The organism is Falsiroseomonas sp. CW058, from assembly GCF_050563535.1.
In the GTDB taxonomy this organism is placed as follows: domain Bacteria; phylum Pseudomonadota; class Alphaproteobacteria; order Acetobacterales; family Acetobacteraceae; genus Falsiroseomonas.
Window position 1 is genome coordinate 1 of sequence record NZ_JBNXUO010000033.1, and the last position, 53951, is coordinate 53951.

47 protein-coding genes are annotated in these 53951 nt (G+C 74.1%); 24 read left to right on the plus strand and 23 right to left on the minus strand.

The window, feature by feature from the left end; all coding sequences use genetic code 11:
• The 7 genes from ACK8OX_RS20825 to ACK8OX_RS20855 all read left to right on the plus strand — a co-directional run.
• On the plus strand, positions 1-1486 hold a 1486-nt coding region (locus ACK8OX_RS20825; protein ID WP_430666168.1), incomplete at its 5' end, for a glycine cleavage T C-terminal barrel domain-containing protein.
• Positions 1473-2054 (plus strand): sarcosine oxidase subunit gamma, encoded by a 582-nt coding sequence (locus tag ACK8OX_RS20830; protein WP_430666169.1) that lies wholly within the window; start codon positions 1473-1475, stop codon positions 2052-2054. The genes ACK8OX_RS20825 and ACK8OX_RS20830, both read left to right, overlap by 14 nt.
• Positions 2055-2121: 67 nt before the next feature.
• A complete protein-coding gene (locus tag ACK8OX_RS20835; RefSeq protein WP_430666170.1) occupies positions 2122-3141 on the plus strand; it encodes an ABC transporter ATP-binding protein in 1020 nt (339 codons plus the stop codon).
• Entirely contained in the window at positions 3134-4096 is a 963-nt protein-coding gene (locus ACK8OX_RS20840) for an ABC transporter ATP-binding protein (RefSeq protein WP_430666171.1), read from the plus strand. The genes ACK8OX_RS20835 and ACK8OX_RS20840 overlap by 8 nt, the downstream gene beginning before the upstream one ends.
• Positions 4093-5046: an ABC transporter permease gene (locus ACK8OX_RS20845; protein WP_430666172.1), complete on the plus strand. Its 954-nt coding sequence runs from the start codon at positions 4093-4095 to the stop codon at positions 5044-5046. The genes ACK8OX_RS20840 and ACK8OX_RS20845 overlap by 4 nt, the downstream gene beginning before the upstream one ends.
• Positions 5043-5912 carry an ABC transporter permease gene (locus tag ACK8OX_RS20850; protein WP_430666173.1) on the plus strand — a complete coding sequence of 290 codons (870 nt, stop codon included), beginning with the start codon at positions 5043-5045 and terminating at the stop codon, positions 5910-5912. The genes ACK8OX_RS20845 and ACK8OX_RS20850 overlap by 4 nt, the downstream gene beginning before the upstream one ends.
• A gap of 24 nt (positions 5913-5936) precedes the next feature.
• On the plus strand, positions 5937-7568 hold the full coding sequence (locus ACK8OX_RS20855; protein ID WP_430666174.1) for a peptide ABC transporter substrate-binding protein: 1632 nt from the start codon (positions 5937-5939) through the stop codon (positions 7566-7568).
• Between the two features lie 39 nt (positions 7569-7607).
• Here ACK8OX_RS20855 and ACK8OX_RS20860 read toward each other — a convergent pair whose 3' ends face one another.
• Both ACK8OX_RS20860 and ACK8OX_RS20865 read right to left on the minus strand, forming a co-directional pair.
• A complete protein-coding gene (locus tag ACK8OX_RS20860) occupies positions 7608-11405 on the minus strand; it encodes a PAS domain S-box protein (protein WP_430666175.1) in 3798 nt (1265 codons plus the stop codon).
• A 221-nt stretch (positions 11406-11626) separates the two neighbouring features.
• Positions 11627-12460: a metallophosphoesterase family protein gene (locus tag ACK8OX_RS20865; RefSeq protein ID WP_430666176.1), complete on the minus strand. Its 834-nt coding sequence runs from the start codon at positions 12458-12460 to the stop codon at positions 11627-11629.
• A 229-nt stretch (positions 12461-12689) separates the two neighbouring features.
• Between ACK8OX_RS20865 and ACK8OX_RS20870 the strand changes: the two genes are divergently transcribed.
• Both ACK8OX_RS20870 and ACK8OX_RS20875 read left to right on the plus strand, forming a co-directional pair.
• Positions 12690-13403 carry a metal-dependent hydrolase gene (locus ACK8OX_RS20870; protein WP_430666177.1) on the plus strand — a complete coding sequence of 238 codons (714 nt, stop codon included), beginning with the start codon at positions 12690-12692 and terminating at the stop codon, positions 13401-13403.
• 109 nt (positions 13404-13512) lie between these two features.
• Positions 13513-13947 carry an OsmC family protein gene (locus ACK8OX_RS20875; RefSeq protein ID WP_430666178.1) on the plus strand — a complete coding sequence of 145 codons (435 nt, stop codon included), beginning with the start codon at positions 13513-13515 and terminating at the stop codon, positions 13945-13947.
• 48 nt (positions 13948-13995) lie between these two features.
• Here the strand turns inward: ACK8OX_RS20875 and ACK8OX_RS20880 are convergent, their stop codons facing one another.
• Genes ACK8OX_RS20880 through ACK8OX_RS20895 form a run of 4 tightly spaced genes read right to left on the minus strand, consistent with a single transcriptional unit; the run spans position 13996 to position 18966 of the window.
• Positions 13996-15180, minus strand: a complete 1185-nt coding sequence (locus ACK8OX_RS20880; protein WP_430666179.1) for a formate dehydrogenase subunit gamma — start codon at positions 15178-15180, stop codon at positions 13996-13998.
• The gene (gene fdh3B, locus ACK8OX_RS20885) at positions 15177-15773 is read right to left on the minus strand and encodes a formate dehydrogenase FDH3 subunit beta (RefSeq protein ID WP_430666180.1); all 597 of its coding nucleotides are present in this window, start codon (positions 15771-15773) and stop codon (positions 15177-15179) included. Before fdh3B ends, ACK8OX_RS20880 begins: the two co-directional genes overlap by 4 nt.
• 3 nt (positions 15774-15776) lie before the next feature.
• Positions 15777-18737, minus strand: coding sequence for a formate dehydrogenase subunit alpha (locus ACK8OX_RS20890; RefSeq protein ID WP_430666181.1), 2961 nt, complete (start codon positions 18735-18737; stop codon positions 15777-15779).
• Between the two features lie 13 nt (positions 18738-18750).
• Complete coding sequence (locus tag ACK8OX_RS20895; protein ID WP_430666182.1) at positions 18751-18966, minus strand: hypothetical protein; 216 nt, start codon at positions 18964-18966, stop codon at positions 18751-18753.
• A 115-nt stretch (positions 18967-19081) separates the two neighbouring features.
• Here ACK8OX_RS20895 and speB point away from each other — a divergent pair, with 115 nt between their 5' ends.
• The 9 genes from speB to ACK8OX_RS20940 all read left to right on the plus strand — a co-directional run bounded on the left by speB (position 19082) and on the right by ACK8OX_RS20940 (position 29427).
• The gene (gene speB, locus ACK8OX_RS20900) at positions 19082-19969 is read left to right on the plus strand and encodes an agmatinase (protein ID WP_430666183.1); all 888 of its coding nucleotides are present in this window, start codon (positions 19082-19084) and stop codon (positions 19967-19969) included.
• A gap of 542 nt (positions 19970-20511) precedes the next feature.
• Positions 20512-21819: a type III PLP-dependent enzyme gene (locus ACK8OX_RS20905; RefSeq protein ID WP_430666184.1), complete on the plus strand. Its 1308-nt coding sequence runs from the start codon at positions 20512-20514 to the stop codon at positions 21817-21819.
• 65 nt (positions 21820-21884) lie between these two features.
• Positions 21885-23303 carry a homospermidine synthase gene (locus tag ACK8OX_RS20910; protein WP_430666185.1) on the plus strand — a complete coding sequence of 473 codons (1419 nt, stop codon included), beginning with the start codon at positions 21885-21887 and terminating at the stop codon, positions 23301-23303.
• A gap of 58 nt (positions 23304-23361) precedes the next feature.
• Positions 23362-24957: an ABC transporter substrate-binding protein gene (locus ACK8OX_RS20915; protein WP_430666186.1), complete on the plus strand. Its 1596-nt coding sequence runs from the start codon at positions 23362-23364 to the stop codon at positions 24955-24957.
• Positions 24954-25838, plus strand: coding sequence for an alpha/beta hydrolase (locus ACK8OX_RS20920; protein WP_430666187.1), 885 nt, complete (start codon positions 24954-24956; stop codon positions 25836-25838). The genes ACK8OX_RS20915 and ACK8OX_RS20920 overlap by 4 nt, the downstream gene beginning before the upstream one ends.
• A 60-nt stretch (positions 25839-25898) precedes the next feature.
• Positions 25899-26645, plus strand: coding sequence for a FadR/GntR family transcriptional regulator (locus ACK8OX_RS20925; protein ID WP_430666188.1), 747 nt, complete (start codon positions 25899-25901; stop codon positions 26643-26645).
• A gap of 25 nt (positions 26646-26670) precedes the next feature.
• On the plus strand, positions 26671-27651 hold the full coding sequence (denD, locus tag ACK8OX_RS20930) for a D-erythronate dehydrogenase (RefSeq protein WP_430666189.1): 981 nt from the start codon (positions 26671-26673) through the stop codon (positions 27649-27651).
• Positions 27648-28589, plus strand: a complete 942-nt coding sequence (locus ACK8OX_RS20935; protein ID WP_430666190.1) for a 2-hydroxyacid dehydrogenase — start codon at positions 27648-27650, stop codon at positions 28587-28589. Before denD ends, ACK8OX_RS20935 begins: the two co-directional genes overlap by 4 nt.
• Positions 28590-28605: 16 nt before the next feature.
• The gene (locus ACK8OX_RS20940) at positions 28606-29427 is read left to right on the plus strand and encodes an IclR family transcriptional regulator (RefSeq protein ID WP_430666191.1); all 822 of its coding nucleotides are present in this window, start codon (positions 28606-28608) and stop codon (positions 29425-29427) included.
• Here the strand turns inward: ACK8OX_RS20940 and ACK8OX_RS20945 are convergent.
• From ACK8OX_RS20945 to ACK8OX_RS20975, 7 genes are read right to left on the minus strand one after another with little or no spacing between them, the layout of a single operon-like run.
• The gene (locus tag ACK8OX_RS20945; protein ID WP_430666192.1) at positions 29391-30443 is read right to left on the minus strand and encodes a dihydroorotate dehydrogenase; all 1053 of its coding nucleotides are present in this window, start codon (positions 30441-30443) and stop codon (positions 29391-29393) included. The genes ACK8OX_RS20940 and ACK8OX_RS20945 overlap by 37 nt on opposite strands.
• A complete protein-coding gene (locus ACK8OX_RS20950; protein WP_430666193.1) occupies positions 30436-30768 on the minus strand; it encodes a cupin domain-containing protein in 333 nt (110 codons plus the stop codon). Before ACK8OX_RS20950 ends, ACK8OX_RS20945 begins: the two co-directional genes overlap by 8 nt.
• A 5-nt stretch (positions 30769-30773) precedes the next feature.
• On the minus strand, positions 30774-31733 hold the full coding sequence (locus ACK8OX_RS20955; protein WP_430666194.1) for a Bug family tripartite tricarboxylate transporter substrate binding protein: 960 nt from the start codon (positions 31731-31733) through the stop codon (positions 30774-30776).
• Entirely contained in the window at positions 31730-32467 is a 738-nt protein-coding gene (locus ACK8OX_RS20960) for a class II aldolase/adducin family protein (RefSeq protein ID WP_430666195.1), read from the minus strand. Before ACK8OX_RS20960 ends, ACK8OX_RS20955 begins: the two co-directional genes overlap by 4 nt.
• The gene (locus ACK8OX_RS20965) at positions 32467-33432 is read right to left on the minus strand and encodes a Bug family tripartite tricarboxylate transporter substrate binding protein (RefSeq protein ID WP_430666196.1); all 966 of its coding nucleotides are present in this window, start codon (positions 33430-33432) and stop codon (positions 32467-32469) included. The genes ACK8OX_RS20960 and ACK8OX_RS20965 overlap by 1 nt, the downstream gene beginning before the upstream one ends.
• A 19-nt stretch (positions 33433-33451) precedes the next feature.
• A complete protein-coding gene (locus tag ACK8OX_RS20970; RefSeq protein ID WP_430666197.1) occupies positions 33452-35011 on the minus strand; it encodes a hydantoinase B/oxoprolinase family protein in 1560 nt (519 codons plus the stop codon).
• A complete protein-coding gene (locus tag ACK8OX_RS20975) occupies positions 35008-37125 on the minus strand; it encodes a hydantoinase/oxoprolinase family protein (RefSeq protein ID WP_430666198.1) in 2118 nt (705 codons plus the stop codon). The genes ACK8OX_RS20970 and ACK8OX_RS20975 overlap by 4 nt, the downstream gene beginning before the upstream one ends.
• A gap of 304 nt (positions 37126-37429) precedes the next feature.
• On the opposite strand from ACK8OX_RS20975, the gene ACK8OX_RS20980 reads away from it, so the two are divergent.
• The 4 genes from ACK8OX_RS20980 to ACK8OX_RS20995 are packed head-to-tail and all read left to right on the plus strand — an operon-like array spanning position 37430 to position 41427.
• On the plus strand, positions 37430-38449 hold the full coding sequence (locus ACK8OX_RS20980; RefSeq protein WP_430666199.1) for an ABC transporter substrate-binding protein: 1020 nt from the start codon (positions 37430-37432) through the stop codon (positions 38447-38449).
• Positions 38442-39245: an ABC transporter ATP-binding protein gene (locus tag ACK8OX_RS20985; RefSeq protein ID WP_430666200.1), complete on the plus strand. Its 804-nt coding sequence runs from the start codon at positions 38442-38444 to the stop codon at positions 39243-39245. Before ACK8OX_RS20980 ends, ACK8OX_RS20985 begins: the two co-directional genes overlap by 8 nt.
• Positions 39242-40102 (plus strand): ABC transporter permease, encoded by an 861-nt coding sequence (locus ACK8OX_RS20990; RefSeq protein ID WP_430666201.1) that lies wholly within the window; start codon positions 39242-39244, stop codon positions 40100-40102. The genes ACK8OX_RS20985 and ACK8OX_RS20990 overlap by 4 nt, the downstream gene beginning before the upstream one ends.
• Entirely contained in the window at positions 40099-41427 is a 1329-nt protein-coding gene (locus tag ACK8OX_RS20995; protein WP_430666202.1) for a cytosine deaminase, read from the plus strand. The genes ACK8OX_RS20990 and ACK8OX_RS20995 overlap by 4 nt, the downstream gene beginning before the upstream one ends.
• Before the next feature lies 1 nt (position 41428).
• On the opposite strand, the gene ACK8OX_RS21000 is transcribed toward ACK8OX_RS20995, so the two are convergent.
• Positions 41429-42010: an NAD(P)H-dependent oxidoreductase gene (locus tag ACK8OX_RS21000; RefSeq protein WP_430666203.1), complete on the minus strand. Its 582-nt coding sequence runs from the start codon at positions 42008-42010 to the stop codon at positions 41429-41431.
• Positions 42011-42122: 112 nt separating this feature from the next.
• Here ACK8OX_RS21000 and ACK8OX_RS21005 point away from each other — a divergent pair, with 112 nt between their 5' ends.
• On the plus strand, positions 42123-42704 hold the full coding sequence (locus ACK8OX_RS21005; protein WP_430666204.1) for an NAD(P)H-dependent oxidoreductase: 582 nt from the start codon (positions 42123-42125) through the stop codon (positions 42702-42704).
• A 68-nt stretch (positions 42705-42772) separates the two neighbouring features.
• Positions 42773-43738, plus strand: a complete 966-nt coding sequence (locus tag ACK8OX_RS21010) for a tripartite tricarboxylate transporter substrate binding protein (protein ID WP_430666205.1) — start codon at positions 42773-42775, stop codon at positions 43736-43738.
• 13 nt (positions 43739-43751) lie between these two features.
• On the opposite strand, the gene ACK8OX_RS21015 is transcribed toward ACK8OX_RS21010, so the two are convergent.
• The 9 genes from ACK8OX_RS21015 to ACK8OX_RS21055 form a co-directional block, all read right to left on the minus strand.
• Positions 43752-48740, minus strand: coding sequence for a VCBS domain-containing protein (locus ACK8OX_RS21015; RefSeq protein WP_430666206.1), 4989 nt, complete (start codon positions 48738-48740; stop codon positions 43752-43754).
• Positions 48741-48887: 147 nt separating this feature from the next.
• Complete coding sequence (locus ACK8OX_RS21020; protein ID WP_430666207.1) at positions 48888-49343, minus strand: hypothetical protein; 456 nt, start codon at positions 49341-49343, stop codon at positions 48888-48890.
• Entirely contained in the window at positions 49340-49921 is a 582-nt protein-coding gene (gene gspM / locus ACK8OX_RS21025) for a type II secretion system protein GspM (protein ID WP_430666208.1), read from the minus strand. Before gspM ends, ACK8OX_RS21020 begins: the two co-directional genes overlap by 4 nt.
• On the minus strand, positions 49918-50967 hold the full coding sequence (locus tag ACK8OX_RS21030) for a PilN domain-containing protein (RefSeq protein WP_430666209.1): 1050 nt from the start codon (positions 50965-50967) through the stop codon (positions 49918-49920). Before ACK8OX_RS21030 ends, gspM begins: the two co-directional genes overlap by 4 nt.
• Positions 50964-51536, minus strand: coding sequence for a hypothetical protein (locus ACK8OX_RS21035; RefSeq protein ID WP_430666210.1), 573 nt, complete (start codon positions 51534-51536; stop codon positions 50964-50966). Before ACK8OX_RS21035 ends, ACK8OX_RS21030 begins: the two co-directional genes overlap by 4 nt.
• Before the next feature lie 11 nt (positions 51537-51547).
• Complete coding sequence (locus tag ACK8OX_RS21040; protein WP_430666211.1) at positions 51548-51919, minus strand: type II secretion system protein; 372 nt, start codon at positions 51917-51919, stop codon at positions 51548-51550.
• Positions 51900-52337, minus strand: a complete 438-nt coding sequence (locus ACK8OX_RS21045; RefSeq protein WP_430666213.1) for a pilus assembly FimT family protein — start codon at positions 52335-52337, stop codon at positions 51900-51902. The genes ACK8OX_RS21040 and ACK8OX_RS21045 overlap by 20 nt, the downstream gene beginning before the upstream one ends.
• A gap of 4 nt (positions 52338-52341) precedes the next feature.
• Positions 52342-52767 carry a type II secretion system major pseudopilin GspG gene (gspG, locus tag ACK8OX_RS21050; RefSeq protein WP_430666214.1) on the minus strand — a complete coding sequence of 142 codons (426 nt, stop codon included), beginning with the start codon at positions 52765-52767 and terminating at the stop codon, positions 52342-52344.
• Positions 52764-53951: hypothetical protein (locus ACK8OX_RS21055; protein ID WP_430666215.1), on the minus strand; the 1188-nt coding region annotated here is incomplete at its 5' end. The genes ACK8OX_RS21055 and gspG, both read right to left, overlap by 4 nt.

Sequence of the window (53951 nt, forward strand, 5' to 3'; positions counted from 1 at the left end):
GCCCGGCGAGGACCCCGGCCACGAGCCCCACCCGCTGCATGAGGTGCGGGCGCGCGGCAAGGCCTTCGTGGACCTGCAGGACGACGTGACGGCCGAGGACATCCGCCTGGCGCACCGCGAGGGCTTCAGCCATGTGGAGCATGCGAAGCGCTACACGACGCATGCCATGGGCACGGACCAGGGCAAGACCGGCGGCATCGTCGGCGCCGCCGTGCTGGCCGAGGCGCGGGGCGAGGCGCTGGCGAAGGTCGGCCTGCCGCGGATGCGGCCCTTCTGGACACCGGTCGCCTGGGGCGCGGTCGCGGGCGCCCATGCCGGGCAGCACATGGCCCCCACGCGCCGCACCGCGCTGCACCGCCGGCACGAGGCCGCGGGCGCGGTCTGGATGGATGCGGGCATCTGGAAACGCCCCGCCTTCTATCCGAGGCCCGGCGACGCCGATGCCTGGGCGAGCGTCCGGCGCGAGGCCCGTGCCGTGCGTGAAGGCGTCGGCGTCTGCGATGTCAGCACGCTCGGCAAGATCGAGGTGCGGGGGCCGGACGCGGCCACCTTCCTCGACCGCGTCTACGCCAACACCTTCTCGACCCTCGCGATCGGCAGGGCGCGCTACGGGCTGATGCTGCGGGAGGACGGGATCGTCTTCGACGACGGCACCACCAGCCGGATCGCCGAGGACCACTTCTTCATGACCACCACCACCGCGCAGGCCGGGCCGGTGATGCAGCACCTGGAATTCCACCTCCAGGCCGTGTGGCCGGACCTCGACGTCACCCTCGCCTCGGTGACGGACCAGTGGGCGGCGATGTCGGTGGCCGGCCCGCAGGCGCGGGACGTGGTGGCGGCGGTGGTCGAGGGGATCGACCTCTCCGACGCCGCCTTCCCCTTCATGGCCGTCGCCGAATGCCGCGCGGCGGGCGCGCCGGCGCGGCTGTTCCGCATCTCCTTCTCCGGCGAACGCGCCTTCGAGATCGCGGTGCCGGCCGGCTACGCCGAACGGGTTTGGGACGCCGTGGTCGCCGCGGGTGCCGTGCCCTACGGCATCGAGGCGCTGGGCCTGCTGCGGATCGAGAAGGGCCATGTCGCCGGGCCCGAGCTGAACGGGCAGACCACTGCCGCCGATCTCGGCCTCGGCAGGATGCTGAAGAAGAAGGGCGACTTCATCGGCCGCACCCTCGCCACCCGCCCCGGCATGACGGACCCCGCGCGGCCGCGCCTGGTCGGCGTGGTGGCGGCGGACCCGGCGCGGCAGATCCGCGCCGGCGCGCATCTGATCGAGGCCGAGGGTGGGCCGAGCCTCGGCTGGATCACCAGCGCGACCCATGCCGTGGCGCCGGATGGCTGGCTCGGCCTGGCGATGCTGTCGGGCGGCGAGGCGCGGGTCGGCACCACGATGGTCGCCGCAAACCCCCTGATGGGCGAGTCCGTGCCTGTGCGCATCACCAGCCCGCACCACTACGACCCGGAGAATGCGCGTGTCCGCGGCTGAGCCCCTCCATGCCCTGGCGCATGTCGCGCCGGGCCACCACGGCGCGCCGGGCGCCGGCCTCGTCATCGGCTTTCCCCGGCGCGAGGTGGTGCAGGTGCTCGCCCGCCGCGGCGCCGCCCCGGCGCTGGCCGCCGCGGCACAGGGCGTGCTGGGCCTGACGCTGCCCGGGCCCGGCGGTGCGGCGGAAGCCGGCGGCATCGCCGCGCTCTGGACCCAGCCGGAGGGCTGGATGCTCATCGCCCCCTGGGCGGGGGAGGGGACGCTGCTGGGCCGCGCCTCCGCGCTCGCCCCCCATGCCGCGCTGACGGACCAGAGCCACGGCCGCAGCGTCATCGCCCTGTCCGGTCCGGCCTGGGCGCAGGCGCTGGCGCGCTGCTGCCGGCTGGACCTGCACCCCGCCGCCTTCCCGCGCGGGCGCGTGGTGGGCGCGACCGTCGGCCATGTGCAGGCGGTGCTGCACGCGACGGGGGCGGGGGTGGAGCTGATCTGCTTCTCCACCCTGGCGGAGGAGTTGCTCGGCACCCTGGTCGAGGCGGGCCTGACCTTCGGGGTCGAGGTCGCCGGATGAGGTTGTGGCCGGCATCGCCACTCTGCCATGCTGAGGGCGAGTGCGCTGCCGGGGGACGAGACAACGGATGAGCGACGCGCCCGACCTGCTGGTCGAAGCGCCGGCGGCCGGTGGCCGGCCGCTGCTGGAGGTGCGTGGCCTCACGCTCCACATCCCGGTGCCGCCGCATGTGCTGCGCGCGGTGGACGACGTGTCCTTCACGCTTGGCCGGGGTGAGACCCTGTGCCTGGTGGGCGAGAGCGGGTCGGGCAAGACGCTGACCGCGATGGCGCTGATGCGCCTGCTGGAGCCGCCGCTGTCGCGACTGCCGCGGGGCGAGGTGCTGCTCGACGGCGTGGACCTGATGCGGCTCGACGAGGGCGCGATGGCGGATCGCCGCGGCCGCCAGCTTTCCATGGTGTTCCAGGAACCGATGACCTCGCTGAACCCGGTGATGACCGTCGGGCGGCAGATCGCGGAGCCGCTGGCGCGCCACCTCCGCCTCGGCCGGCGGGAGGCCGCGTCCCGCGCGGAGGAGATGCTGCGCCTGGTCGGCATCCCGGAGCCCGGTCGCGTGGCGCGCGGCTACCCGCATGAGCTGTCGGGCGGGATGCGGCAGCGCGCGATGATCGCCATCGCGCTGGCCTGCCGCCCGGCGCTGCTGATCGCGGACGAGCCGACCACCGCGCTCGACGTCACGGTGCAGGCGCAGATCCTCGAACTGCTGGCGTCCCTGCAGGAGGGGACGGCGGCGGGGCTGCTGCTGATCACCCACGACCTGGCGGTGGTGGCCGAGACGGCGGATCGGGTGGCGGTGATGTATGCCGGGCGCATCGTGGAAAGCGGCCCCGTCGCGGACATCTTCGAGGCGCCGCGGCACCCCTACACGCGCGGCCTGCTCGCCTCCATCCCGCGGATCGAACGGCGCCGCGCGCCGGTGCTGCACGAGATCGCCGGCATGGTGCCCGGCCCGGCGGAACGCCCGGACGGCTGCGCCTTCGCGCCCCGCTGCGCACTGGCCAACGCGCACTGCATCGCGCGGCAGCCGCCGGTCGAGGAGATCGGCGGGGGCCATGCCGTCGCCTGCTGGAACCACGCCCATGGATGAGCCGCTGCTGGCCGTGCGCGGCCTCAAGGTGCATTTCCCGGTCCGCGCGGGGCTGATGCGCCGGCAGGTCGGCACGGTGCAGGCGGTGGACGGCGTGGACCTGGAACTGCACCGGGGCGAGACGCTGGCGCTGGTCGGCGAATCGGGCTGCGGCAAGACCACCACCGGCAAGGCTATCCTGCGGCTGATCGAGCCCACGGCCGGGGAGATCCGGCTGGACGGGGTGGACATCGCGCGCCACGGGCAGGCCGCGCTGAAGCCGGTGCGGCGGCGCATGCAGATCGTCTTCCAGGACCCGAATGCCAGCCTCAACCCGCGCCTGACGGTGGGGGCCATCCTGGCCGCGCCCTTCGAGATCCAGGGCATCCCCGGCGCGGCCGAACGCGTCCCGGGGCTGCTGCGCATGGTGGGCCTGCCGGCCGAGGCGGCGCGGCGCTACCCGCACGAATTCAGCGGCGGGCAGCGCCAGCGAATCGGCATCGCCCGTGCCATGGCGCTTGAGCCCGAGCTGATCGTGGGGGACGAGCCGGTCTCGGCGCTCGACGTCTCGATCCAGGCGCAGATCGTCAACCTGATGGAGCGCCTCCAGGCTGAACGCGGGCTGGCCTACATCTTCATCTCCCACAACCTTGCCGTGGTCAGCCACATCGCGGACCGCGTCGCGGTGATGTATCTGGGCCGCATCGTGGAGACCGCCCCGCGGGAGGCGCTGTTCTTCGACGCGCGCCACCCCTACACGCAGGCGCTGCTGTCCGCCGTGCCGGAAGCGGTGCCGCGGCGTACGCGCCGGCGGCAGGTGCTGCAGGGCGACGTGCCGAACCCGGCGCGCCCGCCCGCCGGCTGCCGCTTCCATCCGCGCTGCCCGCACGCCATGCCGGTGTGCCGGACGGAATCCCCCGCGATGCGCCGCGTGGCCGAGGGCCACGAGGTCGCCTGCCACCTGGTGGACGCATGATCGGCTACGCGCTGCGCCGGCTGGGCCAGGCCATCCCGCTGCTGGTCGGCGTGTCGCTGATCGCCTTCGGGCTGATGCACCTGGCCCCCGGCGGACCGCTGGCGGTCTACACGCTGAACCCGACGATCCAGGCGCAGGACATCGAGCGCATCAAGGTGATCTTCGGGCTCGACCAGCCGGTGCACATCCAATACGTGAAATGGGCGACCGGCATCTTCAGCGGCAACTGGGGCTACACCTTCTTCGGCGGCCGCCCGGTGCTGGACGTCATCCTGGAACGCCTGCCCGCGACGCTGATCCTGATGGGCTGCGCGCTGTCCGTCGCCATCGTGCTGGGGCTGGCGATCGGGGTGCTGGGGGCGGTGCGGCGCTATTCGGTGTTCGACACGCTGGCCACCACCGGCGCGCTGTTCGCCTTGTCCTTCCCCACCTTCTGGTTCGGCCTGATGGCGATCTACGTCTTCGCCATCCACCTGCGCTGGCTGCCTTCCGGCGGGATGTACGAATTCGGCGAGGAGGGGGACCCGCTGTCGCTGCTGCGCCACCTGGTGCTGCCGACCCTGGTGCTGGCGCTGGTCCTGACCGCGACCTGGAGCCGCTACGCGCGCTCCGCCTTCCTCGAGGTGATGCAGCAGGACTTCATGCGCACGGCGCGCGCCAAGGGCCTGACGGAGCGCGCGCGGCTGTTCCGCCACGCCTTCCCGAACGCGGCCAAGCCGCTGGTCGCGCTGCTGGGCGTGGAACTGCCTTTCCTGTTCTCCGGCGCGCTGGTGACGGAGACGATCTTCGCCTGGCCCGGCATGGGGCGGCTGTTCGTGGATGCGCTCAACATGAAGGAGTACCCCGTCCTGATGGGGCTGATGATGTTCACCGCGATGTTCGTCATCGTCTCCAACCTGCTCGCCGACCTCGCGGTCGCGGCGCTCGACCCGCGGGTGCGGCTCAGATGAGCGCGACGCTGCCGCAGGCGGGCCAGGCCGGGCGCGTCTGGCGCCGCTTCGCGCGCCACCGCCTGGCGCTGGGCGGGGCGGTGCTGGTGGCGCTGCTGCTGTCTGCCGCGCTGTTCGCGCCCTGGCTGTCGCCGCAGGACCCGACGCTGCTGGAGACGGGGCGCCGCTTCCTCGCGCCCTTCACGCCCGGCGCCATCGCGGGGACGGATGAGCTGGGGCGCGACACGCTGTCGCGCCTGCTGCATGGCGGGCAGGTCTCGCTCACGGTCGGCGTGGTGGCGATGCTGACCACGGTGGCCACCGGCGCGCTGGTGGGCATCGCGGCGGGCTACCTCGGCGGCTGGGTGGACACGCTGCTGATGCGTTTCGTGGACACCATGCTGTGCTTCCCGCAGGTCTTCCTGCTGCTGGTGATCGCCGCCTTCGTGCCGCCGACGCTGCTGTCCATCAGCCTCATCATCGGCCTCACCTCCTGGATGGAGGTCAGCCGCATCGTGCGGGCGGAGATCCTGCAGCTGAAGGAGGCGGACTTCATCGCCGCCGCCCGCGCGCTCGGCGCGTCGCGCACGCGGATCATGCTGCGGGAACTGCTGCCCAACGCCGCGGCGCCGATCCTCGTCGCGGCGACGCTGAAGGTGGCCTCCGCCGTGCTGATCGAAAGCTACATCTCCTATCTCGGCTACGGCATCCAGCCGCCGCTGGCGTCCTGGGGCAACATGCTCTCGAACGCGCAGGGCTACCTCGACACCGCGCCCTGGCTCGCGATCCTGCCGGGGCTCGCCATCACGCTCACCGTCATCGGCTTCAACTTCATGGGCGACGGGCTGCGCGACGCGCTCGACCCCCGCCTGCGCATGGACCACTGACAGCAACAGGGACAGGAGGCGAACATGTCGGGCTTCACCAGGCGTTCCATCCTCGCGGCCGGCGCGGCCGGCGCGGGCGGCGCGGTCGCGCTCCGCGCGCCGACGGTCTGGGGACAGGCGATCAACCGCGACCGCATCATCCTGTGCATGACGCAGGAGCCGGTGCAGTTCAACCCGCTGCTCTACGTCAACGCGGGCACCGAGAACGTGCCCGAGGCCTGCATGTTCGACGCGCTGTGGGACGTGGACGCGGAGGGCAACTTCATCCCCAACCTCGCCGCGCAGGTGCCGACGGCGGAGAATGGCGGCGTCTCGCCGGACGGGCTGACCTGGAAGGTGGCGCTGAAGCGCGACGTGAAGTGGAGCGACGGCCAGCCCTTCACCGCGCGCGACGTGGAATTCACCTACCAGACGATCATGAACCCGTCGGTGCCGGTGCGCTCGCGCTCCGGCTTCGACCTCATCCGCACCTTCCGCGTCATCGACGACCACAACATCGAGATGGTGCTGGAGAGGAACTTCGTGCCGTTCCTGTGGGCGTGGCAGAACATGCACATCGTCCCGCGCCACATCCTCTCGCGCGAGGCGAACATCGCCACCTCGGGCTTCAACGCCAACCCCGTCGGCACCGGGCCCTACATGCTGCGCAGCCGCACCGCGGGCAGCCACATGGTCTATGAACGCAACCCGACCTACCATCGCGGCCCGGCGCGCACGCGCCAGTTCATCCACACCTTCGTCCCCGACGGCACCGTCGCCTACGGCCGCGCGCGGACGGGGGAGGTGGACTATCTCGGCCTGCTCGGCGTGCCGAACGACCGCTGGACGGAAGCCCGCGCCTTCCCCGACCGCGACTTCCTGGTCTATCCGACGCCGAACGTGCAGTTCGTCTACTACAACTGCGGCAAGCCGCAATTCGCCGATCCGCGGGTGCGCAAGGCGCTGACCATGGCGCTCGAGATGCAGAAGAGCATCGACGACGTCTATTTCGGCACCTGGCCGCGCACTCTGTCCTACCTCCAGCCGACGCACTGGGCGTACAACGACACGCTGCGCGACTACACCGCGGACCCCGCCGGCGCGGAACGCCTGCTGGACGAGGCCGGGTGGCGCCGCGGGGCAGACGGCATCCGCGCCAAGGACGGCGTGCAGATGAAGTTCACCATGTCCACCACCGCCGGCAACGTCGCGCGGCAGAGCTGCCAGGCGCTGTTCCAGCAGAACTGGCGCCGCATCGGCGTGGAGATGGAGATCCGCAACATGCCGGCCAGCGTGGTGTGGGGCGACTTCACCACGCAGTCGCGCTTCGACACGCTGCTGGTCGCCTGGGACCCGACGGTCGGGCTCGACCCCGACTACACCGCGCGGACGCACAGCCGGATGATCCCGGCGAAGCACCGCCAGGGCAGCAACTACGTCCAGTACGAGAACCAGGAGGTGGACCGCCTGCTCGAACTCGGCGTCACCCAGACGAACCGGGAGGAGCGGCTGCGCACCTACCACCAGATCCAGGCCATCCTGCACGAGGAAGTGCCCTTCGCGGCGCAGGGCGGGTCGGTGCAGGGCCACCTGAAGCGACGCCAGCTGCAGGGCCCGCGGCCGAACCAGTATGTGACGGACATCACCTGGAACGTGCAGGACTGGCACTGGGCCTGACGATCCGCCCGCCGGCACCGGCGGGCCGCGGCGGGCGCGCTACCCCGCCGCGGCGATGCCGATGGAGGCGCGGCGCAGGACCAGCGCCAGCCGCTCCGCCAGCGCGTCGCCGCGCGCCGGCTTGCGGAGCAGCGCGAAGGGGCCGGACCGGTCCACCGCGTCGACCGCCGCCGGCGCGGCGTCGCCCGCATGCCCGGTGACGAGGACCGCCGGCAGCCGCCGCCGCCGCTGCCGCACCGCGACGACGAGGGCAAGGCCGTCCATGCCGCCCGGCATCGCGAAATCCGTCACCAGCGCATCGATCGCCAGGCCGCCATCCACCAGCGCCAGGGCCGAGGGGCCGTCCGGCGCCTCCGTCACGGCATAGCCGCGTTCGGCCAGTTCCGCCGCCAGCACGGCGCGCACATCGGCATCGTCCTCCACGACGAGGACGGAAACGCCCTGCGCCGGCGTCGGCGCCTCGGGCACGGCACCGGGCGGGCGTTCGGCCGACGCCGCGCCCGCGCAGGGCAGCCAGAGCGAGACGGTGGTGCCCCGGCCGGGCGCGCTGTCGATGGACAGCGCGCCGCCCGACTGCTCGGCGAAGCCGCGCGCCATGGCAAGGCCGAGCCCGGTGCCCTTGCCGCGCGGCTTGGTGGTGAAGAAGGGCTCGGTGACGCGGGCCAGCACCTCGGGCGTCATGCCGGTGCCCTCGTCGGTCACCGACAGCCGGAGCCAGCACCCGGCCCGCAGCCCCGGCGGCGCGCCCGGCGCGCCAGGCAGGTCGCAGACGGCGGCGGCGAAGGTCAGCGCGCCGCCGCCGGGCATCGCGTCGCGCGCGTTGTTGGCCAGGTTGACCAGCACGGAATCGAGCTGCCCGCGGTCCGCGACCAGCGCGGGCAGGTCCGCGGCCGCGTCGACCCGCAGCGTGATCCCGGGGCCGAGCGCGTGGCGCAGCATGTCCGCCACGCCGGCCAGCAGCGGCGCGGGCGCGATCGGCTCGGCGCGCAGTTCGCTTCGCCGCGCGAAGGACAGCAGGCGGCCGGTGACGGATGCGCCCCGCGCGGCGGCTTCCGCGGCAAGGCCCAGATAGTGCCGCGCCGCCCCGGGATCGGTCGTCAGCCGCTTGCCGGCGAGCGTGAGGCCGCCCTGCACGGCCTGCAGCACGTTGTTGAAGTCGTGCGCCACCCCGCCGGCCAGCCGGCCGAGGGCCTCCATCCGCGCCGCCTCGGCCAGGCGCGCCTCGCTGTCCGCAAGCGCGCGGCCGCGTTCCTCCGCCAGCCTTTCGAGCTGCGCCGCCTCGCGCGAGAGCACGTCGCGGGCGGCGACCGCGTCGGTCACGTCGGTCGAGGTGCCGAACCATTGCAGCACCTCCCCGTCGCGCCCGCGCAGTGCGACGGCGCGCTTCTTGAACCAGCGGTGGCAGCCATCGGCGCCGCGCATCCGCACTTCCGTGTCGAAGTCCGGCCCGCCGGCCAGGGTCTCGCGCCAGGCGGCGACCAGGCGGTCGCGGTCCTCAGGATGGATGACGTCGAGCCAGCCCTCGCCCAGGTGCTGCGCCGAGGGCACGCCGGTGTACTGTTCCCAGCGGCGGTTGAAATACTCGCAGTAGCCATCGGGCCGGCAGGTCCAGACCAGCTGCGGCATCGCCTCCGCCAGCGACCGCCAGCGCGCCTCGCTTTCCCGCAGCATGGCGGAGGCCTGGCGTTCCGCGTCGATGTCGGTGATGGCGGCGACGGCGCCGATGACCGCGCCCGCGTCGTCGCGCACCGGCGCGGCATTCGCGCGCAGCCAGGTGAAGGTGCCATCCCCCCTCCGGTAGCGGAATTCGAGGACCGGCGCCTCGTCGCCCGCCAGGGCGAGGGCCAGCGGGTATTCGCTGCCCTCCACCCGGCGGCCGTCGGGGTGGTAGCCTTCCCAGTCGCGATAGGCGGCGATGTCGGGGCTGGGCAGGACCGGGTGGCGCAGCAGCTGTTCGATGCGGCGGTTGCCGAGCAGCATGCGGCCCGACGGCGCCTCGGCCAGCAGCACGCCGACGGGCACGTTCTCCAGCACGGCGCGCAGCTGCGCCTCGCTCTCGGCAAGCCGGCGGGCGGCGGCGCGCTCCTCGGTCAGGTCGCGCAGGAAGACCGTGACGCCGCCGCCATCGGACGGGAAGGCGCGCGCCGCGACATGGCGGCCGTGCGGGGCATAGACCTGCTCCGCCTCGGTCGGCACGCGGTCCGCCATGCAGCGGCGGCAGGCCTCGCGGATGCCGCCGCCGGCCGTGCCGGGAAAGGCGTCCCACAGCAGGCGCCCACGCAGGTCCGCCCCGGCGGCGAACTGCGCGCGCGCGTGGCGGTTCATCAGCGTGATGCGCCAGCCGGCATCGACGGCAAGGACGGCGTCGCTCGTCGCCTCCAGCACGCGGGCCATCTCCGCCTCGCGCAGGCGCAGCGCCTCCTCCGCCGCGACGCGCGCGCCGACGTCGCGCACCACGCCGGTGAAGAAGCGGCGTCCGTCCGCCTCGAAGGTGCCGACCGACAGCTCCATCGGGAAGGTCGTGCCGTCCCGCCGGCGGCCGAGCAGCAGCAGGTCGGGCGTTCCGTCCGGCGGCGGTCCCCCGGTGCCGTCGAGGCTGGCCATCCGGCGTTCGAGCCGGCCGCGCTCCTCCGGCGGCAGCAGCGTGCCGAGCCCGCCGCGGAGCAGCGCCGCGGCGTCGCCCTCGTAGCCGAAGATCCGCAGCGCGCCGGGGTTGGCGGACAGCAGGGCGCCATCCTCGGCGGCCACCAGGATGCCTTCCGCCACCGTGTCGAAGACCGAGCGCAGCCGCGCCTCGCCGGCCGCGAGGGCGGCGGCGAGGTCGTTCACCTCGCGCAGGGACGTGTCGGTCCGCGCGGCGCGAAGCTGCCCGCCGGCGACGGCGCCGGCCAGTTCTTCCAGCGGGCCGGCGATGCGCCGGGCGAACAGCCACGCCAGCAGCGCCACCAGCGCCGCCGTCACCGCGGCCACCACCAGGGCGGAGGCGAGAACGCGGCGCAGCGGTGCCTCGGCCAGCGCGGCCGGCGCGCTGGCCAACACCACCCAGCCGGTGACGGCCGACCGGCGCCAGGCCGCGATGCTGTCCCCGCGGTCCTCGAAGGTGCCCCGCCAGCTGCCGCCGGGACGGCCGGCATCCCCGGCGAGGCCGGCCCCCAGCGCCGCCGCATCCGGGCCCGTGCCGGGGGAGGGGCCGAGGACCGTGGTGCCGCGGCGGTCGAGCACCGTCACCGCCCAGCCTGGCGGGACGCCGAGCCGGGCCAGCATGTCGCGCAGCCGCTGCACGGGGACGACCAGGTTCAGCAGGTAGGCGATCTGCCCGTCGCGCCAGACCGGCAGGTTGACCAGCACGACCGGAAGGTCAGTCAGCGGCGTCGCGATGATGTCGGAGATGTCGGGCTCGCCCCGTTCCAGCACCCGGCGGTCGGAGTCCGGCGCGGTGTTGGATGGCAGCGCCGCGCCCGGCGGCAGGCGCGTGTTCACCAGGTGCTGGCCGTCAAGCGCACGCAGCACCACCGCGACGCCGAGCAGGCGGCGGACTTCCCGCGCCTGCTCCTCGAAGGCGTTCAGGTCGCCGGTCCGCAGGGACCGGTCGGAGGCGAGCACCGCCCCGGCCTCCAGCAGCCCGCCGAGGTCGCGGTCGATGGCGATCGCGCCGGCATGGGCGGTCTCCTCCGCCGCGGCCTCGATGTGGCGGCGCTCCGCCCGGACATGCGACCAGCCGAGCCCCGCCGTGAGCAGGAAGGCGGGGACGGAGAGCGCAAGACCGAAGGCGGCAAGGTGGCGCCAGAGCGGGCGTCCGGGACGCGCCCGCGCCTGGCCGCGCAGCAGCCCGCTCACGCGGCGCCCCGGCCCGGGCGGGCAGGCCGCAAGCCTTGGGCCGGCTTGGCCGCGGGGCAGCCAGGGGCACCCGCCCAGCGATGGTCTTTCACCTTCGAATCGGTTTCCCTGGCGGGTGCCGCGCCCGTCACGGCCCACGCGACCGTGATGGTATACGATCCTGCATGGGCCGCCAGTGCGCTGGCCGGGCCGTTACGCAAGGGCCCGGGTCGCGCCCCCGCTCAGGGCGTGGCGCCGGGCGGATAGGTGCGGTCGCGGACGGACAGGAAGCCCACCGTCTCCACCCCCGCCGGGGCGACCAGCCGCGTCGTGGCATGGTCCTCGTGAAGGTCGTGCAGCAGCGCGCCGCAACGCCGCGCGCCGGGGATGCCGGCCTGTTCCGCCACCTCCATCACGAAGGACAGCGCCGGCGCCCAGACCCAGGCGACCCTGCCGCGCGTGACCTCGTGATGCAGGTGCAGGTGGCCCGAGCCCACCAGCCGCAGCCCGGGATGCGCCAGCAGCGGCGCCAGGGCGGGGCGACCGGCGGGCGGCACCGTCCACATGTCGAAGGCGGGGTCCTCGGGCAGGGTCAGGGACAGCGGCTTGTGCAGGAACAGCGCGATGCGCCGGTCGCCCGCGCCGGCCGCCGCCTCCGCGATGAAGGCGGCCTGCGCGGCTTCCTCCGGATGGCCGGTGCCCATCACCTCGGTGTTGAGGCCGATCGCGCGCCAGCCCTCCAGGTCCACCACGCCGCGGCCCGGCCCCGCGATGCGGCGCCACCGCGCCATCCGCGCGTCGTCGACCGGCTGGCGGGGCATGAAGCGCGCATGGCTGCCGGTGTCGTGGTTGCCGGGCAGGATCATCAGCGGCCAGGGCAGTTCACGCAGCGCGGCGACGGCGAAGTCCAGGTCCTCGTCCCGGTCGGCGCCGTCGAGGCTGATGTCCCCCGTGGCCATCACCAGGTCGGGCGGCGTGGCGGCCACCGCTTCGGCGATGCGCGCGATGTTGTCGCGGAACAGGCCGCCGTTGCGGGCGGAGAGATGGGTGTCGGTGATCTGCAGGATGCGGGGCATGGTTGGCTCGGGGACCTCGTCGGGAAGGCATCGGCGATCGCTTTGAAGGGGCCGGGTGCCCGGCGGGGCGGGCGGGCCGCCCAGCCGCGATGGTGCGCCGGGCGCCGTTCCCCCGCACCCCATCATCCGGCGCGGAGTTTGGCGAAGCGGGGCCGCGCGGTCCAGGCGGGCTTGCCGGCGGCGCGCCCGCCCCTATCCTCCGCCGCGACCACGCAAGGGAGAGCAGCGGATGCGCATCACCTGGTTCGGCCATTCCACCTTCCGGCTGGATTTCGGCTCCACCGCCCTGATGATCGACCCCTTCCTGACCGGCAACCCCGCCTTCGCCGGCGATCCGGAGGCTGCGGCGGCGGGGGTGACGCATGTGGCCGTCACGCATGGCCATGCGGACCATGTGGGCGATGCGGTCGCCATCTCGAAGCGGACGGGCGCGCCGGTGGCGACCAACTTCGACCTTTGCATGTGGCTGGCGAAGACGGCCGGCCTCGAGAAGATGCAGCCGATGAACACCGGCGGGCAGGTGGACCTCGGCGAGTGCAGCGTCGCGCTGACCATCGCCTTCCACTCCTCCGGTCAGCTGGACGAGATGGGGAATTCCCAGGCGCTCGGCCTGCCGAACGGGGTGGTGGTGACGCCGAAGGACAAGGCGCAGCCGGTCGTCTACCACATGGGCGACACCGACATCTTCTCCGACATGGGGCTGATCGGAGAGCTGTACGACCCCGCGGTGGTGATGGTGCCGGTAGGCGACCGCTTCACCATGGGCGGGCGGCTGGCGGCGGAGGCTGTACGGCGTTTCCTGCCGCGCGCGAAGGTCGTGATCCCCTGCCACTACGGCACCTTCCCGATCATAGACGCGACGCCCGACGCCTTCCTGCGCCACATGGGCGAGGAGCGCGGCCGCGTGCGCGTGCCGGAGAAGGGTGTCGCCTTCGAGGTGTAGCACCGGCCGGGGTCCCCCCAGGCTTGTCATTTCACGCACCCGCGCGCGTCCCCATCTTCCGCCCGCCGCCGCGCCATCCCGGCGCGGTGTGGGAAGGGAGACGCGCCGCATGGCATCCATCCGACGTGAGGCGAGTGCACGCTGGCAGGGCGCGGGCAAGGACGGCCGGGGCACGCTGACGGTGCCGAGCGGCACGCTGCGCGACACGCCCTATTCCTTCCATACCCGCTTCGAGGACGGGCAGGGCACCAATCCGGAGGAGCTGATCGCCGCCGCCCATGCCGGCTGCTTCAGCATGGCGCTGGCCTTCCAGCTCACCGGCGCCGGGCACCCGCCCGCCGACCTCGCCACCACCGCGCGGCTGCGGATGGAGCAGGAGGGAGGCGGCTGGAGGATCGCGGCCATCGCGCTGTCGCTGAAGGCGCGCGTCCCAGGCATCGACCGCGCGCGGTTCGACGAGCTGGCCGCGGCCGCCAAGGCGAACTGCCCCGTCAGCAGGGTGCTGAACGCGGAGATCACGCTGGAGGCCGAGCTGGAGGGATGAAGGGCGCCGCCTGCGGACATGCACGGGCATGTCCGCAGGGGCGGGCCGCTATTCGGCCGGCGCGGCCGGCGGCGTGCCCTCGGGCGCGACGGTCCGCCGCGCCGCCGCCAGCTTCTCCTCAAGCCAGAGGTCGTGGTGCTCGCGCGCCCAGTTCTGGTCGACGGTGCCGTCCTTCATCGCCTCGAACGCGCCCTCCATGCCGATCGAGCCGATGTAGATGTGGCCGATGATCATGGCGGTCATGCCCATCGCCAGCAGGCCGTGCGCCATGTGCGCCCATTGCTGCCCGATGACGTTGTCGAGCAGCCCCGGCGCCATCAGCAGGTAGCCCGAGACGGCGACGGCCAGGCCACCCAGCACCACCGCCCAGAACAGCATCTTCTGCCCTGCGTTGAAGCGTCCCGTCGCGACGTGCCGCCGCCCCAGCGGGCCGCCGGCCTTGATGTAGTCGATGTCGCGGCGGTTCGGGATGTTCTGCCCGACCCAGAGCACCGCCATCAGCACCACGCCGAACAGGAAGGCGAAGGAGATGAAGTGATGCACCGCCTGCCCCGCGAGGGTCAGCGCGGTGAAGGCCTCGGGCCCGATCACCGGCCGCAGCACCCAGGCGCCGAAGGTGATGTTCAGCCCGGTCAGCGCCAGCAGGATGAAGCTGGTGGCGACCATCCAGTGATTCGCGCGCTCCAGCCAGCCGAAGCGCAGCACGGGCCGGCCGGACCGGCCGGCGCGCAGGCGGATCGGGCCGCGGATCAGGTGATAGGCGGTGACCACCAGCAGCGTGCCGACCACGGCGAAGATGCCGGCGGTGACCAGCACCCGGTTGCGGAACTGCCGCCAGTCGCGCCCGTCCGGCTGGATGAGCAGGCCGGCGGACTGGTTCGGGATGCTGACGCGCCCGCCGATGGTGCCGCCGCGCAGCGCCGCCTCCAGCTCCTGTTCCGCCGCCGTGCTGCCGCCGCGGCCGGTGAAGGGCAGGGGGGCGGCGATGGGCGGCGCGGGGGAAGGTGCGCTCGGCGCCGTCGCCTGGGGCGCGGCGGGGCGCGGGCCGCCGGTGGCGCCCTGCGGTTCCGAGGTTTCCGGCACCTGCGCGTTGGGGCCGCCGCGGCCGGCGCCGACCTCGGGCGCGGTGGACTGGACGGAGGGGTCGCCGCCCGGAAGGCCGGGTGCCTGCTGCGTCTGCTGCGCGAAGGCTGGCGCCGAGAGCAGCGCGAGGAGGAGGAGCAGGCGCCTCATGCCCGCACCTCCGTCCGGTAGGCGGTGCGCCAGCCCCAGGCGCCGGAGCCGAAGCCGCGGCGCTGGGAGCGTTCGCGGTAGATCATCGCCACGATCTCCTGGTCGCCGGCCAGCAGCGCCTTGGTCGAGCACATCTCGGCGCAGAGCGGCAGCTTGCCTTCCGCGATGCGGTTGGAGCCGTACTGCGCGTATTCGGCCGCCGAGCCGTCCTGCTGCGGGCCGCCGGCGCAGTAGGTGCACTTGTCCATCTTGCCGCGCCCGCCGAAATTCCCGACGCGCGGATACTGCGGCGCGCCGAAGGGGCAGGCGTAGAAGCAGTAGCCGCAGCCGATGCACAGGTCCTTGTCGTGCAGCACCAGCCCGTCCGCCGTGCCGTAGAAGCAGGACACCGGGCAGACCGCGGCGCAGGGCGCGTCCGTGCAGTGCATGCAGGCCATGGAGATGCTGCGTTCGCCCGGACGGCCGTCGCCGATCGTCACCACGCGGCGCCGGTTCAGCCCCCAGGGCACCTCGTGCTCGTTCTTGCAGGCGGTGACGCAGGCGTTGCATTCGATGCAGCGGTCTGCGTCGCAGAGGAAGGTGAGGCGCGCCATCGCTCAGGCCCCCCTGATCTGGACGAGCGTCACCTTGGTCTCCTGCATGAAGGTGACCGGGTCGTAGCCATAGGTGGTGACGGTGTTGACGCTCTCGCCGAGGACATAGGGGTCGGAGCCCGGCGGGTAGAAGCGCCGGCGGTCCTCGCCCTGGAACCAGCCGCCGAAATGGAAGGGCATGAAGGCGACGCCGGGACCGACGCGCTCCGTCACCATCGCCTTCACGCGAACCTTCGCGCCGTGCTCGGCGCCCAGCACCCACACCCACTGCCCGTCGCGGATGCCACGGGCGGCGGCATCGCGCGGGTTGATCTCGCAGAACATCTCCTGCTGCAACTCGGCGAGCCATGCGTTGGAGCGCGTCTCCTCGCCGCCACCCTCGTATTCCACCAGCCGTCCGGAGGTCAGGACGATGGGGAATTCGCGCGCCACCTGGTGGCTGCGCATCTGCACCGAGAGGCCGAGATGCGGCACGCGGTAGCCGCGGCGGTCGGGCAGGGTGGGGTAGGTGCCGCGCGGCGCGGGGGCCTGCGGGTTGGCCTGGATCTGCGCCGCCTGTTCCGGGGTGGGAAGCAGGTCGGTACGCGGCGTGTAGATCGGCTCCCGGTGGACCGGGACGGGGTCGGGCAGGTTCCACGCCACCGCCCGCGCCTTGGCGTTGCCAGGCGGGTTGCAGCCATGTTCCAGCGCCACGCGGATGATGCCGCCCGACAGGTCGGTGGACCAGGAGACGCGGTCCACGTTGTCGCCGCCGATGCGCTCGATCGTCGCGCGTTCCTCCGCCGTGAGGTCGTTGTACCAGCCGAGGCGCTTCAGCACGGCGACAGTGAATTCGGGATAACCGTCCTCGATCTCCGACCCCTTCGAGAAGGACCCCTCCGCCAGCAGCGTCACGCCGTTGCGTTCCGTGCCGAAGCGCGCGCGGAAGCAGCCGCCGCCTTCCTTCACGTGCTTCGACGTGTCGTAGAGGATGTGGGTGCCGGGGTGGCGGATTTCCGGCGTGCCCCAGCAGGGCCAGGGCAGGCCATAGGTGTCGCCGCGCACCGCATCCGGCGCCTGGTCGGACGCCTTCAGGGTGACGATGTCGAAATACTGCTGGTTCTCCATATGCGCCTTCAGGCGCTCCGGCGACTGCCCGGTGTATCCCACCGCCCAGAGCCCGCGGTTCATCTCGCGCAGGATGTCCTCGACCACCACATGGCCATCGCGGACGGCGACGTGGCGGAACAGTTCCGTCGCGAAGCCGAGCCGCTGCGCGAGGTCGTACATCACGTCGTAGTCGTTACGGCTCTCGAAGATCGGCTCGACGACCTTGAAGCCCCATTGCAGCGACCGGTTGGACGCGGTGCGGCTGCCCACCGTTTCGAAATTCGTGCAGATGGGCAGGAGGTAGGTGTTGTCGCGCCGGTTGCTGATCTGCGCGTAGGTGGTGGGGTGCGGGTCGGCCACGACGATGAGGTCGAGCCGTTCCAGCGCCTTCACCATCTCCGTCATGCGGGAGACGGTGTTGCCGCCATGGCCGAACACCACCATGGCGCGCAGCGGGTTCGGCTGCTCGATCTGGTCGCGCGGCAGGGTCACGGCGTCGAACCAGCGGGTGCTGGGTATGCCGGGCGTCTCCATCAGCTTCTTGTCGGGGAAGCGCGCCAGCATCCATTCATAGGGCACGTCCCAGACGCGCGACCAGTGCCGCCAGGCGGCCTCGTCCAGGCCGTAGTAGCCGGGCAGCGTCGCGATATCGAGGCCGAGGTCGGTCGCGCCCTGGACGTTGGTGTGGCCGCGGAAGATGTTGGCGCCGGTGCCCGAACTGCCCACGCTGCCGGTGGCCAGCAGCAGGATCGAATAGGCGCGTACATTGGCGGTGCCGACCGTCTTCTGCGTCGCGCCCATGCACCAGATGAGGGTGGAGGGCTTCTGCGTCGCGAAGATCTGCGCGATGCGGGCCAGCTGTTCCCGCGGGACGCCGGTGACGCGCTCCACCTCGTCGGGGTTCCACTTCTCCACTTCGCGCCGGACCTCGTCCATGCCGTAGACGCGCTGGCGGATGAATTCCTTGTCCTCCCATCCGTTCCGGAAGATGTGCCACAGCATGCCCCAGATCACCGGGATGTCGGTGCCGGGGCGGATGCGGACATATTCGGTGGCGTGCGCGGCGGTGCGTGTGAAGCGCGGGTCGATGACGATGAGGTGGCCGCGGTTGTGGTCGCGCCCGCCCAGGATGTGCTGCGTCGCGATGGGGTGGGATTCGGCCGGGTTGCCGCCCATGACGATCATGGTCCGGGCGTTGCGGATGTCGTTGTAGCTGTTGGTCTGCGCCCCGTAGCCCCAGGTGTTCGCCACGCCCGCGACGGTGGTGGAGTGGCAGATGCGCGCCTGGTGGTCGACGTTGTTGGTGCCCCAGAAGGCGCCGAACTTGCGGAACAGGTAGGCGGCCTCGTTGGTGAACTTGGCGCTGCCCAGCCAGTAGACGCTGTCCGGCCCGCTGGCCTGGCGCAGCTCCAGCAGCTTCGCGCTGATCTCCTGCATCGCCTGGTCCCAGGACAGGCGCTGCCATTCGCCGCCGACCAGCTTCATCGGGTGCTTCAGCCGGCGCTCGCCATGCACGATCTCGCGCACCGACGCACCCTTGGCGCAGTGCGTGCCGCGGTTGATCGGCGATTCCCAGGCGGGCTCCTGGCCCACCCAGATGCCGTTCTGCACTTCCGCGATCACCGTGCAGCCGACGGAGCAGTGGGTGCAGACATTCTTGATGCGCTGGATCGGCGCATCGCTGCGCATCACGGTCGCTGCCGCGGCCGGGCGCGCGCGCATTGGCGGCAGTGCGCCGAGCGCTGCGAGGCCGCCGGCCCCGAGGCCCGCCTGGCGGAGGAGGGAGCGGCGGTCGAGCCCGCCGGAGGACAGGCCCCGATAGGCCTGGGAGAGTCGCTGGCGGGCGGCTTCGGCGCCCCGGCGCTTGATCAGCATGCGGGCCTGTCCTTCAGCGCCGGTTGCTTTCGTAGAAAGCGCGGATGTGGTCGGTCTCGCGGTAGCGGGCGCGGCGCTTCTCGGCCTCGCCTTCCTTCTGCGCAGGCAGGCCGGCGGTGCCGCCGCCCGCATCGATTGCCGCGGCGGGCGTGGCGGCGACCGCCCCCGCTGCGCCCAATGCGCGCAACAGCCCCCTGCGGCCGGATCGTTCCTCGTTCTCGTCGCTCATCGTCGGGCCCCAGCACGTCCTGGAGCAGGCAACGCATGAGGTCGCCGCGGGATGCAGGGCGCTGGCCTTCGGCCGTCAGGCGGGGCAGGAATCGGCTGCCAGCAGAGGAATGCCCATGCCGCTCGTGCCCACCTTCGCGACCCCGTCCGGCTTCCTCGGCGTGACGCGCCGCGAGGCGGCGGGGGGCGTCTCGGTCGCCGGCATCCCGCTCGACCTCGGCACCACGAACCGCGCCGGCGCGCGCGACGGGCCCGCGGCCATCCGGCGCGCGTCGCGGATGCTGGTGGACGGCGCCCATCCGACCACCGGCGTCGACCCGGCGACGCTGCCGCTGGCCGATGTCGGCGACCTCGCCATCGCGCTCGGCGACCTGGCGGGCAGCCTGGCGCGGATCGAGGAACAGGCGGCCGCGCATGACCACCTGGTCGCGCTCGGCGGGGAGCACGGGATCACGCTGCCGCTGCTGCGGGCGCTGGCGCGCCGCGTCGGCGGGCCGCTCGCGCTGGTCCATTTCGACGCGCATGGCGACACCTGGCCGGAAAGCTTCGGCCAGCGCTTCTCCCACGGGCAGCCCTTCTTCCATGCGATCGGGGAAGGGCTGGTCGATCCGCGGCGGATGATCCAGGTCGGCATCCGTTCACCGGTCGATGCCGCGACCGTCGCCTGGACGCGGGAGCGCGGGGTCACGGTGGTCTCCGCGATGGAGGTGCACGAGGTTGGGCCTGCGGCCGTGGCCGCGCGGATCACGGAGGTGGTCGGCGCCGCGCCGGCCTATCTCTCCTTCGACATCGACGCGCTCGACCCCGCCTTCGCGCCGGGCACCGGCACGCCGGAGGTGGGGGGGCTGGCGACCTGGCAGGTGCAGTCGATCCTGCGGCGGGTGGGTGGCCTCGACTGGCGGGGGATGGACGTGGTGGAGGTGGCGCCGGCCTATGACGTGGCGGAGATCACGGCGCTGGCGGCGGCGACGGTGGCGTGGGAGTACATCTGCCGCGCCGGCTGAAAGCATTCCGGCGATCCGCACCGGGCGCAGGGCGGCATGCGCGGGGAGAGGGGAGAAGTCGGAAAAACCCCTTGCGATCCAGCAGCCGGACCGCTATTTATCCGGCCACCGAGAGGGAGACCGACTTCGCCCCTCGCCGGTCCTGACGCCATCGCACGTGCCGCGAGCCCCTGCCGGGGGCACAGCAACGACGGGACGCGTCCTTTGTTCGATCCGGTCGCCGGGTCCGGGCGGAAGCCCGGGCGCGGGTTGGGCCGGGAGGTTCGAGGGAGCCGCCTCTGTTGCCTGAACGCCGCGGCGCGGTGCGGGGCTGGACACCCGTACAACGCCCGAAGCGCCAGCGCCCGACGCCCGATGGGGCGGCAAGGGGCGACCCGCCGCGTCCTGTCCCTCCGCCCGCCCGGGCGGTCGGCCTGCCGCGCGGGTCCGGCGCCGGCTCGCGCAGCACGCGGCTTCCTCCTTCCCCGCCGCCGCGCCGCCCCTTCGACGGGGCCGGCGCGGCGGCGGGCGCGCGAGACATCCCTGGCACCCAGGAGGGCCCGATGACCGAGTACCGCTTCCGCGGCGCTGTCGCGCCGCTCCGGCGCGCGGAGAACGTCGCGCCGCTCCGGCGCGCGGAGAATGCTGCGCCGCTCCGGCGCGCGGAGAATGCTGCGCCGCTGCTGCGCGCGGCCGATGCTGCGCCTGCGCCGGCGACCGTGGATGGCGCGGTCGCGGCGCTGCGGCCGGAGATGCCGCTGCATTGCCTGCGCCCGGCCACGGTCGCGGGTGCGGCGGCGGCCTTCCGCGCGGCCTTTCCGGGCGACGTGCTCTATGCCGTGAAGTGCAACCCGGAACCCGCCGTGCTGCGCGCGCTGTGGCGCGGCGGCGTCCGCCACTTCGATTGCGCCTCGGCCGGCGAGGTGCGGCTGGTCCGCACCATGTTCCCGGAGGCGGAGATCCACTTCATGCACCCGGTGAAGGCGCGTGGCGCGATCCGCGAGGCCTTCGGGCGGCATGGCGTGCGCGACTTCGTGCTCGACAGCGCGGAGGAGCTGGCGAAGCTGCGGGAGGAGACGGGCGGCGCGGCCGATCTCGGCCTGGTGGTGCGGCTCGCGCTGCCGAAGGGCGGCGCGGTCTACGACCTGTCGGGCAAGTTCGGCGCGACGGAGGAGGCGGCGGCGGCCCTGCTGCGCGCGGCGCGGCCGCATGCGGGGCAGCTCGGCCTCAGCTTCCATGTCGGCTCGCAATGCCTGGACCCGGCGGCCTATGCGCGCGCCATCGCGCGGGCGGCGGCGGTGATCCGGGCGGCGGGCGTCGTGGTCGACATCCTCGATGTCGGCGGCGGCTTCCCCGTCTCCTACCCCGAGGTCACGCCCCCGCCGCTGCGCGACTTCATGGCCGCGATCGCGGACGCGGTGGCGGAGCACGGGCTGGGCCACATGACGCTCTGGGCGGAGCCGGGCCGCGCGCTGGTGGCGGGCGGGACCTCGGTGGTGGTGCAGGTGCAGCACCGCCGCGGCGACGCGCTGTTCGTCAACGACGGCGTCTATGGCGCGCTGTCGGATGCCGGGGCGCCGGGCTTCCGCTTCCCTGTCCGGCTGGTCCGGCCGGGTGGCGGCGGGGCGGCGCCGGTGGTGCCCTTCACCTTCTTCGGTCCGAGCTGCGACAGCGCGGACCGGATGGAGGGCCCCTTCCTGCTTCCCGCGGATGTGGGCGAGGGCGACTGGATCGAGGTGGGGCAGCTTGGCGCCTATGGCGCCTGCCTGCGGACCGCCTTCAACGGCTTCGACCAGGCCGCCCTGGTCGAGGTGGCGGACCCGCCGCTGCTGGCCACGCCCGGCTACGCCGCGCTGGCCGCGGTGGCTTGACGGAACGGGGTGGCCCGTGCCCCACGGGCGCGGGCCACCGCATCGCACAGGAGAACTCCCCCAAGATGAAGCATGCCGCCTTCGCCGGCCGCCTCCTCATCCTCGGCTTCGGCTCGATCGGGCAGGGCGTGCTGCCGCTCATCCTGCGCCACATCGACATCCCGCGGGACCGCATCGCGATCCTGACCGCCGAGGAGCGCGGGCGCGAGGTGGCGGAGGAATACGGCATCCGCTTCGTGGTGGAACCGGTCACGCGCGACAACGCCGCCGCCCTGGTCGGCTCCATGCTGGGCAGCGGCGACTTCCTGCTGAACCTGTCGGTGGACGTCTCATCGGTCGAGCTGATGAAGCTCTGCCAGCGCCTCGGCGCGCTCTACCTCGACACGGTGGTGGAGCCCTGGGCCGGCGGCTACACCGACCCCACGCGCACGCCGTCGCAACGCTCCAACTACGCGATGCGGGAGGAGGCGGTGGCCCTGCGGGAGGCATTCCGCGGCGGGCCGACCTCGGTCACCGCGCATGGCGCCAATCCGGGGCTGGTCAGCCATTTCGTGAAGCAGGCGCTGCTCGACATCGCGCGCGACACCGGGGCGCCGGTGGCCAGCCCGCCGCCGGCGGCCGACCGCGCGGCCTGGGCCGCCATCGCGCAGCGCCTCGGCATCCGCGTCATCCACATCGCGGAACGCGACACGCAGGTGGGCCGTCGTCCGAAGAAGCCGGGCGAATTCGTCAACACCTGGTCGGTGGACGGCTTCGTGGGCGAGGGCTGCCAGCCCGCCGAGCTCGGCTGGGGCAGCCACGAGAAGGCGCTGCCGTCGGACGGCCACCGCCACGGCTTCGGCTGCGACGCCGCGATCTACCTGATGCGCCCCGGCGCCTCCACCCGCGTCCGCAGCTGGACGCCGCTGGAGGGGCCGATGCATGGCTTCCTGATCACGCACAACGAGAGCATCTCGATGGCGGACTACTACACGCTGCGCGATGCATCCGGGGCGGTGACGTATCGGCCGACGGCGCACTACGCCTACCACCCCTGCGACGACGCGGTGCTGTCCATCCACGAACTGGCCGGCAAGAACTGGATCATGCAGCCGGAGAAGCGGCTGATGACGGATGAGATCACCGCGGGCATGGACGAGCTGGGCGTGCTGCTGATGGGCCATGCGCGGGGCGCCTACTGGTACGGGTCCCGCCTGACGATCGAGGAGGCGCGCCGCGCGGCGCCGCACAACAACGCCACCTCGCTCCAGGTGACGGCGGCGGTGCTGGCGGGCGTGATCTGGGCGATGGAGAACCCGCGCCGCGGCCTGGTGGAATCCGACGAGATCGACCACGCGCGCATCCTCGGCATCTGCGCGCCCTATCTGGGCGAGGTGGTGGGCGTCTATTCCGACTGGACGCCGCTGCGGGACCGAGGCGTGCTGTTCCCGGAGGAGCTGGATGCCGCCGATCCGTGGCAGTTCCGCAATTTCCGCGTGACCTGACCTGGACAGCCGCCCCGGCGGCGGCATGATCGCCGCCGGTCGAGACGGGGGATGGGCGATGAGGCGGTTGCTTCTGGCAGGCGTGGCGGCGCTGGGGCTGGCGCTGCCGGCGGGCGCGCAGACGCTGCGGATCGCGATGGCGGCGGAGCCGACCTCGGCCGATCCGCACCACTATTCCGCGGCGCCGAATTCGACGCTGCACGACCATGTCTTCGAATCCCTGGTGGAGCTGGATGCGCGGCTGAAGGCGCAGCCCTCGCTCGCCACCGGATGGTCGCGGCGCGACGACCGCACCTGGGTGTTCGACCTGCGCGACGGCGTGCGCTTCCATGACGGGCAGCCCTTCACCTCGGCCGATGTCGTCTTCTCCTTCTGCCGCATCCTGAACAACGAGAGCGAGCTGGCGGTCAGCTATTCCTCCACCGTGCGCCGGCTGGCGCGGGTGGAGGCCGAGGGGCCGCGCCGCGTCGTCATCGTGACGCGGGAGCCGGAGCCGCTGCTGGCGTCGGACCTGGCGAGCCTGCGGATCATACCGGGTGGCGCCGCGCAGCCGCCCGTCTTCGGGACGGAGGGCAACTGCGGCGGCGCGGGCCGGCCCTGGCCGACACTGGCGCAGTTCAACGACGGGTCGGCCGCCATCGGCACCGGTCCCTTCCGCATGCGCGCCTTCGGCCGCGGCGGCGTGACGGAGCTGGTGCGGAACGAGGACTACTGGGGCGCGAAGCCGCATTGGCAGGCGGTGCGGCTGCAGCCCGTGACCGCCGCCGGGCCGCGGCTGGCCGGGCTGCTGGCCGGCGACCACGACGTGGTGGAGGCGCCGGCCACCGGCGACATCCCGCGCCTGCGCGGCAACGCGAATGTGCGGCTTGCCGTCGCGCCGACGACGCGGCTGATCTTCCTGCAACTCGACCAGCGCGAGGCCTCGCCCTTCGTCAACGGCGGCGCCGCGCCGAACCCGCTGCGCGACGCGCGCGTGCGGCAGGCGCTGTCGCTCGCCATCGACCGCAACGCGATCGCGCAGCGCATCATGGACGGGCTGGCCACCCCCGCCGCGCAGTTCCTGCCGGACGGCATGTTCGGCACCATCCCCGGCCTGCCGGTGCTGCCGCACGACCCCGCCCGCGCCCGCGCGCTGCTGGCCGAGGCCGGGTTCCCCAACGGCTTCGCGATGACGCTGCACGCCACCAACAACCGCTACGTCAACGATGCGCGCGTGGCGCAGGCGCTGGCCGGCTTCTTGACCCGCATCGGCGTGCGGACGGAAGTGGATGCCATGCCGTCCAACGTCTACTTCACCCGCCGCGCCCGGCGGGAATTCAGCGTGCCCATGGGCGGGTGGGCCGCCAGCGCGGAGGAAACTCTGCTGTTCTTCCGCACCTGGATGGCCACGATCGACCGGGACCGCGGCATCGGCACCAGCAATTACGCCGCCTGGTCCGACCCCGCCTTCGACCGCGCCGCGGTCACCGCGCTGACCACGATGGAGGATGCCGAACGCGCCCGCCTTCTGCGGGAGGCCGGGCAGGTCGCCCTCACGCAGATGCCGGTGCTGCCCATCCACTTCGAGAATGCGGTCTGGGCCTTCCGCCGCGGCCTCGCCTTCGACGGCCGCATGGACCAGACGACCCTCGCCCAGGAGATCCGCCCGGAATGACACCCGCCGAACTCGCCGCCGCCCTGTCCCTGCCGGGGCGCGTCGCGATCCCCTGGACCGACCCGGCCTGCGATCCCGCGCGGCCGGTGACTCTGCACTGCTACCGCGGCTGCCGCGCCACGCCCGACAGCCCGGTGGTGCTGGTGCAGCACGGCATGGGGCGGAACGGCGACGAGTACCGCGATTTCTGGGTGCCGGCCGCGGACCGGCACGGCCTGTTGGTGGTGGCCACCACCTTCGCCAAGGCGGACTGGCCGGAGGCCGAGCACTACAACAACGGCCTGGTGCTGGACGGGCAGGGGCGCGTGCGTCCGCGCGGGGCCTGGGCCTATGCCATCCCGCTCCGCGTCTTCGCCGCCCTGCGGGACGCCGGGGTGACCCGCCGGCCACGCGCCCACCTGTTCGGCCATTCGGCGGGCGGCCAGTTCGGCCACCGCCTGCTCTCCACCCAGCCGCATGACCTGCTGGAAGCCGTGACGGTCGGCAATCCCGGCTGGTACTCGCTGCCGGTGCTCGATGCGCCCTTCCCGGCGGGGCTCGGCGGCATCGGGCTTGGCGATGCCGAGGTCGAGCGGCTGCTCGCTTATCCGATGACCATCCTCGCCGGCGACCGGGATACCGAGACCTCCGGACCGTCCCTGCCGTCCCAGCCGGAGGCGGTGGCGCAGGGGCCGCACCGCTTCGCCCGCGCGCATGCCTACCTGGCCGCGGGCCGGGCGGAGGCGGCGCGGCGCGGCGTGGCCTGCAACTGGCGGCTGGTCCCGGTGGCCGGCATCGGCCATGACGGCGCGGCGATGTCGCGCGTCTGCGCCGCGCTCTGGTTCGAGGGCCGCCTGATCGACGCCGGGGAAGCGGGCGCCGCCGCGCAGGGGGCGCTGTAGCGCCTGCGTTGACCGGGCGCGGGGCTCCGGCCTAGGGTCGTCATGTCATATGACGACCCCATGGCCCTCCCGATGAGACGTGCCCTCGGCATGGCGCCGCTCCGTCCGCCGGCGAACCTGACCGGCGCGCTGGTGCACCGCCTGGCGGAGGAAATCCGCAGCGGGCGCCTCTCGCCCGGCGCGCGGCTGCCGACCGAACAGGACCTGATGCGGGAGGCCGGCGTTTCCCGCACCGTCGTGCGCGAAGCGGTGGCGGCGCTGCGGGCGGAAGGCCTCGTCATCACCCGCCAGGGCGTCGGCGCCTTCGTGGCCGACAACCCCGGCGAGGGCGTGTTCCGCCTGACCCCGGCCGAGGCGGAGGGGCTGCAGCAGGTCATCCAGGTCCTCGAACTGCGCCTGGCGCTGGAGGTGGAGGCGGCGGGCCTCGCCGCCGAACGGCGCGACGCCGCGGCGCTGGCCGCGATCGCCGAGGCCGAGCGTGCCTTCGAGGCCGCGACGGCAGCCGGGGGCGACGCGGCGGAAGCCGACTACGCGCTGCACCGCGCCATCTTCGCCGCCACCGGCAACCCGCATTTCCTGCGTTTCCTCGACCTGCTCGGCCGCCACGCCATCCCGCGCCGCGCGCTCGGCCTGGTGGAGCGGAGCGAGGCGGAGCGCCGCGCCTACCTGGCGCAAGTGGCGCGGGAACACCGCGGCGTGGCGGCGGCGATCGAGGCGGGGGAGGCGCCGACGGCCCGCGCCGCCATGCGCGCCCATCTGGAAGCGGCGAGGGAGCGCTATCGCCGCCTTGCCGCTCAGGTATCCTGATCTTCGCAGCAGGGGGAGGACGTCGATGCATGTGCTGGTGATCGGCGCGGCCGGGATGGTCGGGCGCAAGCTGGTCCAGCGGATCGCGGCGGATGGCGGGATCGGCGGCCGCGACGTCTCGAAGCTGACCCTGGTGGACGTGGTCTCGCCCGCCGCGCCGCCGGGCATCCCGGCCGAGGCCTGGGCCGCCGACCTCTCCGCGCCGGGCGAGGCCGCGCGCATGGTCGCGGGCCGGCCGGACCTGATCTACCACCTGGCCGCCATCGTCTCGGGCGAGGCGGAGGCGGATTTCGAGAAGGGCTACCGCATCAACCTCGACGGCACGCGCCTGCTGTTCGAGGCGATCCGCCAGGAAGGGCTGCGCCAGCCCTACACCCCGCGCGTGGTCTTCACCTCCTCCATCGCCGTCTTCGGCGCGCCCTTCCCGGAGGCGATCCCGGACGAGTTCCACCTGACGCCGCTGACAAGCTACGGCACGCAGAAGGCGATCGGCGAATTGCTGCTGGCCGACTTCTCGCGCCGCGGCATCCTCGACGGGATCGGCATCCGCCTGCCCACCATCTGCATCCGCCCCGGCGCGCCGAACAAGGCCGCGAGCGGCTTCTTCAGCGGCATCCTGCGCGAGCCGCTTGCGGGGCGCGAGGCGGTGCTGCCGGTGCCGGATTCGGTGATGCACTGGCATGCCAGCCCGCGCGCCGCGGTGGGCTTCCTGCTGCATGCGGCGGGGCTGGACACCGGCCCGCTCGGCGCGCGGCGCAACCTGACCATGCCGGGGCTGGCGGCGACCGTGGCCGAGCAGATCGAGGCGCTGCGCCGCGTCGCGGGCGACCGCGCCGTGGCGCTGATCCGGCGCGAGCCGGACGAGACCATCGGCCGCATCGTCGCCGGCTGGCCCCGCCGCTTCGACGCGAAGCGGGCCGAGGCGCTGGGCTTCCGGGCCGAGACGAGCTTCGACGAGATCATCCGCGTCCACATCGACGACGAGCTCGGGGGGAAGCTGGCGTGAAGCCGGGCCTGCTGGTCGCCGGCGAATTGCCGGCCTGGGACCTGGAGGCGCTGGCCGCGCGCTTCGAGGTGCACCTGTACTACGCCGCCGAGGACAAGGCGGCCATGCTGGGCCGCCACCGCGACACCATCCGTGCCATCGCCACCAAGGGCGAGGTCGGCGCCGACGCGGCGCTGATGGACGCGCTGCCGAAGGTCGAGATCATTGCCTGCTACGGCGTGGGCTACGACCTGATCGACGTGGCGGCCGCGAAGGCGCGCGGCATCCGCGTGACCAACACGCCCGACGTGCTGACCGAGGAAGTGGCAGACATGGCCTTCGCGCTGCTGCTCGCCGCGGCGCGGCGCATCCCGGCGGCCGATGCCTGGGTGCGCGACGGGTCCTGGGCCGCCAAGGGCCCCATGCCGCTGACGACCCGCGTCTGGGGCCGGCGCATCGGCATCGTCGGCCTCGGCCGCATCGGCCGCGCCATCGCCCGCCGCGCCGAGGCCTTCCGCATGCCCATCGCCTACAGCGCGCGGGAGAGGAAGGCGGATGCCCCGTATGACTGGCACCCCACCCCCGCGGCGATGGCGCCGCATGTGGACGTGCTGATGGTCTCGGCCGCCGGCGGCGCCGCGACGCGCGGCCTTGTGGACCGCGCGGCGATCGACGCGCTGCCGCCGCACGCCATCCTCTGCAACGTCGCGCGCGGGACGGTGGTGGAGGAGCCGGCGCTGCTGGCCGCTCTGCGTGAACGCCGAATCGCCGCCGCGGGGCTCGACGTGTTCCTGGACGAGCCGGCGATCGACCCGGAATTCGCGACCTTCGACCATGTGGTGCTGGCCCCCCACGCGGCGTCCGGCACGGTCGAGACGCGGCGCGACATGGGCCGCCTGATGCGGGAGAACCTGGAGGCGCAGATGGACGGCCGCCCGCTGCCGACGCCGGTCGCGTGACCGCCGCCCCTTCGCCATGACGGCCGCCGAGGACGGCCATGCGGAGGGCACCTCTGCCGTCCGCTCGGTCCTGATGGCGGTGCGCGTGCTGGAAGCGATGGCGCTGGCCGGCGGGCCGCTGCGCGTGTCGGACCTGGCGCGGCAGCTGGACGAGCCGAAGGGGCGCGTCCACCGCCACCTCGTCACGCTGCGCCAGGCCGGGCTGGTCGCGCAGGAGGAGGCGACGGAGCGCTACCACCTGACCTGGCGGATGTTCCAGATCGGCCAGGCGGCGGGCGAGCAGTTCGACCTGAAGCGGGTGGCGGAGCCGGCCATGCACCGGCTGCGCGACCAGCTTTCGCAATCCGTGCTGCTGGCGGTCCCGACCGGCGGCGATCCGCTGGTGGTGCATGCGCTGGAGGCGCCGAACAAGGTCTCCATCACCGTCCAGCCGGGCAACCGCCCCGCCGCCCATTGCTCCGCCCAGGGGCGCATCATGCTGGCCTTCGCGCCGGAGGATGTGCGGCAACGCGTGCTGGCCGGGCCGCTGGAGCCGCTGACGCCGCATTCCCTGACCGATCCCGCCGTGCTGCGCGCGCGCCTCGCGCTGCTGCGCGAACGCCTGTGGGAGACGGCGCCGTCGGAAGCGATGCTCGGCATCAACGTGCTCGCCGCACCGCTTTTCGCGGCGGGGGAGGTGCTGGTGGGCTCGCTCGGCCTGGTGGGGTCCGTGCAGTTCGTGCCGGACCCGCCCGAGCCCGCCATGCTCGCCGCGCTGCATGCCGCGGCGGGCGAGATCAGCGCGCGGCTGGGCTCCGCCCGCTACCGCGACTCGGCGGGGACGAAGTCGCGCCAGTAGCCCGGACGGTCCGGCTGCACCCCGTAGCCGACCTGCCGGTCCGCAGCCAGGCCGACGAGGTCCCGCGCCGCGCCGCCGGTCCGCGCGAGATACCCGTCGAAGTCCCGCACCGCGCGCGCCGCCGCGCCGAAGCCGCCGGCCATGACGGCGGTGGTCATCTCCACCGCGCTGGCCCCGGCCAGCAGGAAGCGCGCCACATCCAGCCCGCTGCGCGCGCCGTTGGTGCCGAGCAGCGGGAAGTCCCGCCCGACCTTCCTGCGCGACTGCGCCAGCCAGCGGCAGGTCAGCGCCAGCGACCACGGCCCGCCGATCGCACCCGCGGTGCCGAGCATCGGCGCCCGCGTCTCCACATCCGGCACCAGCGCCATGAAGCGGCCCATGACGATCACCGCATCCGCGCCGCCTTCCTTCGCGGCGAGCGCGAGGCCGGCCACGTCCTCGCTCTGCCCGGTCAGCTTGATCCAGAGCGGGATGGTCACCGCTTCCCGCAGCCGGCGCGTGATCTCCCGCACGCGGGTGGCGGCACGTTCCTGGACGATGGCGCCGGGCGCCGCTTCGTCGCCATGCGGGGCGCCGATGTTGAGTTCGAGGATGCGGATGCCGGCGGCCTGGTACCGGCGCGCAAGCCCGCAGGCCGTGTCGAGGTCGGCGAGGATGATGGAGCCGATGACGTACTGCCCGCTCCGCGCCGCATCCCGGTCGGCGGCCGCGACCTCGGCGATCCAGTCCTCGGGTGGTGCCTGGTGCAGGCCGGATCGGCCGAACAGCATGGCGTCCGCGGGCGGGTCGAAGTCCCACGGGACGGGCCGCCACAGGCTGTCGAGCAGGACGTGGTCGCTGCCGTCCAGCTGGCGCTTCGCGGCCTCGCTCTCGTTCAGCGACTTGGCGACGACGGCGCCCGCGCCCGTGGCGAGGCCGGCACGCAGCCCGCCCGCCGTCATCGCATGGTCGCCGGAGCCGATGATGACGGGGTTCGCCAGCCTCACCACGCCGATGTCGACCGCGGTGTCAGGCATATTCGGGCCGCGCCGGGGTGAAGACGTCGAGGTTCAGCACCGGCTCGTCCCCCACCACCACGCCGTGGTGCAGGGCGTTGGGCGGGACCACCAGCAGCCCGCCGGGGCCGAGGCGGTGGACCTCGCCCGCGACGTGGAAGTCGATCGTGCCGGCCATGATGTAGACGATCTGCTCGTTCGGATGGCTGTGCGGCTTCGGCTCGTGGCCCGGATGCAGCCGGTGCAGCGCCACCGTCGCGCCCGCGCCGGTGAAGCCCTTGCGTTCCACGCCCGGGCGGACGGTGGTCCAGGGGATGGCGTTCCAGTCGATCTTCGGGATCTGCATCTCTGCTACTGCCTTTCGATGCCGGCCGCGGCGATGACGCGGCCCCACAGCTCCGTCTCCTCGACCAGGAGGCGGCGCAGCGCCTCGGGCCCATGGGCCGCGGGCTCCACCGCCAGCGGCAGCAGGCGGTCGCGTACCTCCGGCAGGGCCATCACGCGCTGCACCTCCGTGCTGAGGCGGTCGACGATCGGGCGCGGCAGGCCGGCGGGGCCGGCCATGCCGTTCCAGGTGATGACGCGATAGTCCGGCAGGCCGCTTTCCGCCACCGTCGGCACGTCCGGCAGCACGCCGACCCGCGCGGGGGAGGTGACGGCCAGCGGCCGCAGCCGCCCGCCGCTGATCTGGCCGAGCGTGGTCGCCGCGACCTCCATCGCGCCCTGCACGTCGCCGGCCGCGGTCGCGTTCAGCAATTCGCCGGTGGAGCGGTAGGTGACGATCTCCGCCGGGATGTCGCCCATCGAGCGCAGCAGCGCGAGTGAGAGGTGCAGCGCCGTGCCGACGCTGACCGAGCCGAGGTTGACGCGGCCCGGATTCGCCCGCGCCGCCGCGATCAGGTCCGCCAGGTTGCGGTGCGGCGCGCCGGCCGGCACGACGATGATGTGCGGGAAGCTTGCGACCTGGGTGATGAAGGTGAAGTCGTTGATCGGGTCATAGGGCATCTGCCGGAACAGGTGCGGCGCGCTCGCGGCGGTTGCCGTCACCAGCAGCAGCGTGTGGCCGTCCGGCGCGGCGCGGGCCACCGTCTCGCTCGCGATGATGCCGCCGGCGGAGGGGCGGTTCTCGATCACGACCGGCTGGCCCAGCGCCTCGGACAGCTTCTGCCCGACCAGGCGCGCGGTGGTGTCGCCCACGCCGCCCGGCGCGAAGCCGACCACCCAGCGGATCGGCCGGTTCGGCGACCAGCCCTGCGCCATGGCGGGCAGGGCCGCGCAGGCGAGCAGGGCGGCGAGCAGCAGGCGCTTCATGGCGTGGCTCCTTCGCGCAGGAACGGGCGGGCGCGCGCGACCTTCCGCTTCAGGAAGTCCCAGCGCAGCCCGAGATTGGCGGAGTCCAGCAGGAAGCGCCTGGACTGCGCGGCGGCTTCGGGCGCCAGCCGTTGCAGCGGACCCGCCGCGGCCGCGCGCAATTGCACATCGGCCGCCCATTCCAGCACCGTCATGCCGATGCAGGCCTCGGCGACATTCGCCCCCACCACCAATGCGCCGTGGTTCTTCAGCAGCAGCCCCCGCCGGGGGCCGAGCGCGGCCGCGATGGCGTCGCCCTCGTCGGTGTCGAGCACGATGCCGTGGAACTCGTCGAACAGCGCGATGTCGTCGTGGAAGATGGCGCCGGTCTGGGTGATGGGCTCCAGCGTCATGCCCGCGCAGCCAAGCGCCACGCCCGCCTTGCCATGGGTGTGGACGATGCAGGCCACGTCCGGCCGCGCGCGGTAGATGCGGGTGTGGATGTGCAGCGTCGGGTTCACGCGCCCCGCGCCGCGGGTGGTGTTCAGGTCGAAGTCGGCCTCGATCAGGCCCTCGGCGCGCACCTCGTCGAAGCCCACCCCCCATTGGTGCGACCAGAAGCGGTCGGCACCCGGCAGGCGGGCGGTCAGGTGGCCGGCGATGCCGCTGGCCTGACCGTCGGCGTCGAGGATGTGGTAGGCGTGCAGCAGGTCGTCGCGCAGGCGGGCTTCCGCATCCTGCGACGCCCCGTCCATCACTGCTTCTCCACGCCGGCGATCTGCGCCATGCGGCCCCAGGATTCGACCTCGCGCGGGATCATCGCGCCCAGCTCCTCGGGGCTGCTCGGCTCCGGCAGGCCGCCGAGCTCGATCAGGCGGGTGCGGATCTCCGGCACGCCGAGGGCGCGGCGGATCGCCCGGTTCATCGCCTCCACCTGCGGGCGGGGCGTGTTGGCCGGGAAGGCGATCGCGTTCCAGGACCGCACGACGTAGTCGGGCAGTCCGCTCTCCGCGCTCGTCGGCACGTCGGGCAGGGTCGGGAAGCGGTTCGGCGCGGTGACGGCCAGCAGGCGGATGCGGCCCGCCGCCACCTGCGGCAGCGTCGGCGCCAGCAGCTCCCCGGCCACCTGGATCTCCCCGGTCGCGAGCGCATTGATCAGCTCGGGCGAGGAGCGGTAGGTCACCGTCGTCATCGGCGCGTTCGCCATGGCGCGGAACAGCTCCACGCCCAGGTGCTGCGCGTTGCCGACCGCGATGGAGCCGATGTTGAGCTGCCCCGGCCGCGCGCGGGCCAGCGCGATCAGCTCCGTCAGGTTCGCGGCGGGAAGCTGCGGGTTCACCGCGATGACGTGGTCGTACCACACCATCCGCCCCACCGGCGTGAAGTCGCGCGCCACGTCGAAGGGCAGGGTGCGGTAGAAGGCGGGCGCGGCCATGTTGCTGGTGGTCAGCAGGTACATCGTGTGGCCGTCCGGCGCCGCGCGGGCCACCGCCTCGGCGCTGACGATGCCGCCGGCGCCCGGGCGGTTGTCCACCACGATGGGCTGCCCGATCTCCTGCTGCATGTGCGGCACCAGCATCCGCACGGTGATGTCGCCCGCGCCGCCGGCCGCGAAGCCCAGCACGAAGCGCACGGGGCGGTTGAACAGCGCCTGCGCGCGCAGGGCGGCGGGCGCGGCCAGCACCGGCGCCGCCGCCAGCAGGACTCGCCTGCGGATCATGCCTCGTCCTCCCACGACATCACTCCGGGGCACCGTAGCCGCCGCCGCCGGGCGTTTCCATCAGCACCTCGTCCTCCGGCCGCATGGCCATCTTCCGCGCCTCGTTCACCGGCGCGCCGTTGACCAGGAAGCGGCCCGGGGCGCCGGGGGCGCCGCCCTCCAGCCCCTCCGGGCCGAGATCGGTGCGGCTGGCCACCACGTTCAGCAGCCAGGTGTCCCGCGTGCGCATGCGGTAGCCGATCACCTGGCCGTCGCCGCCGCGCTGCCGCCCCGCGCCGCCCGATCCGCGGCGCAGTTCCTTCCGCGTGAACTCGATGGGCATGGCGGCTTCCAGCACCTCCACCGGCACGGCGGCGACGCCGGTGGGGTAGCAGGTGGCCGACAGGCCCGGCTTCCCGCGCCGCGCGCCGGTGCCGCCGGAGTAGTTGAACATCGACGAGGTGAAGGGCCGCCCCGCCTCGTCCCGCCCCTGGATCTGGATGGTCCAGACCGCGCCCGATCCCTCCGCCAGGACGCGGTCAGGCATCACCTGGTGCAGCGCCTTCAGCACGGGGAAGGGGACGTACATCCCCACCACATGCCGCGCATTGACCGGCGCGGGATAGCGGCAGTTCACGATGCTGCCCTCCGGCGCCACCACCTTCACCGGGGCGAGGCTGCCGGAGTTGTTCGGCAGGTCCGGGTCGAGGCATGCGCGCACCGCGAAATTGGCATAGGCGGCGGTGTAGTTCAGCACGACATTGATGCCGATCGGCGCCTCGGGCGAGGAACCGGCGAAGTCGATCACCATCCCGCCGGCCGCGGCATCCACCGTGACCGCGGCTTTCAGCGTGATGCGCGTGCCGCCCGGCACGTCGAACACGCTCTCGCCGTGGAAGGTGCCGGGCGTCAGGCGGCGGATGCTCTCCCGCGTCGCCTGTTCGGAGCGGTGGAGGATGGCCCCGGCCAGCGCCTCGATGTCGTCGAGGCCATGGCGGTCGCAGAGTGCGTTCAGCCGTTCCGCCCCGACGCGCCCGGCCGCCACCTGGGCGGCGAGGTCGCCCGAGACGTGTTCGGGCGTGCGGACGTTGCGGCGGATGATCTCGTGCAGGAGCCGGTTCGGCTCGCCCCGCTCGTAGAGCTTGGCGAGCGGGATCCAGAGCCCCTCCTCGTGCACGTCGCGCGCCCCGGCGCCGACGCCGTAGCCGCCGATATCGGTGTGGTGGATGGTGCTGCCGAAGAAGCCGATGCACCGGCCGGCGCGGAAGACCGGCGTCATCACCGTGATGTCGAAGAAGTGCCCGGCGGAGAGCCACGGGTCGTTGGTGACCAGCACGTCGCCGGGCGAAAGCCCGTCGGGCGGGAAGGCCTCCACGAAATGCCGGCCGGCGGCGCCGAGGCTGTTGATGTGCCCCGGCGTGCCGGTGACCGCCTGCGCCACCATGCGCCCGCGCCGGTCGAACAGCGCGGTGGCCAGGTCCCCGGCCTCGCGCACGATGGGGCTGAAGGCGATGCGCTGCAGCGCATGCGCCTGCTCCGTCACCGTCGCGATCAGGTTCGACCACTGGATCTCGAGAGCGATGCCGTCGAGGTTGCTCATGCGTCGCGCTCCGCGATCACGGCGCCGGTGGGGTGGACCGTCGCGGTCCAGCCGCGGAGGATGACGAGGGTGGTCTCCCGCTCCTCCACGATGGCGGGACCGGCAATGGACTGGCCGACCGCGAGCGCCGCGCGGTCATGGACGGGAAGCGCCGGCGCCGCCGGCTCCAGCGCCACGCGGCGATGCGCGCGCGGGGCGGCCGGGGTGCCGCCGGGCACCGGGCCGGGGGAGGGGGCGGGCAGCGGCCCACGCGCCGCGAGGCGCCAGGTCACGACCTCCACCTCCACCTCCGGCAGGCGGATGCCATAGAGCGCCTCGTAGGCGGCCTCGAACCCGGCGCGCAGCGCCGCGGCGTCGCCGGCCTCCAGCACCGCCAGCGGCAGGTCCGCCGTCACCTCGTTCTGCTGGCCGCGATAGCGGCAATCGACCGCCAGCGTCAGCGTCTCGGCGCCCGGCGGGACGCCGGCCTCGGCCAGCGCGGCGCGGCCTTCCGCCGCCATGCCGCCGACCAGCGCGCGCGCATCCGCCCAGTCCAGCGCGGAAAGCGCCGAGAGGGCGGAGCGGACGAGGTCGAGCCGCACGGGGGAGACGAGCGTGCCGAAGGCGGACAGCACGCTCGCCATCGGCGGGAAGATCACCTGCGGGCATTCCAGCAGTTCCGCGACGCGGCAGGCATGCACGGGCCCCGCGCCGCCGAAGGCCAGCATCGGCAGGCCGCGCCAGTCGAGCCCGCGATCCGTGGCATGGGCGCGGGCGGCGCCGGCCATCTGTTCGCACACCACCTCGAACACGCCGCGCGCGGCGCCCGCGGCATCGGTGCCGAGCCGGGCGCCGAGCGCCCCGAGCGCGGCTTCCGCCGCCGCGCGGTCCAGCCGCATGTCGCCGCCGAGGAAGCGGTCCGCGTCCAGCAGGCCGAGCACGACATCCGCATCCGTCACGGTCGGCTGCGTGCCGCCGCGGCCGTAGCAGACCGGCCCGGGTTCGGACCCCGCGCTGCGCGGGCCGACCTTCAGCAGGCCGAGGTTGTCGACCCGCGCGATGGACCCGCCGCCCGCGCCGATCTCGATCATGTCGACGGCGGGGATGGTGATGGGGAAGCCGCTGCCGGGCTTGAAGCGGTAGCGGCGGTCCACCTCGAACTCGCCGGCCACCAGCGGCCTGCCGCCCTCGATCAGGCAGGCCTTGGCGGTGGTGCCGCCCATGTCGAAGGACAGCAGGCGGTCATGGCCCAGCAGCTCGGCGAAATGCGTCGCGGCCAGCGCGCCGGCGGCGGGGCCGCTTTCGATCATGCGGACGGGGAAGGCGCCGGCGACCTGCGTGCCGACCACGCCGCCGTTGGACAGCATGATCAGGGGCCGGTTCGGGAAGCCGCGCCGGCCCAGCTCCGCCGCCATCGCGGCCAGGTAGGGCGCGACGATGGGCTGGGTGTAGGCGTTCATCACGGTGGTGGAGGCCCTCGGGTATTCGCGGATCTGCGGCGACACCTCGGAGGAGAGCGTGACGTGCAGGCCCGGCGCCGCGGCCAGGATGGCGTCGCGCGCGGCGCGTTCGTTGGCGCCGTTGCGGTAGGCGTTCAGCAGGCAGATCCCCACCGCCCGCACGCCCGCCGCCCGCATGGCGCGTGCGACGGAGGCGGCCTCGGCGGGGTCCACCGGGGTCTTCACGCGGCCGTCGGCCAGCACGCGTTCGCCGAGCGTGAAGACAAGCGCATCCGGCACCAGGGGATCGGGGAATTCGATCTGCGGGTCGAACATGTCGTAGCGGTGCTCGTTGCGGATGAGCAGCACGTCGCGGAAGCCGTGGGTGGCGAGCAGCGCGGTGGGCGGGCCGCGGCGTTCGATGACGGCGTTGGTCACCAGCGTGGTCGCGTGGACCGTCACCTCGTCCACCGCCGCGGGGCCGATGCCGGCGCGGCCGAGCGCCAGGTCGACCGCGCGGAAGAAGCCCGCCAGCAGGTCGGCATGGGTGGTCAGCGTCTTGTCGGTGACGGCGCGGCCGTCACGGTGGCGCAGCACGACGTCGGTGAAGGTGCCGCCGATATCGACCGCGAGCGAGAAGCCGGCGCCGGCCTGGGCGGCGTGTCGTGTCAGCACCTGGGGAGCGGTGTCGGGCACGGCGTCTCCTTCCTGTCGTCCGGCGCGCGACAGCCGTATCGCAATGCAGGACGTTGTCCTTCTTTGTGTGAAGGATGCGCGCCGGCAAGGCCCGGCGTCAAGCCGAACCCGCAGGCCTGTCCTGCCGCGCAGCATGGCCGGCTCTGCCCAAAGATTTCGCGACTGCATGCTTTCGCGGCGACGGCCAGTTGGTCTATGCCGGTGACGGCGGGACGGAGCGTGGCACAGGCCTTGCTGCATCGTGGCGGCCGGGCCGGCGCCCGCCGTGGCGCGCCCAACGACCTGCAACGGAGGGATCGGGACCATGCGGACGCGTTATCGGATCGAGCGGAGGGCCCTTCTGACGGGCGGTGCCGCCTTCGCCCTGGCGGCCGTTCCCGGCGCGCGCGTGCCCCTCGCGCAGGGGCTCGACCGCGTGTCCTTCCAGACCAACTGGCGCGCACAGGCCGAGCATGGCGGCTACTACCAGGCGGTGGCGAACGGCATCTACCGCCGCCACGGTATCGAATGCGACCTGCGGATGGGCGGGCCGCAGATGAACTTCGCGCAGCTCCTGCTCGCCGGGCGGGTGGACATGATCATGTCCAACAGCTTCCAGGCGCTGAACTACGTTCGCGAAGGGCTGCCCGCCATCTGCATCGGCTCCATCATGCAGAAGGACCCGCAGATCCTGATGACGCATGAGGGCAACGGCATCAATTCGTGGGAGGACATGCGCGGCAAGCCGATCCTGGTCGGTGCGCAGGGGCGCACATCCTTCTGGCCGTTCCTGCGCCGCCGCTTCGGCTTCACGGACGAGCAGGTGCGGCCCTACACCTTCAACGTCGGCCCCTTCCTGGCGGACCGCAACGCGATCCAGCAGGGCTTCCTGTCGTCCGAGCCCTATGCGGCGCGGCAGGCGGGCGCCAATCCGCGCGTCTTCCTCATCGCCGATGCGGGCTACGGCAACTACCAGACCACCATCGACGTCACGACCCGCACGCTGACCGAGCGGCGCGACGTGATCCAGCGCTTCGTCAACGCGACGATGGAAGGCTGGACGCAGTACATGCGCGGCGAGAACGTGGAGGCCGCGAACGCGCTCATCAAGCGCGACAACCCCGAGATGGACGACGCCAAGATCGCCTATGCCGTGCGGGTGATGAACGAGAACGGCATCGTCATGTCGGGCGACGCCGAACGCCTCGGCATCGGCGCGATGACGCATGAGCGCTGGCAGGCCTTCTACGAATCGATGCGCGATGTCGGGCTCTATCCGGCGAACATGGATTTCCGCCGCGCCTACACGCTCGACCTCGTGAACAAGCGCGTCGGCCTTGCCTGACCTGGGGATCCCGGCAGGCGCCGCCGTCGTCACGCTCGAAGGCGTCAGCAAGCGCTACGCCAACGGGACGCTGGCGGTGCAGGGTGTGGACATGGCGATCGGGCAGGGGGACTTCGTCTCCCTGCTCGGCCCCTCGGGCTGCGGCAAGTCGACCGTGCTGCGCATGGTCGCCGGGCTGATCGAGCCGACGACGGGGCGCATCGGCATGGCCGGCGCCGCCGGCGGCCGCATGGCCGATGCGGCGCACCGCCCGGGCGGCGATGTGGGATTCGTCTTCCAGGAACCGACGCTGATGCCCTGGGCGACGTCGCTGAAGAACGTCATGCTGCCGCTGCGCCTGTCCGGCATGAACCGGGGCGAGGCGGAAGGCCGGGCGGCCGCGGCGCTCGCCTCCGTCGGCCTCGCGGGGTTCGAGCGCGCCTATCCGCGCGCGTTGTCGGGCGGGATGAAGATGCGCGTCTCCATCGCCCGCGCGCTGGTGACGCGGCCGCGCCTGCTGCTGATGGACGAGCCCTTCGCGGCCCTGGACGAGATCACCCGCCACCGGCTGAACAACGACCTGCTGACGCTGTGGCAGGCCGAACGCTTCACCGCCGTCTTCGTCACCCATTCGGTGTTCGAGAGCGTCTACCTCTCGCGCCGCATCGTCGTCATGGCCGCGCGCCCGGGGCGCATCGTGGAGGACCTGACCGTGGACGCCCCCTATCCGCGCGGCGAGGAGTTCCGCACCTCCGCCGACTACGCCTCGCATTGCCGCCACATCTCGGCCGCGCTGCACCGGGCGATGGGCGAATGAGCGTCTCGCTCTCGGCCAACGAGGCCGCGACCGCGCCGACCGAGGCGCGGGAGAGGACGGTGCTCGGCCTCACGCCCGAGGGGTGGGCGCGCATCCTCGCGCCGCTGGCCATCGGGCTCGTCGCGCTCGGCGCCTGGGAATGGGCGGTGCGGGCGAACGGCATCCCGAACTACATCCTGCCCGGCCCGGTCGAGATCTTCCGCACGCTGCTGCGCGACTGGGCCAGCCTGTCCGTCTCGCTCTGGACCACGCTGCAGATCACCTTCGCGGCGCTGTTCGTCGCCGCCGTGCTCGGCCTCGCCCTCGCGGTGCTGTTCGCGCAGTCCCGCGTGATCGAATTGTCGCTGTTCCCCTATGCGGTGATCCTGCAGGTCACGCCCATCGTCGCCATCGCGCCGCTCATCATCATCTGGGTGGACGACATCCGCTGGGCGCTGCTGATCTGCGCCTGGATCGTCGCCTTCTTCCCCATCCTGTCGAACACCACGCTCGGCCTCAACAGCACCGACCACAACCTGGGCGACCTGTTCCGGCTGTATCGCGCCAGCCGTTGGCAGGTGCTGCGGCGGCTGCGGCTGCCCACCGCCATGCCCTATTTCCTGGCGGGGCTGCGCATCTCGGGCGGGCTCGCGCTCATCGGGGCGATCGTGGCGGAGTTCGTCGCCGGCACCGGCGGCGCGGCCTCCGGCCTCGCCTACCGCATCCTGGAAGCCGGGTTCCAGTTGCAGATCCCGCGCATGTTCGCCGCCCTCGTGCTCATCTCCCTGACCGGCATCGCGATCTTCCTGGTGCTGTCGCTGGTGTCCCATCTCTGCCTGCGCCACTGGCACGAAAGCGCGATGAAGGAGCGTCGATGAGGGATGCGCTGAAGGCGGCCGGCGCCCGCTTCTGGCTGCGGGACGCCCGCAGCCCCGCGGTCCTGGTCGAAGGGCTGGACGCGGTGGCGGACCAGGACGGCCTGGTGCGGCTCGACCTCCGGATCGAGGACGGGCGGGTCGCGGCCGTCGCGCCCGCGGGCAGCGCGCCGGACGGCGTGGACCTGCGCGGCGGCCAGGTCTGGCCCGCCCCATTCGACGCGCACACCCATCTGGACAAGGGCCATATCTGGCCGCGCACCCGCAACCCGGATGGCAGCTTCGGCGGTGCGCTGGGTGCCGTGATGGCCGACCGCTCCGCCGCCTGGTCGGAACACGACGTGGAGGCGCGGGCCGATTTCGCGATCCGCTGCGCCCACGCCCATGGCACCGTCGCGATCCGCACGCATATCGACACCTACTTGCCGATGGCCCGCGGCAGCTGGCGCACGCTGGTGCGGCTGCGGGACCGCTGGGCCGGCCGGGTCGACCTGCAGATGGCCTCGATCTGCCCGCTGGACCGCTTCGCGGGGCCGGACGGCGCGGCGATCGCCGACTTGGTGGCGGAATCGGGCGGCGTGCTCGGCATGGTCACGCGCCATTCGGGAGAGCTGCACGAGGACCTGCCCGCCGGCTTCCAGGAGGAGCTGGACCTGTTCTTCGCCCTTGCCGAGGAACGCGGGCTCGACATCGACCTGCATGTCGACGAAAGCGGGGAGAGCGGGGCGCGGGCGCTGCGGGAGATCGCACTGACCGCGCTGCGCCGCGGCTTCCGTGGCCGCATCCAGTGCGGCCATTGCTGTTCGCTGTCCATCCAGCCCGAGGATTTCGCGCGGGAGACCATCGCCCGCGTGGCGGAAGCCGGGATCTCCATCGTCGTGCTGCCGATGTGCAACATGTACCTCCAGGACCGCGTCCCCGGCCGGACGCCACGCTGGCGCGGGGTGACGCTGGTGCATGAGCTCCGCGCGGCCGGCGTGCGCGTCTCGGTCGCTTCCGACAACACGCGCGATCCCTTCTACGCCTATGGCGACCTCGACATGGTTGAGGTGTTCCGGGAGGCGACGCGCATCCTCCACCTCGACCACCCCTTCGGCGACTGGCCGCGCGCCTTCTCGGCCGCGCCGGCCGAGGCGATGGGGCTGGCCGGGCGCGGCATCATCCGCGCCGGCGCGGAGGCCGACCTCGTCCTGTTCGGCGCGCGCTTCATGACGGAACTGCTCAGCCGCCCGCAGTCGGACCGCGTGGTGCTGCGCGCCGGCCGCGTGCTGGACGCGACGGCGCCGCATTGGCGGGAACTGGACGCGGTGGTGGGCGTGAGGGGCTAGGTCACCAGCGGGCCAGCTGCGCGCGCACCCGCGCGACGAAGGCCTCGCATTCGGGTCGCGTGCGCTGGTCCATGCGCGTCAGCGTCAGCCAGTCCACCCGGCAGTCGCGGGCGCAGAGCCGGCGGATGCCGCGCCCGATCAGCTTGCGGTCGATCCGGCCGATGTACCACAGCAGCCAGGTCGGGGAGCCGTAGGTGGTGACCACGCCGATCCGCCGGATGTTGGTCAGCAGCGGCTCGATCGCGCCCTCGCCCAGGCGGAAGGCGACGCCCGGTGCCCAGACCCGGTCGAACCAGCCCTTCAGCATCGCCGGCATCCCGTACCACCAGGTCGGGTGGACCAGCAGCAGCGCATCCGCCCGGCGCAGCGCCTCGACATGGTCCTCGATGCCGGCGAGGTTGCCGGGCACGTCGTGGTAGGCGCCGCGTTCCTCCGCGGTGAGGGCGGGGCGGAACCCCTCGGCATAGAGGTCGCGCAACTCCACGCTGTGGCCCGCGCCTTCCAGCGCCGTCTTCGCGGCATCACGCAGCGCGGCGGACAGGCTGTCCTCCCGCGGGTGGCAGTAGATCATCAGCACATGCATGGCGCCTGCGTAGCAACGCGCGCAGCATGGGCGCAACGCCCGAAGGAGAATCCGGCATGACCGTCGCCGCCATGCCCGCCCGCGCCGCCGCCGCACCACGGGGCGCCGCCTGATGCGCGTGCTCTACCTCTACGCCCATCCGCTGGCCGGAAGCCTCCACTTCGCGATCCGCGAGGCGGCGCGGGAGGGCCTGGCCGAGGCCGGCCACGAGGTGGACCTCTGCGACCTCTACGCCGAGGGGTTCGACCCGGTGCTGAGCGCGGAGGAACGCCGCGGCTACCACGCCATTCCCGCCAACCGCGCCCCGGTGGAAGGCTATGTCCGCCGCGTGGAGCGGGCGGAGGCGCTGGTGCTGTCCTTCCCGACCTGGAGCTTCGGCCTGCCCGCCATCCTCAAGGGTTTCTTCGACCGCGTCTTCCTGCCCGGCGTGTCCTTCACGCTGGTCGATGGCGTGGCGCGGCCGAACCTGACGCATATCCGCAAGATCGCCGGCATCAGCACCTATGGCCGGCCGCGCTGGAACGCGCTCTGGGTCGCCGATCCGCCGCGCATGGCGGTCACGCGCTACCTGCGCGCGCTGACCGGATGGCGGGCGCAGGTGGAGTACCACGCGCTCTACGACGTGAACCGGCTGACGGAACGCCGCGCGGCCGGTTTCCTGGCCCGCGTGCGGCGCGGCATGGCGCGGTTCTGACGCCGGGCTTGCGTCCCCGCGCGGGGTGCCCGATGAAGCCGGCAACGACCGCAACCGGGAGGAACCGCATGATCGCCCGCCGTCACCTGATGGCCGCCGCCGGCCTGCTCGCCGCGCCGGGCCTGGCCCGCGCCCAGGCCGCCTGGCCGTCGCGGCCCGTGCGCATCATCGTCCCCTTCGGGCTCGGCGGGTCGGCGGATGTCGCGGCGCGCTTCCTGGCGGAGCCGCTGTCGCAGGCCCTCGGCCAGCCCTTCGTGGTGGAGAACCGGCCCGGCGCGGGCGCGGTGATCGGGACGGACGCGGTGGCGAAGTCCCCGCCCGACGGCCACACGCTGCTGCTGATGTCGAACACCCACACGGCGAACGAGACGCTGATCCCGAACCGCCCGTACCAGCTTCTGCGCGACCTGGCGCCCGTGGGCGCGATCAACGTCGCGCATCACGTCCTGGCGGTCCATCCCTCGGTGCCCGCGCAGAACCTGGCGGAGCTGATCGCGCTGCTCCGCGCCAATCCCGGCCGCTACGACTATGCCAGCTCCGGCCCTGGCACGCCCTATCACGTGGCGGGAGAGGTGTTCCTGGCGATGGCGGGCGCGACCGCGCAGCACGTCCCCTTCCGCGGCTCCAACGAGGCGCGGACGGCGCTGATCGCGGGGCAGGTGCCCATCATGTTCGACGCCATCCCGACGATGCGCGAACAGGTGGCCGGCGGGCGCGTGCGCGCCATCGCCACCACCGGGCCGCAGCGCAGCCCGCTGATGCCCGAGGTCCCGGCAGTGGCCGAGGCGCTGCCGGGCTACGAGGCCTCGATCTGGCTCGGCCTGATGGCGCCCGCCGGCACGCCGCGCCCGGTGCTGGAGAGGCTGAACGCCGAACTCGGCCGCATCCTCGCGCTCGATGCCACGAAGCAGGCGCAGGAACGCGCCGGCGCGCAGCCCATGCCGATGTCGATCGAGGCGTTCGACGCCTTCCTCCGCCAGGATGTCGCGCGCCAGGCGGAGTGGATCCGCATGGCGCGCATGACCCCTTCCTGACCCCGGCGTCGCCTCATCCCACCAGCGCGTCAGGCGGTACGGTGATGCGGATGGCGATGGTGGCGGCGGCCGAGATGTCGGCCGCCGTCTGCCCGTTCGACGCGGCGTAGGAGAACAGGTCCGTCACATCCGCCCCCGGGCCGAGCGCCCGCGTGTCCGCATCCGACAGCGCAAGGACGTAGCGCCAGTCGCCGTCGGCATCGACGAACAGCGTGCCGTAGGTGCCGGCCACCGCGGCTTCCTGCGTCCCCGAATCGAAGGGCACCAGCACCGGCGCGGCATTGCCCGCCGCCAGGCGCAGCACCCGCAGGGCCGCCGCGCCCGCATCCACGTCGCCGATGTTGTCCGCCAGCGTGCCCGTGACCTGCCGCGGCGGCGCGAGGTCCGCCGGCAGGTCCGGCAGCACCAGCAACGCCGCCTCGGCCGTCGCCGTCGGGCGGTCGTTGGAGCCGCGGATCAGCACGGTCAGCGTCGCCGTCGCGCGGTCGTCCGCATCCGGCCCGTTGGCGACCACATAGGTGAAGACGTCCTGCACCGCCGCGCGGTCCGCCAGCGCCTGGGTCGCCGCGCGGGCGTTGTCGAGCTCGTAGCGATACGCGCCCTCGGCGCCGATCGACAGCGTGCCGTAGGTGCCCTCGATCGCCGCGCGCCCGTCGGGGCCGAAGACGAGCGGCGCGGAAGCGCCGCGCGCGCCGCCCGCCACCACCCGCAGCAGCGCGGCCTCGCCCGCATCCGCATCGGCGATCGCCGCGCCGAAGCGCAGGTCGCCCACCAGGTCCGGCGTGTGCTCGACGAAGAACCCCTCCTCCTCGATCCGGATCAAGGGGTTGAGGGTCAGGTCCTCGGCCGTCGGGCGGTCGTTCTCCCCGGTGATGGTGACCACCACCTCCTGCGTCGCCGTGAAGCTGCCGCCGGGCGGCACGAGGCCGCCGCGCAGTTCCGCGGCGCCGTCGTTGAAGGACAGCCAGCCCGCTGCCAGCCCGCCCCCCGCCAGCGCCAGCAGCGCGCCGTCGGACTGCGCCCCGCCCTGCAGCAGGTTCAGCGGCCGCGCCGCGCCGCGCGCGATCCCGTCGGCGCCGAATTCCTGGACGAAGAGGTCGAGGCCGAGCGTCCCGTTCTCCGCCGTCCAGCCGAGGAAGAAGCCGCCATCCGCCGCGCGCGCCAGCCGCGGCTCCAGCTGCGCGACATCGCCCGCGCCCTCGGCGTGCAGCGGCGCGCCCACCGGTCGGCCCGCGGCGTCGAAGACCTGGCCGTCGATGCGCTGCGCCTCCGCGTCCCACCAGGCCAGCGCGAAGCCGCCGCCCGAAAGCGACAGCAGCCGGATCTCGGCCGGGTCGCCGCCGGTCGCCGGCAATTCGTAGCTGCCGCGGGCGGAGCCGTCGGCGGCGAAGCTGCGGACGGCAAGCGGCGCCTGCGGGTCGGCGGTGCGCCAGGCCAGCGCGAAGCCGCCGCCCGAGAGGGCGGCGAGGCCCAGCGCGGTGGCCGGTGCGGCGGAGAAGCCGTCCGCGCCGTCGACATTCGCCGCCAGCACCGGCCCGTCGGGCAGGCCATCGGCGCCGAAGCGGCGGTGCAGCACGCTGATGAAGCCGCTGTCGGCCTCGGTCCAGATCCAGGCCTGGACGAAGCCGCCGCCCGCCAGCGCCGCCGTGCCGCGCGCCTCGATGGAAGGCAGCAGCGCCTCGGTCCCCGGCGGGTCGAGGGGCGTCAGGCGCAGCTCGCCGCCGAGCGGGGAGAGGCCCGTTCCCCCCACGGCGAGCAGCCGCCCGGCCATGAAGGTGCCGAGCCCGTCCGGCCGCGGCTCCTCCCCCTGCCAGGTCACCAGCAGCTGCCCGCCGCCGAGCTGCGTGATGCCCGGCGCTTCCTGCTGCCCGGCGACGAGGGCGTTCACCCGCACCTCACCGCCGATCCGCTCGCCCGCCGCGCCGAAGGCCTGCACGGAGATGGCGAAGGACCCGCCGCCCGGCCCCGGCTCGTCCGCATCGCCGCGCCAGGCCACGGCGAAACCGCCGCCCGCAAGCGCCGTGACGGCGGGTTCCGCGGCGCCAAGGTCCGGCACCGCGGCGTTGACGCGGAACTCCGCGCCGAGCGGCCGGCCATCGGCGCCGAAGATGCGCGCCCAGACACCGCTGGCGAAGGCATCCGCCGCCACCGCCTGCCAGACGACGACATGGCCGCCCCCCGCCAGCGCGGCCATGGCATGGCCCGATGGCAGGCTGCCCGGCGTGCCGATCGGGAAGTCCGACCCCTCCGTCACCGCAAGGGTGAAGCGCCGCTCCACCGTATCGCCCTCGCCGAGCGCCTGGACCAGGTCGTCATCCACGTCGAAGCGCCAGGTGACCTGGCCGGCATTGACGATGTTGGCGCGCATCCCGCCGATGGCGGCGTCGCCGAAGGCCGGGTCGCTGGCGGTGGAGGCGCCGGGGATCACCACCACCTCGTGCTGCTGGCCGCGGTCGGGATCGGCGTAGCGGAAGCTGCCCTCGGCGCGGAGGTTGTTGTTGCCGTCCTCCCGCAGCGCGCCGGTCACCTGTCCGCCGGGCAGGATCGTCACCGGCTCATTCACGTCGCGCACGGCGATGCGCAGAGGCTGGGTCGCCACCATGCCGTTGGACAGCGTGGCGGTCAGCACGAGGTCGATCACCGGCGCCGCCTCGGCATCCAGCGCGACGCCGGGGCGAAGCCGCAGCGCAACGCCCGCGCCCTCCACCACCACCTCGAAGCGGGGATCGGAACTGGTGAAGTTGGCCAGCCGGTGGTCTGCGATGGTGGCGATGCGCGCGCCCGCGGCGTTCTCCGCCACCTCCGCCGCCTGCCGCGCGAAGGCCAGCGCCTCCATGTTCAGCAGCGTGTCCGTCCCGTCCGCGCCGCCATCGCGGTGCGTCACGCCGACCGAGACGGTGCCGAGGCGCAGCGTGTAGTCGCGGAAGATGCCGGAGAAGGCGGCGGTGTCGAATCCCGCGCCGCCATCCAGCCGGTCGTCGCCGCCGCCGCCTTCCAGCCGGTTCGCCCCGGCGTCGCCGAAGATGGTGTCCTGCGCCCCGCCGCCGGTCGCGTTCTCGATGGAGACGAGGTTGTCCTCCGGCCCCATGGCGCGCGGCGCGCCGGTGGCGGTGTCGCGGTCGCTGCGGACGCGCTGGCTGGCGAGGTTGATGAGGAAGCGCGCGACCTCCCCGCGGTAGGAGACGGTGTCGATCCCCGCCCCGCCATCGACCACATCCGCGCCGAAGCCGCCGAGCAGCAGGTCGTCGCCGGCCTCGCCGCGCAGGATGTCGCCGTCGGCACCGCCGAGGATCGTGTCCGCGCCGTCGCCGCCGAGCGCGACGTCCCGCCCGCTGCCGCCGAGCAGCAGGTCGTCGCCGCCCGCGCCGGTCAGCCGGTCGTCGCCCTTGCCGCCGTCCAGCACATCGGTCGCGGCGCCGCCGCGCAGGATGTCCGCCCCGTCACCGCCGCGCTGGCGGGCGCCGGCGACGGCGGGCGCGACGAAGGCCGCGAGGTCCGGGCGCTGGCCGGCGAGGTCCAGCGCCTCGATCCCGCGCAGCGTGTCCTCGCCATCGGGCGAGCCCGCGCGCATGTCGCGCACCACCCAGCCGCCGGACCCGTCGGTGGTGATGGAATAGCGCCCGAGCGGGCCGGAGAAGCCCGCCAGGTCCAGGCCGTCGCCGCCCTCCAGCAGGTCGTCGCCGGCGCCGCCGCGCAGCGTGTCGGCGCCGAGCGCGGCGCCCAGCGTGTCCGCCCCGCCGCCGCCATCCAGGCTGTCGGCGCCGATCGTGCCGGCCAGCAGCTCCGCCGCCGCGCCGCCGCCCAGGACGACGGCAGGGGCGCGGGTGTCGAGGATCTGGCCGCGGATGTCGCCATCCGCGCCGGGCTGCTGCCAGGCCACGATGGCGCGCCCCGCCGACATCCCCGCCACCACGGCACCCTGCTGCGCCGCGCCCGGATCGCCCACTGCGAAGGCGCCGGCCAGCGGCGAGGGCAGGGGGCCTTCGGGCAGCGGCGCCGCATCCGGGCCGAAGCCCAACGCGAAGACCTGCCCGCCTGCGGTGCTCCACACCGCCATCCCGCCGCCGGGAATCGCGCTGGCCTGCACCGGGCCGACGAGGTCAGCGGGCAGGCGGGCTAGCATCTCATCCGCCTCCCGCGTCCAACTGCCGCCCGCCCAGGCGGTGGCGACCAGCAGGGGCGCGCCGGTGCCGGCCTCCTCCACCACCCGCAGCAGCGCGAAGCCGCCGCCTTCCAGCGCCACCGCGCGGGCCGCCTGGCCCGGCGGCACGCTGCCGAGCGCGCCAAGGTCGATGCCCGCGACGGGCAGGCCGTCCGCGCCCAGCAGCCGCGCCTGCACCGTGCCGTCCGGCGCGATCCAGGTCAGCACCGCCTGCCCGCCGGCCAGCCGCGCCAAGTGCGGGTCCCGGCCCGGCCCGAAGGAGGCCGGCGCATCGCCGCCCGCGCCGGGCACGCCATCCAGCCCCGCGCCGAGCGGGCCGGCGGCGAAGCGTTGGAGCAGGATGCTGCTTTCGACGCCGCCGCCTGCCGCGACCTCCTCCGCCCAGGCGACCGCGAACCCGTCGCCTCCCGGCCCGTCCCAGCCGGCGATGCTGGCCTGGTGCTGGCGCAGCGCGCCGGGGCCGGGCGCGGCGACCGCGAATTCCCCCCCGAGCGGCCCGCCCGGGCCCGCCAGCCTGCCGCGCAGCAGCGAGGCGCCACCCACCTGCTCCTCCCACACCGCGGCGATGCCGCCATCCCAGCTGCCGAGGACCGGGCCGGCGACGACGGCGCCGGCAGCGTCGTCCAGCAGCATCCGCCCCTGCGGCCCCCCGAGTGGGTCGAGATACTGCAGCACCACCCTCTGGATCGGGCCGTTGAGCCATGCGACCGCAGCGCCGCCATCCGGCGTTCCCACGGCGGCGGGAGAGGATTGCACGCCATCGCTGCCGGGAAGTCCGGCAGGGCGGTTGATGCCGAGGCCGCCAATGGAGCCGATGGTGGTCGCCCAGGGAAGAGCCATTGTGGATGTTCCGTGTTGCTTTGCACGGAACATGGCGGGATGCCGTTCCACCGGCGCATCACTGCTTCGCGGTAATGGATCGCTTCAAGACTTATTGAGAAGCGGAACAATCCCGGGTTGATGCGAGGCCGGGACGAAGGCGGGTGGCTAGTCCGGCCCTGCCTGCTGCGGGCGTGCCCGCAGCTCGACCCGGCGCCCGTCGCGTTCCAGCTCCACCCGTGCCGACTCGATCCGCGTCACGCGCCAGCCCTCGACCTCCATCCCCTCGGCCACGCGCTGCACGCGCCCATCCACGAGCCGCAGCAGCGCCAGCGGCCCGGATGGCCCGATGACGATGCCTGCGGCCGCGCCCGGCGGGGGCGGTTCGAAGGCCGGCACCGACACCTCGACGGGGGCGGGCGGGCGCCGCGAGGGGTCGAAAGGGGGCCGCGCGAGCTGTTCGGGCCAGGGGCCGGGCAGCGCGCCAGGCAGCGCCGGCACGAAGGCGGTGGGCTGGGCGGGCGCGACGGGCACCGGCGCCGGCGGCAGCCCGCCACCCGCCCGGCCGAGCGCGAGATGGCCGAGCGCGGCGGCAAGCGCGGCGGTGGCGAGCAACCCCCTCATCGCCCGCCGCCGCGCAGCGCGCGCAGCACCAGCTGCACCTCCAGCGGCCGCGCCGTGCCGGGCGGCACCGGGCCACCCGCGACGCCCGCGGTCAGAGACGTCACCTGCGCGAAGCCCCAGCCACCGCCCTCGATCTCGGCAAGCAGCGCGGTGAGGCCGGGCGGCGGCAGGCGGAACTGGGCACGCAGAGCAACCGTCGCGGCATCCTCCTCGGCCAGCGTCTCCAGGCTGCGGACCGTCGCGCCGTGGCGCGTCGCGGCCTCTCGCAGCCGCCGCTGCAGCGCCGCACCCGCCAGGGCGTGGCCGGATTCGCCGCCTGGCCCCACGGCGCGGGCGAGCGCGGCCGACAGCGCCGCGCGTTCGGCCGCCAGAGCCGGGGCACGCGCGGCGATGGCGGCGGCGCGTTCCTCCAGCGCCGCGGCCGCGGCGATCCGCGCCTCCGCATCCTGCCGCGCGGCGAGAAGCGGCGCCGCGGCCAGCCAGGCCGCGAGCGGAAGCGGCAGCAGCAGGCCGACCGCAAGCGCCCGACGCGCGGCCGGCGACAGGGCGGCGAGCGGGCCGGGGACGGGCGGGGTCACCGGGACACCGTGCGCAGCGGCGCGGGCTCCGCGCGGTCGGGCAGGACAACGCGCAGCGACAGCTGGACGCGGTCCGCGGCTTCCCCGCCGCGGGTCACCGGCGCGGCGAAGCGCACCTCCCGGAACAGGGGCGAGGCGCCGAGCTGCGCGACCAGCGCATCGGGCGCCGCCGCATGGCCGGTCAGCACCAGCGCCTCGCCCGACAGGCGCAGCTCGGTCAGCCAGGCGCCGTCGGGCAGGCGCCGCGCCGCCTCCTCCAGCACCGCGACGGCGGGCGGCCGCGCGCGCAGCCCGGCGGCGGCGGCAAGGCGGGCGCGCAGCTCCGCCACCTCCGCCTCCAGCGCCTGCGCCCGGGTCGCGGCGGCGCGGGCTTCCGCCGCCCGCGCCTCAAGCCCACGCGCCAGCGCGTCCCGCGCCTGGTGATCCGCGACGAGGAGATGCAGCGCGAGCGCGGCGGAGACGCCCGCCAGCGCCCCCGTCGCGACGCCCTGCCAGGACCGCCGCGGCGGCGACAGCGGGTCGAGCGCGATGGCAGGCCAGGCGCCGGGCGCGGGCATCGCCGCCAGCGCGGCCGTGACCCCGGCCTCCCGCAGCCGCGCCGCGAGCGGGGCGACCAGGTGGCGCGGCAGCACCGCGACCTCCACCTCGATGCGGCCGAGCTCGGGCAGGGGGCGCAGCACCCGCGCGGTCCACAGGATTTCCTCGGCCGACAGCGGCAGCTGCGCCTCCAGCTCGAAGGCCAGCACGGCGTCGAGCCGCGCGGCCGCAGCTTCCGGCAGGCGCAGCGCCCGCCGCAGCACCCAGGCTTCCGGCACGACGAGGGCGAGCGGCGCACCCGCGGCGCGCAGGCGGCGGACGAGACGGCGCGGCAGGGCGCCCTCGGCCGGCAGCCGCGCCTCCTCCCGCCAGGCGCTGCCGCGCCGCCGGCGCAGCGCCGCGCCGCCGGCATCGACCGCAAGGGCGAGGCCTGGCGCACGGCGCAGCCAGGCCGGGCGCAGCGCCGCGATCTCCGCCCGCCACCAGCGCCACCAGGACGCGGCGGTCACGGCGGCACCGCATGGCGCGGCGCGACCACCAGCGGCGGCCAGTGCCGGGGATCGCCGGACGGGAAGGAAACGCCGAACTCGACGGCCAGCGGCAGGCCCGCCGCGTCGCGCCAGGCCGCGTGCCAGCCAAGGTCGTGGCCGCCGCGCGGATCGCCCGCGTAGCGCAGCGCGACCGCCGCCACCCCGTCCAGCAGCACCCGCCCGCGCGCGCCCTCGCCGGCGGCGGCGCCGTGCAGCGGGCGCCATGCCATCCGCAGCGACGAACCATCCTGCGCGAATTCCACCAGGGCGGGGCCGGCGACGCCGAAGCGCGGCGGAAGCTCCGCCACCAGGCGCAGCCGCGTTGGCTCGCCCTGGAAGGCGGGCACCGGCCGCGCGCCCTCGGCCGGCAGCATCACGGGCAGGGCGGAGGCCAGCCGCAGCCGCAGCACCTCCTGCACCGAGGAGACGGCGGCGGGGTCGGCCGCCACCGCCGCCCCCGCCCGCCCGGCCAGGCCGAGCGCCGAGAGCCCGATCCAGGCCAGCAGGCCCAGCAGCACGAGCCCGACCAGCGTTTCGACCAGCGACATGCCGCGCCCGGTCACGGCGGCGGCGCCGCGCGGCCAGGCCGCAGCGTGTCCAGCACCACGGGCCCGGCCAGCACCCGCACGGGATGCAGCAGCAGCCCCGGCGCGCCCGGCTCGCCTTCCCCCACCTCGACCCGCCAAGCGGTGCCGTCCGGCGCGCGTCCCTGCCAGCGCCCCGGCCGCGCGGCGCCGGGCGCCGCATGGAGGTCGAGCACGGATTGCGCCAGCGCCGCCGCGCCGATGCGCGACCGGCGGTCCGCGAAGGCGCGCAGGGCATCGCCCATTGGCGGCAGCGCGACGGCGATCGCGACGCCGAGCACCGCGAGCGCCGCGAGGCATTCCACCAGCGTGAAGCCGGGCGCGCGGCTAGCGGAGGATGCGGACATGGCCGGTCAACCAGTCGACCTCCGCCGCCGCGGCGGCCTGGCGCAGCGCGATGCGCACGCGCCCGCCATGCGACCCGCCTTCCGCGTCGAAGCGGATGGCGATGCGCCCGCCGGCATCGGCCGCATCGGCCGTCGCCTCCACCGCCAGCACCGCGCCGGGCGGGATGCGGCGCGGCGGGCGGGCCGAACCCTCCAGCCCGAAGGCGCCGGTCGCGGTGTCGAACAGCACACGCGCGGTGCGGCCGCTGCGGCGCGCCTCGCCGCGCGCCTCCCGCAGCGTCGCCGCCACCTCCTCCGCCGCGGCGCGCACCAGCCCGCCGGCCCCGGCATCGACGAGGCGGGGCAGGGCGGCGGCGGCCAGCCCCGCGACGGTCAGCACGGCCAGCGTCTCGACCAGGGTGAAGCCGGCGGCGCGCATCGCCTCACCACCCCGTCACGTCGCGGTCCTCGCCCGCCCCGCCCGGGCGGTCGTCGGCGCCGAGGCTGAACAGGTCGAAGGCGCCGTGCTCGCCGGGGATGCGGTAGCGCCAGGGGCGGCCCCAGGGGTCCTGCAACTGCTCCGCGCGGCGCAGATAGGGGCCGTTCCAGCGTTCCGCCCCCGCCGGCCGTGCCGCCAGCGCCGCCAGCCCCTCCTCCCGCGTCGGATAGCGCCCGACATCGAGGCGATAGAGATCGAGCGCGGTGGCGAGCCCCTGCACCTGCAGCTTCGCCGCATCGTGCTTCGCGCCGCCGAGGTAGCGCATCGCCTGCGGCGCGGCGATGGAGGCGATGAGGCCGAGGATCACCAGCACCACCAGCAGCTCCACCAGCGTGAAGCCCGGGCGGACCAGCCGCCGCCGTCGCGTCATGGCCCGGCCTCCCCGGCGGCGGCGTGGATCCGCCCCGCCCCGTCGATCCGCAGCACCCAGACGCGCCCCGGCGCCGCCCGCGCCCCGCCCGTCAGCGCCAGAGAGGGCAGGGACCCCGTTTCGAAGGCGGGCTCGGCGGCCAGCGCATCGGCCAGGCGTTCGCGCGTGAGGCCGCGGCCCGCGCGGCGCAGCGCCTCCACCAGCACCTCCCCCGACGCATGGCCGAGCCGCCCGGGCAGCCCCGCTGCGGCGCCGGGGCCGGCGCGGAAACGCGCCGCCGGCGCGCCGCCCCCCGCCATCACCGCCGGCGGGATGCCGATCGCGACCGTCACCGGCCGGCCGAGCGCGGCGGCGAGCACGGGGGCGGCGAGCGCCCCGGACGGCCCCGGCAGCAGCACCGGCAGGCCGGACAGGCGCAGCCGCGCCACCGCATCGGCATCGAGCCCCGCGGCGCCGTCCGGCAGCAGCACCGCGCTCGCGCCCGGCAGCGCGGCGGCGAGGCCCGCGGGCGCGACGATGCGGGGCTCTGCCTCGATGCTGCGCGCGGCGATGGCCTGCGCGGCCCCCTCCGCCCCCGCGCCCGGCGCCAGCAGCAGGATGCGCGCCGGATCGTGGCCGAGCCCGAGCAGCGCGAGCCCTTCCTGCACCGTCCCGGGCAGCAGCGCGAAGGCCATCGGCCCGGCCTCTGCCGAGGCGGCGCGGGTGGCGAGGAGCGGCGCGCGCGCCGTCCGCGCCGCGGCCTCCACCGCCCTGCCGCCGGCCTCGGCGGGCAGCGCCGAGACGATCGCGAAGACCGGGCGTGCGAGCAGCTCGGCCGCCGCGCGTGCCGCATCCCCGGGGCCGGCGGCGGTCGCGTGGTCCAGCAGGATGCGGCGGCGATGGACGCCTTCCGGCGCGGCGCCGGCGATGGCGGCGGCGAGGCTGGCGGCGAAGGCCTCCCCCCCGGCGCCGGGCGGCAGCACCAGGCCGATCCGCACCGTGTCGGCGCCGAGTCCGGCCGCCTGCGCGGCATCGAGCCCGCGGAGGAAGGCCAGCAGCGCCGCGCCGTCCTCGAGCGTCAGCGCATAGCGTGGCATCGCGGCGTCCAGAGCGCGGCCGCCGGCGGTGATGCCTTGCGTGACGGCGCGGATCACGCTCGATTCGTCATGCGCGGCGCGCCCGGGCGCCGGCCGGGCCAGCGCGGA

Excerpts from the sequence above, each read along its gene's own strand:
- ACK8OX_RS20835 (WP_430666170.1), top strand. The coding sequence starts at position 2,122 with ATGAGCGACGCGCCCGACCTGCTGGTCGAAGCGCCGGCGGCCGGTGGC.
- ACK8OX_RS20840 (WP_430666171.1), top strand. The coding sequence starts at position 3,134 with ATGGATGAGCCGCTGCTGGCCGTGCGCGGCCTCAAGGTGCATTTCCCG.
- ACK8OX_RS20845 (WP_430666172.1), top strand. The coding sequence starts at position 4,093 with ATGATCGGCTACGCGCTGCGCCGGCTGGGCCAGGCCATCCCGCTGCTG.
- ACK8OX_RS20850 (WP_430666173.1), top strand. The coding sequence starts at position 5,043 with ATGAGCGCGACGCTGCCGCAGGCGGGCCAGGCCGGGCGCGTCTGGCGC.
- ACK8OX_RS20855 (WP_430666174.1), top strand. The coding sequence starts at position 5,937 with ATGTCGGGCTTCACCAGGCGTTCCATCCTCGCGGCCGGCGCGGCCGGC.
- ACK8OX_RS20865 (WP_430666176.1), bottom strand. The coding sequence starts at position 12,460 with ATGCCCCGCATCCTGCAGATCACCGACACCCATCTCTCCGCCCGCAAC.
- ACK8OX_RS20870 (WP_430666177.1), top strand. The coding sequence starts at position 12,690 with ATGCGCATCACCTGGTTCGGCCATTCCACCTTCCGGCTGGATTTCGGC.
- ACK8OX_RS20875 (WP_430666178.1), top strand. The coding sequence starts at position 13,513 with ATGGCATCCATCCGACGTGAGGCGAGTGCACGCTGGCAGGGCGCGGGC.
- ACK8OX_RS20880 (WP_430666179.1), bottom strand. The coding sequence starts at position 15,180 with ATGAGGCGCCTGCTCCTCCTCCTCGCGCTGCTCTCGGCGCCAGCCTTC.
- fdh3B (WP_430666180.1), bottom strand. The coding sequence starts at position 15,773 with ATGGCGCGCCTCACCTTCCTCTGCGACGCAGACCGCTGCATCGAATGC.
- ACK8OX_RS20890 (WP_430666181.1), bottom strand. The coding sequence starts at position 18,737 with ATGCTGATCAAGCGCCGGGGCGCCGAAGCCGCCCGCCAGCGACTCTCC.
- ACK8OX_RS20895 (WP_430666182.1), bottom strand. The coding sequence starts at position 18,966 with ATGAGCGACGAGAACGAGGAACGATCCGGCCGCAGGGGGCTGTTGCGC.
- speB (WP_430666183.1), top strand. The coding sequence starts at position 19,082 with ATGCCGCTCGTGCCCACCTTCGCGACCCCGTCCGGCTTCCTCGGCGTG.
- ACK8OX_RS20905 (WP_430666184.1), top strand. The coding sequence starts at position 20,512 with ATGACCGAGTACCGCTTCCGCGGCGCTGTCGCGCCGCTCCGGCGCGCG.
- ACK8OX_RS20910 (WP_430666185.1), top strand. The coding sequence starts at position 21,885 with ATGAAGCATGCCGCCTTCGCCGGCCGCCTCCTCATCCTCGGCTTCGGC.
- ACK8OX_RS20915 (WP_430666186.1), top strand. The coding sequence starts at position 23,362 with ATGAGGCGGTTGCTTCTGGCAGGCGTGGCGGCGCTGGGGCTGGCGCTG.
- ACK8OX_RS20920 (WP_430666187.1), top strand. The coding sequence starts at position 24,954 with ATGACACCCGCCGAACTCGCCGCCGCCCTGTCCCTGCCGGGGCGCGTC.
- ACK8OX_RS20925 (WP_430666188.1), top strand. The coding sequence starts at position 25,899 with ATGGCCCTCCCGATGAGACGTGCCCTCGGCATGGCGCCGCTCCGTCCG.
- denD (WP_430666189.1), top strand. The coding sequence starts at position 26,671 with ATGCATGTGCTGGTGATCGGCGCGGCCGGGATGGTCGGGCGCAAGCTG.
- ACK8OX_RS20940 (WP_430666191.1), top strand. The coding sequence starts at position 28,606 with ATGACGGCCGCCGAGGACGGCCATGCGGAGGGCACCTCTGCCGTCCGC.
- ACK8OX_RS20945 (WP_430666192.1), bottom strand. The coding sequence starts at position 30,443 with ATGCCTGACACCGCGGTCGACATCGGCGTGGTGAGGCTGGCGAACCCC.
- ACK8OX_RS20950 (WP_430666193.1), bottom strand. The coding sequence starts at position 30,768 with ATGCAGATCCCGAAGATCGACTGGAACGCCATCCCCTGGACCACCGTC.
- ACK8OX_RS20955 (WP_430666194.1), bottom strand. The coding sequence starts at position 31,733 with ATGAAGCGCCTGCTGCTCGCCGCCCTGCTCGCCTGCGCGGCCCTGCCC.
- ACK8OX_RS20960 (WP_430666195.1), bottom strand. The coding sequence starts at position 32,467 with ATGGACGGGGCGTCGCAGGATGCGGAAGCCCGCCTGCGCGACGACCTG.
- ACK8OX_RS20965 (WP_430666196.1), bottom strand. The coding sequence starts at position 33,432 with ATGATCCGCAGGCGAGTCCTGCTGGCGGCGGCGCCGGTGCTGGCCGCG.
- ACK8OX_RS20970 (WP_430666197.1), bottom strand. The coding sequence starts at position 35,011 with ATGAGCAACCTCGACGGCATCGCTCTCGAGATCCAGTGGTCGAACCTG.
- ACK8OX_RS20980 (WP_430666199.1), top strand. The coding sequence starts at position 37,430 with ATGCGGACGCGTTATCGGATCGAGCGGAGGGCCCTTCTGACGGGCGGT.
- ACK8OX_RS20990 (WP_430666201.1), top strand. The coding sequence starts at position 39,242 with ATGAGCGTCTCGCTCTCGGCCAACGAGGCCGCGACCGCGCCGACCGAG.
- ACK8OX_RS20995 (WP_430666202.1), top strand. The coding sequence starts at position 40,099 with ATGAGGGATGCGCTGAAGGCGGCCGGCGCCCGCTTCTGGCTGCGGGAC.
- ACK8OX_RS21000 (WP_430666203.1), bottom strand. The coding sequence starts at position 42,010 with ATGCATGTGCTGATGATCTACTGCCACCCGCGGGAGGACAGCCTGTCC.
- ACK8OX_RS21005 (WP_430666204.1), top strand. The coding sequence starts at position 42,123 with ATGCGCGTGCTCTACCTCTACGCCCATCCGCTGGCCGGAAGCCTCCAC.
- ACK8OX_RS21010 (WP_430666205.1), top strand. The coding sequence starts at position 42,773 with ATGATCGCCCGCCGTCACCTGATGGCCGCCGCCGGCCTGCTCGCCGCG.
- ACK8OX_RS21015 (WP_430666206.1), bottom strand. The coding sequence starts at position 48,740 with ATGGCTCTTCCCTGGGCGACCACCATCGGCTCCATTGGCGGCCTCGGC.
- ACK8OX_RS21020 (WP_430666207.1), bottom strand. The coding sequence starts at position 49,343 with ATGAGGGGGTTGCTCGCCACCGCCGCGCTTGCCGCCGCGCTCGGCCAT.
- ACK8OX_RS21035 (WP_430666210.1), bottom strand. The coding sequence starts at position 51,536 with ATGTCGCTGGTCGAAACGCTGGTCGGGCTCGTGCTGCTGGGCCTGCTG.
- ACK8OX_RS21040 (WP_430666211.1), bottom strand. The coding sequence starts at position 51,919 with ATGTCCGCATCCTCCGCTAGCCGCGCGCCCGGCTTCACGCTGGTGGAA.
- ACK8OX_RS21045 (WP_430666213.1), bottom strand. The coding sequence starts at position 52,337 with ATGCGCGCCGCCGGCTTCACCCTGGTCGAGACGCTGGCCGTGCTGACC.
- gspG (WP_430666214.1), bottom strand. The coding sequence starts at position 52,767 with ATGACGCGACGGCGGCGGCTGGTCCGCCCGGGCTTCACGCTGGTGGAG.